Here is a 57,671-nt window from a genome sequence, read left to right as displayed (position 1 = left end):
GCCAGTACCAAATACAGCACCTTGCGGCCGATTAGCCCGATACTCTGGATTCTTTTGATGGGTGGCGGGAGTGTCTTTTATTGGTCAGGCGATCAGGGGCTTTATGAGCAGTTTGATCATGTTCAAACAGGACAATGGTTTTCTTTTACCTGGCATTTCCCGATTGCGGTGTTGATCAGTTGGGTTGCTGCATATGTATTAATCCGCTTGAGCGCTTATCTATTGGAGAAAAAACTGTCGATTTAGGCTAGCATATCTATAGGATATATGAGGAAGGAGTTTCACCATGACGACGATATTTATATATGCATTGTTGGCTGTTTTGGTGGGGCTGATGATCTGGTTGAGAACCAAAAGACGAGGGGGGCCGGTAAAAGGAAACGGAATCCGGCTTCTGCTCCCCTTGTTTATCGCATTCCCGCTTATGATGATGTCTGTGTACCAATTAATGCATATTCCCGGTCAAACGTATGCGCCCCCCGCCTTTTGGGAACTGCTGGTTGCCGGGCTATTAGGGGCTCTGTTTGGCTATGTTATTTTGCTGCATACGGCGTATGAAAGACGGGATGACGGTCTTATTTATCCCAAGCCGAACCAATATTTTAAATATATTATTATCGCTATTATCTTGATTCGCGTTGTTTTGACCCAGTACCTCAGTAGTCTGGGTACGTCTGAAGTTAGTATGCTGGCGATTACGATGGCGCTGGTGTATATCTCAATCTGGCGAATCGGGAGCTTTATCAAGTTTCGGAGAACGTTATCCGTATAACAATAGCAATGGGGTTAACAGCGGCTTACTATTCAAAAAGCGTTTATTCGCTTGGTGATAGGAGCCGCTTTTTTTGAGTTTCGGCAATTAGCAAGTTATCACACATTGTTATTGCTCCCCATATCCTTTATTCTAAGGCTTGTGGCTTGCATTGTAGCAGTACAATTATAAATTTTTGAAAGGAGGGTTATTGAGGTTTCAAAAGATTTAAATGGGGTTTAAAGTTAGATAGGCGGGGAAAAGTTGCTTTTTGCGATTAGGTGTAACTATATAAGTTACATAAAAGAAAATTGTCTTCCATATTTTATTTTATAGGTTGAGAGGGGTTCACATTCATGAAAAAACATACGGTTACTGCTGCACTCGCTGGTTTGCTTGTTCTGTCTTCTGCTGTACCGGCTTTAGCAGCCGAGGTAAAACCTACTACGGGTATTCAGGTTTGGGTAGATGGCAAGAAGGAGGCTTACAAAATTGCTCCTATCGTGAGAAATAAGCAGGTCTTAATTCCCTTGAGACAATTGGCCTCCAGTTTGGGAATTCCAATGGATGCCAAGCATATTACGTTCAATACGGCGCGACAAAGCACGACTATCCGATATGATCAGGCGACGGTTGTACTGGTGTCAGGCAGTCCGGAAGCGCAAATCAACGGGATTAAGGTACCGCTATCCACCTCGACCCTATTGACCAAACAAGGGGTAACTTATGTACCGGTTGATGTCGTCAAAGAAGCATGGGGCAAGCAAGTGATTTGGGACCCGGCCAGCCAAACGGTGCAAATCGGGGTGAGTAATAAGGATAAGGTCGTTGAAATCGTGAAAAGCTTTGAAACCGGAGATACGAAAGCGGCCGAGACCTGGATCAGCAAAGATCAGTACATTCAGCACAATCTGAGCTTTGCCAGCGGAAGAGATGCCTTGCTGCAAGGGATTAGCCAGTCGAAGGGAGCCAATGTACAGGTTGAAATCCAACGTGTAATTCAGGATGGCAATTATGTAGCGGTTCATTATAAAGAGTCCATTGCAGGAAAAACGAGCATTGTTTTTGATATTTTCCGCTTCGATAGCAATGGTAAAATTGTTGAGCATTGGGACAATATTCAGGACTCGGCTCCAGCTAATCCAAGCGGACGTACAATGATTGACGGAACAACACAGATAACAGATCGCAACCAAACCGAGACGAACAAAACGTTAATCCGCAAGTTTGTGGATGATATCCTGGTTGGCAAGAACCGCGCCGCACTGGAAAGCTACTATAACGGTGATCATTACATCCAGCATAATCCTCTTTTTGGTGACGGTGTATCCAATTTGAAGCAAGCATTTTCCGCAGCGGGAAGCCAAGGAGCTTCTTTTGGATATGGTCAGGTTCACATGGTTATTGGAGAAGGCAACTTCGTGCTGGTTGTGAGTGAATTGACATCATCTAAGGGAACTTCAGCCGCTGTCTATGATCTGTTCCGGGTAGAGAACGGTAAGGTAGCAGAACATTGGGACGTAGTTCAGGAGGTTCCAGCTAAAACAGAGTGGAAAAATACAAACGGCAAGTTTTAAGAAAAAGTGCGTTTGGGGTATGGCCTGATTGCACGCTTTCCCAACCGTCCTGTTCCTGTTAAAATGATGCAAACATATAACAGGGGGTTGAACGATGGAAGGCTTGAAGCAACGTGTGGGCTGCCTGCATGCACATCACTCGAACATAGCCTATGTGGAACGAGCTTTTGCTTCTTATGAGGTGGAGCTGATACATTTTGTGGACCCTGGGCTTATGCGCCGGATCTCGTCAGACCCGCATTTTTCTGCGGACGATGCCAGTCGCAAGGTAGAAGAGCAACTAAGCTGGATTGCCCAAAGCGACATAGACGTTATTTTGATAACGTGCACGAATTATATCGTTTTGGCAGAAAAGGCTCAATTGACCATGTCTACACCAGTAATTGCGCTGGATGAGCCCTTTTTTCATGAGATATGCGATGATTTGCTGCCACGGACCTTGGTATTCACGAATCCGGCTACTGTAGAGGGAACGATGAAGCGTCTTTATCATACGGCTGCTCTGTTAGGCAAACCAGATATCTCTTCTTGGATAGAGGTTAAGGTGGTGGAGGACGCTTTTCAACTGATTATGCAGGGACGTGAAGACGAGTATAAGGAATTGCTGGTCCGTTCGCTGTATGAGCTGAGGAAGGCTGATCCAAGCAGAGGTCTGGCTGTAGCACAGTTGTCTATGGTTGATGCTGCGTTACAGGTGGAGCTGGAGACGGGGGAAACGATTGGCAATCCCTTACGGTCGTTGACGAATTTAATTGAGGATTTGTTAGGTTAAAAAAGTATAACCAAAAGAACTTCCAACCCGTGTTCTGGGACTATGGAAGTTCTTTTTTTGAGGCTGGCAAGCAGGTTACTTCTGCGTTGTTCATCACAGATTCTGTTGATCTTGGGTGATGAATGCTGCGCCTGCCGATTCTCTTTGGACAAGCGTAACGTATAAACGTTCATGCTCCACGTCTTCCCCGACAATGATTTTGAGAACTTGTTCGGCAGCTACAGCGCCCCATTTACGTTTGGAATAGTCAATCGTTGTCAGACGAGGCTGAATATATTGCGCCAGCTCGATATTATCAAAGCCGACGATATGAATATCCTTGCCAATTGTCAGTTCTGATTGAGCCATTCGATTGTAAAAGCCCACTGCCATTTCATCATTGAGACAAAATACGGCTACAGGTTCCGAACCCGGGCCATCTTGTTGCCGCAAAATGATTTCAGCCGCCTGTTCGCCACCCGATTTCTCAAAATCGCCGTCAATTTCGATCATTTCAGCGACGCCGCTACGCTCAATGGTCTGCTTGACCGCCTGCATCCGTTGCCATGAATCGTAAGAACCTTCTGGTCCGGTAACCACATATAGCTTACGGTGTCCCAATTCCAATAAATGTTCGATTGCGAGAGCGGCGCCCGCTTTGTTATCCAGCAGCACCTGGTTAATGTTAGGATGATTCAGTTCACGGTCCAACACGACAATTTTATGTCCTCGCTCGGCGTAGTTCAGTAGCTCCTGACTATCAAACGTCTGATCCAGCACAATGGCGCCGTCGATCATGCGTTCCGGCAGCATTCGGTGAGATTGCTTACCGCTGCATACGATGAGATCATAGCCCTTGCGGTTTAAAATTTCCTTGATGCCATACAGTAAATCTCCATAAACGTCTCCACGAAAATCAGTCAGGAAAACGCCAATAATTTTGGTCTGCCTTTTCTTGAGATTACGTGCGGCGGCATTGGGCACATAGTTAAGCTCTTTGGCAATCGCTAAAATACGTGCGCAAGTTTCTTCTGTTACCTTATCGCTACCATTCAAGGCATATGAAACGGTAGATATGGAAACGCCCGCCTGTTTGGCGATATCTTTAATGCTGACCACATCGTCACCTCCTTGTCGTCCGTCTTATAATTGCTATTGTATATTCATTATTAACCACATATCTATTCCAAATGTCGTAGTCCTACACATAAGCAGCAAAGGGCGATCCCGCAAGATCGCCATCCCTTTGTTGCCTATACCAGATTTAGCATCAAAAACTCTTTATAAAATAATCTCCAGACGGTGTACACCGTCATGTTCTGCTAAGGCCTGCTCGAAAATCTCACGTTTGATGCGCAAGGCACCAGAGCGGTAGCGATTATCATCGGCTGGCACGCTTTCCAGTGGTGTCCCGTTCAATACTGCACGGCCTTGCTCACTACCAGTACGCTCTTGCAGCATGCGGTAGACGAAGGTAATTGGTTTTCCTGCAAAGGAAAATTCAAATTCCAATCCGTCGAGATGATCCGGCAGCACAGGGTCCAGGATCAGGTCTTCGCCCGATTGACGAATACCAAGGACATTCGATATGAGCTGATTCATGTAGATTCCCGGACCGCTGGAATAGATTCTCCAGCCGCCTTTGACGGGTATGGCTCCTTCACGCAGTTCACCAAACCGTTCCTGGGCTTCATAGCGGGTGTTAAATTTACCGTCCGAGCTACTGAAATAGGCGTTGCTTTGGCGCCATTCGGCATTCGGTACGGACGCACGGATGCCGACCGGATTGATGAGCTTCAAGCTGTGCCAAGCGTCATCCTTGCGTCCCAACTTGGCCATCGCTTCCGCAAAGCGGATATGGGCATGCACATATTGCAGCCCGACCTCACGTCCAAAGTTGGCCGCTTGCTCTGCACGCTTGAAGTGCGAGCTCACACCGCCATCATACTGTGCAGGGCGGTTCATCAGACGCACACCATCCGGGCAGAGGAACTGCTCACGGATGAGCTGCTCATGAGCCAATGCTTGTTCAGGCGTGAGCAGCTGGCTGATCATGCTGCGTGTCATTGGCAGCAACCGATAATGGATTCCTGTCTCGGTGTCAGACGGATGGAGCATCAGCTTAGGTTGGCCGGGCTCTTCCATATACACGAAGCCCGGAATAATTCCGCTCTCCAGCATGTAGCGGTTAAAGTCTTTACGGATGCCATTAGCCATTTGATGTAGATCTTGTGCAATCTTGTCGGCTTCGCTTACTACACCCGCGGGGGCCTGCTCCAAAGCAGCAGCAAAGTTACTAATAACTTGGTAGGTGAGTGCAACCGTCCAGCTGCTCGCCATGTATTGCTTCAGCTGAGCATTGGCTGGCTGGAGGGTATCATCCCAATCGCCGTCGCCATAGGCCGACAAATACGTATCATGAAGGAAATTCTCCCGAATATATTCGATTTCCTTCAGGGCATGTTCCATGAGAGTCGCGGTCTGCTTGGTATAATCGAAAGTATGCCGATGGGTGTAAGGTACATTTTCTCCCAGAATACTGTAATCACGGGTAGCGGTCAAATAGTCGCCCAGTACCTTGAGCGGCCAGACGATAATATCCCCATGGCTTTCTTCTTGCTGCACGTGAGTATAGTTGTCAAACATAAACCATTGCGGCCAGTTTCCGCTGTCCTCGTACTGATGGCTGAAAACAGTCAGCAGAATGGAACGAACCTCGTCGAACTTTTGCGTAGCTGAGAAATATTCCACAGGCCCCTGACACACATCACGTGTTCCCCAGGCTGCACCGCCGTATTGCTCCAGACCGTGAGGCACAGAGTAGTGAACGAGCATATTGTGGGTGTACCACCAAGCCACTGCGTTCACACGGAATAGCTCACTCGTTTCATGTTGACCCAGCGACAGATGGAAACCGTTCATAAGCTCGGCAAAATATTCCCGATAGCGCTCGCGCTCATCTTCAAAGGAAGCGTGACGCTCTTTGTGCGCTGATTCTTGCCCGGCTGAAAGCCCATTCAGCCAACCCTGCACGGTGCAGGTCCATTCGCTGCTGTCACCCAGCTCCAGCACGACTAGGGACGCATCAGCGGAAGCTGTACCCTGTAGCAGTACGTGAGCGTCGCTCACCTGCTGTAATGGAGCGCCCTCGACGTGCATTCGGTACAGCAGGTCTGGATAGGCTTCGGCACTCAGGGAAGCAGAGTCTGCCCGGAAGAGCAGGGCGTCACCTTCATGTTCCATATGAAACGGAAGCTCATATTCGTTCACATGCATAGACATTTGCTGAGTGATGAGGAACGGATAGGTTTTGCCGCTTGCCACACGCATATGAAGCCGTACTTCTGGGCTATCAGCATTCGTATGGTTTGTAATAATGAATGTATCGTCAGCCGTTTTGTAGTACCAGCGCACATAATTAAAGCCAATCTCGAACAGGGAAGGCATCGTGAGCAGGCGGTATTTCCCTTGGATTCCGACATAGATACGCTGACCGGATGTCTTGGGAATATTGAGCGCATTACGCGCGTTGGTGATCATTTTGTTGAAGTTTGTATTGCCGATCACGAGCTGGGAATTGAACACCCCGTACATATAGGAGGTGGTTGTAATGGTTTCTTCCTTGCCTCCTGAGTAATGCCCGCCCATTAAAATGTGCCCATGGGGACGCTCTACACGAAGCTCTTTGGATTTGAGTACGACATGCTCATAGCTGTCCGTGAAAAAGGAAAGTAGTTCATCGCCATCCCGTTCTTCTTCCTGCCGTTTCGGGAAAAGTTGATTCACTTCGGCAGCGGTTAAGTCCAGCGTGCGCAGCGGCTCACCGATGGTTTGAGCTGGAGCCACACGCCCTGCCTGAAGATCACTTGCCGCGTGTGCCGGTATACTGGTCTCGGAAGCGTCCGCTAGAACGGTAGCTACTTCGTCACGTGCCTTTGTCACCAGCTCCTGATACTCCAGCTTTGTCACTGCGGCTGGATGATTGGGCTGGAACAGACCGTAAAAAGTAAAGCGAGCTTCCCCGGCAAGTTTCACCTGCTCAGATTGCAACGCGGTATAGGCGAATTCGTATTGGTACACTTCATTGGCGAGCGAGTCACGATGGAGTGCTTCCGGCTCATTCGTTTCTTTGTACGAAAGTCCAAAGAACTGAAATCCGTCAGTCGAGTAACCAACAGTGCGGGTTAACGAGCCTTGTTGAATGTATGGGAAAGCCTGACTTTGAGGCTGGTTTTGACGTGAGCAAACGGTGTAGCCTCTTTGTTCATCATGGTAGACGGTGTGGTCAATATATTGAGACAAATAAGCTTCATTACTGCGCACAGCGGCGGTATCGGCAATGCCAATATCCTGACCGTACACGACATCTGCTTCCACGTCATCGCCCTGTAGGGTTACATCCCAGAACCATACTCCCAGGCGGCTTAGCGTGAAGGTCACCTGATAGCCTACACCAGCGGTGAAACCTTCCCAAATAATCTGCTGATCCGTTTGTCGGATGACTCCCGGTGAGCGAACTCCAAGCAGGGGAGTGATACTTACACCGGACGGACGGTACAATCTCAAGTACAGATTGTTCAAGGAACCGTCGACTGAATTGGTCAACAGTTGGTTGATCATCGTTGAGCCGTGAGCGATCTTATACACATCACCGCTGCTCAAGAAGGTAAAAGACAGGTCGCCGGCTCGTAGCAAAATATTTTGATCCAGACTTGTATTCATCAAAGGGAACGCCTCACTTTCCTGTTTATTTCACTAACCGAAAACGGCTTTCACTAGTATCTCGGCTGTTAGGTCCTGTAAAGACGGCAAATTCACCGCTGTCACTACTGAAGCTCAAATCTGCATGATGATAGCGCAGCTGAGGCTCGGTCAATGCAAATTCCACTTCCCGGCTTTCGCCTGGGGCAAGAAGGACTTTGCAGAAATCTTTCAGTTCTTTCATTGGACGAACCGTATCACCGCTGATATCACGAACATAGAACTGGACGGTTTCCTCGACCGGACGTGTTCCTGTGTTCGTTACCTGCACTTTAACGGTCAGTTCCTGACCGGGTATAAGGGTATCGCCGGAAAGCTGTACGCTGTCATAGGCTACATCGGTGTAGCTCAGTCCATAGCCGAACGGGAATAAAGGTTCGTTTGGTACGTCTAGATATTGGGACACGTAGCGTTCTTTTGTATTCGGATCTAACTGCGGGCGTCCCGTATTAAAATGATTGTAGTACACGGGCACCTGTCCGACCGATTGCGGGAATGACATGGTCAGGCGACCCGTAGGTTCGGCATCACCGTACAACAAATCGGCAATCGCCGCGCCGCCTTCACCACCAGGGAACCAGGCTTCCAATACGGCGTCTGCTTCTTCAATGACACCGTGCAGATCCAACGGACGACCATTAAATAATACGGCTACCATAGGCTTGTTCAGCGTCTTCAGGCGCTTCACCAGTTCCAACTGGGCTTGTGGCAGGCGAATATTGGAACGGCTGCCTGCTTCACCACTCATATCGGAGCGCTCACCAAGCGCCAACACGATAACCTCTGCTTGGCTGGCTGCTTGCAGAGCTTCCGCATATTGCTCCTCAGTTATATCGTCGATAGAGCAACCTGTCGCAATCGTGAGCAGCGAGGAGGATATTTTCGATTGGAATCCGTCGACAACGCGAATAGCTTCCTCCTGCGAACCACTCCACGACCAAGAGCCCAGGATATCACCGCTCTCTGCAAAAGGTCCGATCAACGCAATATGCTGATTGCGATTCAATGGAAGAACGGAATCATTTTTGAGCAACACGCAAGATTTAATAGCTAATTCTTTGGCAACCGTACGGTGAGCTTCGCAGAACACAACTTCACGTTCACGCTCAGGGTCTGCGCCGCGTAGCGGATTTTCGAACAAGCCCAGCTTTTGCTTGAGCTTCAATATACGCATCACGGCTTCATCAATGAGCGCTTCATCCAGTTGTCCGCTGCGAACCAGCTCAGGCAGATGCCCGTTATAGCAGGAGGTCATCATTTCAATATCTACGCCAGCCAGCAGTGCTTTCTTCGCTGCCTCGCGCTCATCCTCGGCGATGCCGTGAGGGATAAGCTCCTTGATGGCGGCCCAATCCGAGATGAGCACACCATCAAAGCCCCATTCATCACGAAGCAAATCACGCATCAGGCGCTTATTGCCCGTTGCGGCTACGCCTTCTACGGTATTGAAGGACGTCATCACCATTTCGCAGCCTTCATCTAAAGCAGCTTTGTAGGAGGGGAGATAATACTCTCGCAGCTGCCAGGCGGATACATCTACAGTGTTGTAATCCCGTCCGCCTTCGCCAGCTCCATATGCGGCAAAATGCTTCACGCATGCGGCCACCCGGTCGGTATCGTTCGTCAGATCTTTACCCTGAAACCCGCGCACAAACGCACGAGCAAATTCGCTGTTGAGGTAAGGGTCTTCCCCTGTAGATTCCATCACACGGCCCCAGCGCGGGTCACGCACCAGATCGACCATAGGAGCGAATGTGACGTGAACACCGGATACAGCCGCCTCGCGGGCTGCAATGGTAGCGCTCTCTTCTGCAAGTTGCATATCCCATGAGCAACCAATGGCCAGCGGGATAGGGAAAATCGTTTTGAAGCCGTGTACAATATCTGCCATAATTAAAAGCGGAATACCCAGACGATTTTTACTCAAATGAGCCTGCTGAACACGAATCGCTTCCTTGGCCCCTGCGATACCAAGCACGGAACCGACGTTATGGACATTTTCCTCTGTGATGCCGAGAGAAGCCATGGGGCCAGTAATTTGACTATCCGTTCCAGCTTCTTCAAAGAAGGCACCCACAAGCTGTAGCAGTTGATCGACTTTTTCTTCAAGCGTCATGTTTTCTAAATAGGACTTCAGGTGTTGTTCCATCATAATCCTCCATAAGCTGTATTGTTGGTGGACAGCTCTTTTTTTTCAGATTCATGAGATTTTTTGGATAAAATTGATTCAAAAAAGTGCTGAACAGGCTAATAGCTAGTATAAAAGCATAATATTCTGTCGTATTATTAATCGAAACGTTTCTATTGTTGAACTCAGTTGGATTATATACGCTTTCAAATGGAGAGTCAAATCCAATTCAGGGGGTTTTTATAGGCTAAATAACGTAATAAAGATGATATAAACGAAAAAAAGTGGGGATTCTGAGCGAATAAAATATAATATTCCTATTGAATACGGTTTCAATTTGTTCTATAATGACTATCGAAACGTTTCTATTGACGGGTATGGTCCTTGTGCTTTGAACATAAGTGTTATAGCGGTATGCTTTAATCGCTATGTATTTACATGCATCAGGATTTTGCAAGATTCGATTCCAGTCGCTCCAAAATGCAATATATAGATGAACGAGACCATTTCGTTCTATATATTGTTCATTGGAAGTCGCTAATTGTATTTTCGCAAAATCCTCGTATTTGAATCCGTTATCATATTGCATGATCGGTAAACCGATCATCTCGGGAGGAATTCGTATGATGAAAAGAACGTTGGGGATCATTTTGGCAAGCACCTTATTACTGGGGGGCGCGCTGGTAGGTTGTTCGTCCAAGGATGATTCGTCCGGTAAAGATGCGAACGGCAAGACGACCATCACCTTATGGGGCATGGGAGCGGAAGGAAAGCTGTTGCCTGAAATTGTGAAAGATTTTGAGAAAGAAAATCCAGATATTCACGTCGATGTACAGGCGTTACCTTGGGATAACGCTCACGATAAATTGCTAACGGCTGTTGCCTCGAAGTCTGGTCCGGATGTGGTCCAATTGGGCACGTCATGGGTACCGGAGCTTGCAGCTGCGGGCGCATTGACGGACATCACACCTTATGTCAGCAAGTATCCTGAACTGGAATCGAAGAATTTCTTCGAGGGTGCTGTAGGTACGACAAAATTTGAAGGGAAACCGGTCGGTGTGCCTTGGTACACTGAAACGAGAGTTTTGTTCTATCGTTCCGACCTACTGAAACAAGTCGGATATAATGAAGCACCTAAAACGTGGGAAGAGCTTTCCGATGCTGCCCAAAAGCTGGCGGCTCGGGGCAAAGGCAAATATGGTATCTCCTTTAGTGCAAAGGAGCAGTCTATGGGCTTTATGTTTGCTCTCCAGAACGGTTCCAAACTGGTTGACGAGCAGGGCAATCCGCTGTTCAACCAACCACCGTTTGTAGATGCTGTGAAGTATTTGAATACCTTTTTCCAAAATGGCTCTAACGCAGTGGATATTGGAATTGATTCTGTTCAAGGTTTGCAAGGTGATGGTATCGTTCCAATGTTTATCAGTGGTCCTTTTATGATTAAAGAAATCAAGAGCAAGGCACCAGAACTGGAAGGTAAGTGGAATATAGCGGAGCTTCCTGGCAAAGTAAACAACCTGTCCGTTTTGGGTGGAGCGAACCTTTCAATTATGCAATTCAGCAAGCACCCAGAGGAGTCGGCCAAATTCATGGCTTACATGAGCAAACCAGAAACGCAGCTAAAATGGATGGAACTGTCCAGTAACTTGCCTGCGGCTACTAAATCGTGGGAAGACGCCAAGCTTAAGAGTGATCCGATGCTTCAAACTATTCGTAAACAGCTGGACCATTCCGCAGCATTGCCGCAACTGGCAGCATGGGAAGAGGTTTCTCAACAATTCATCAAGAGCTTTGAGCGTGTTTACCGTGGTCAAGCGGACGTACAGAAGGAAATGGATGACTTTAATCAGCAGGCTGCAAGTATTATGAAAAAATAATGATCCATATCCGCCATTGTCAAAGGGAGTGAAGGCATGAAAGGAAGCTCGCAGAAGCTTGCGCCATACTTGTTTATCGGTCCCTCCATCATCCTGTTAACGCTGTTTTCGTTGTTGCCGATACTACTGGCGCTCGTGATCAGCTTCACGGATATGGATCTGTCCGGACTCGTTAATTATGAAAGTATTCGCTTTATAGGATTGGAAAATTACACGAACGTGCTTTTGGACCCTTCCTTTATAAAGTCCCTTGGTAATACGCTGTTCTTCGTCATCATCGGTGTTCCGTTGGTGCTGATATTTTCACTTAGCATCGCGATTCTGATTAACATGGGTAAATCACGTGCTTTTAAAGTATTCCGCGTCGTGTTCTATCTACCGTCCGTAACGAATGTGGTTGCGGTCGCAGTCGTTTGGAGCTATCTATATAATCCGACGCTTGGATTATTCAACTATGTACTTGGTTTAATGAATTTAGGTCCCGTCCCATGGCTGACCGATCCAACAGTAGCGAAGGTTTCGTTGATTGTGTTGGCAGTTTGGCGGGGCATCGGCTTAAACATGATTATTTTTATTGCGGCTATTAAAGGGATTCCGGGTTCTTATTATGAAGCGGCTCAGCTTGACGGTGCCAATACATGGCAGCAAATTCGTTATATTACGCTTCCGCAGCTTCGTTACGCTATTTTCTTCGTGTCCATCACGACGATGATTGGCTGGCTGCAATTTTTCGAGGAACCGTTTGTCATGACTAAAGGGAAACCGCTCGATGGCACGCTGACAGCATCCCTGTTCATTTACAATAACGGCTTCCAATTTAGTAAATTCGGGTATGCCGCGGCGGGATCGTTCATTCTGTTCTTCGCGATCATCGCGGTGACGCTGATTCAGTTCCGTTTGCAAAATAAAGCGGAGTCCTGATAGAGAGAGGTGATGAACGTGAAAACAGCTGTTCAGCAAGCCCGCGCCAATACGCGCAGTGGTGAAAAAACATTTCAATGGTTCGTGGCGATTCTCCTGACCGTGGGAGGTCTGTTGATGGTGCTGCCTTTTGCGTGGATGATATTATCCTCCTTTAAGACAGAGGGTGAGGTAACCAAAATTCCTCCGACCATCTGGCCGCAGCATTTTACACTGGATAATTTTAAATTACTATTCGATAGCATGGCTTTTGGAACCTATCTGACGAATACGCTGATCATTGTTTTAGCTTCCTTCTTCGGATTATTCCTGAATGCCATGGCGGGTTATGGCTTTGCCAAATTCCAATTTAAAGGCAAAGGGTTTCTGTTCTACCTGGTACTGGCAACGATGATGATTCCAGGTCAAGTGACGATGATTCCCGTCTATTTGATCCTGAACCAGATGGGATTGACCAATTCCATGCTAGGGATTGTCCTTCCTGGATTGGTAGGTGCGTTCGCGATCTTCCTGTTCCGGCAGTTCATGTCCGATATCCCGGAAGAACTGCTGGAGGCGACACGTCTTGATGGAGCAGGGGAGTTCCGTACTTTTCTGCAAATCGTATTGCCTATCTCGACACCAATTCTGGCAGTACAGGCCATTTTAACCTTTATCGGTGGATGGAATAGCTTCCTGTGGCCGCTCATTATTGCGAACGATGAGAAGCTGTACACCTTGTCCGTCGGGCTGTCACTGCTCAAGGGGCAGAACGAAAGTCAATTTGCTCTTCAAATGGCAGGCTCGACCTTCATGGTCGTTCCGATCATGATTATCTTCATTGTTTTCCAAAAGTATATTATTGAGAACTACACGATTTCGGGGATTAAGTAATAGTGTAGTATGAATACAAGTCATAGTCACAAGAACGAACAGCGAAGCTTCTCTTTGGGAGAGGGGCTCCGCTGTTTTTGCTGTACATAGATATATTTATATATGAGTTAGACAATATTGATGGGACAATGTACGAAGTTTTCTTTTCAGTCTATAGATTCGAGTCGTTGTAGCCGTAACCGAAATATTATATTTGGTAGCGAGCAAGGGCACAGCCAGTTGTCGACAAAAGTAGTCTTCATAGAGTGTATATTCATTGTTGGAAAGCTGCATTAGAATATTAACGATAACCGTATCCACATCTCCCAATCTACGATTTTCCCACTCCTCCTCTACCGAATTTGAAAAACTACAGATTTTCTCACATTCAAGCGTAGTTTCATGCTTTTTTTGTGTATAGTAGCACCTAAATGATTTATATATAAGATTTTTAGCCGTAAGGTACAGCCAACCCTTTACATTGGGGTGATGTTTGAGCTTGAGCAATTGCTGTCTTGCCGCTACAAAAGTATCTTGTGTACATTCTTCTGCCATAAATGTAAAGCAAGACTGATTCTTGATTAAATGCATACAGAAACGATATACCTCACTCAGATAAAGTTCACAAATTTTTCTGTAAAAGCATCTGGAACTACCTCTGCACTGATCCTCTTTGCAACAGTCGATAACCATCGTAGTCGGCATTTGTTCAAGCCCCCTTTGGACGGATAAAAAAATAAATGATTTTTGTATGTGCCAATCATATACATTAATTCCAATTTTCAAGAATGACATAAATCATATTTAATCTCGTAAATGTGGAATTACTAGAACAGTTAAAAGATATTTTAGGGTGATTTTGATTCTGATACGGAATTAGTTAATAGGGGGAGAGGGTGCACCTGGTGAAAGGGGGGGAAGGATGAAAGAATCCATAGTATATAAACGTTTGGCAGCAACATTTAGACCTTATCTGAAGACGGTCACTATCATTTTGATATGTCTCATCCTATCAGCGGGCTTGAATATATTATTGCCTTTAACAAGCAAGATTATTGTGGATCAAGGTCTCCTGAAAGGGAATATGCAGGCTGTAATCCTGTACACTTCTGCTGCGTTTTTAATCGTTTGCTTGGATAAGCTGCTGAATGTGTGTAAAGAAACCTTTCGGGCAGGCTTAAGCGCACAGGTTACCTTTTCATTATTTGAAAAGGCGTATCTGCATCTGACAAGAGTACGAATGAGTTATTTTAACCGAACCAATGAAGCGGAGCTGCTGAACCAAATTGGCACGGATGTAGGCAATGTATCGAGGATCACAGATAGTGGAGTATTTTTTGTCATTATGCAGGCGTTCAGCATGATTGGTGGTTTATGTGGTTTGCTGCTCATTAACTGGAAAATGACTGTAATCGTGCTGTGCTTTTTACCCATCAAATATGTTGTGGTGAAGTATTTTGTGAAGCGTAGAAAAAAACTGGTGGGGGATTTAATTGAAGGCAGTAGTGATTTTGCCCAGTGGTTTGGGGAATCTGTCGGGGGCATGAAGGAACAGCGAATGTTTGGTCTTATTCCACATAAGCATCAGCAGTTCTCATCCAAGCAGCGTCGAATTGTAGAATCAGAACGGAAATTATCACTTCTGGACGCCTGGAATATCGCTTCGGAATCTATTCTAATTCAGCTTCTAATGATGCTTTTGTACGTTGTGGGTGCTAATCTTATCTTTCGTTTACAGCTTACTGTAGGTGGGATTTTTGCCTTTGTTTCTTACAGTGCTTATGTTACCACTCCTGTATTCGCTATTTTAAACATTGGCTATATGCTGGCTGAAGTCGTTCCCTCCGCCATTCGATATTATCAGTTCTTGGATTGGGCAGAGGAAGAAACATCTAATTCATTCACTCCAGCGTCTTTACTAACTGAGCCGCCATTCGAAGATCACATTGCATTTCATAATGTTTCTTTTTCCTATACCAAGGACGAACCCGTACTGCCCCACGTGAGCTTTAGGATTGCCCGAGGGGAAAAAGTAGCTATCATTGGAGCAAATGGGGCAGGGAAGTCTACGTTGCTGGATCTGATTATGAGATTCAGCCAGCCTGATCAAGGGATAATCACTTATGACGGCATTGACATTCAAAGCTATGAAATAGATGAGTATCGAAGTCAAATAGCTTTGGTCAGTCAGCAGGTGTATTTATTTGATACTACTATTTTTGGCAATATCCGCATAGGCACAGAAGTCACTAATGATGCAATAGAGGCCATTATCGCGGAGGTTGGTCTGGAAGAATTGGTTCGGAACTCGGCAGATGACTTCCCCATAGGCTCGAATGGCTCCAGATTGTCGGGTGGGCAAAGACAGAAAATTGCTATGGCCCGGGCATTGATCAGGGAAGCGCCCTTGTTTATTCTCGATGAGGTGACCTCCAATCTAGACACAGCAGCTAGGCTAAATGTTCAGCAATTGTTGAAGACCCGGTTGCGTGACAAGACCGTAATCATCGTTACACATCGCAGCGAGATATTAGCGCATGTCGATAGAGTTATTTTGTTGGAGAACGGCGAACCAGCCCAAATAGGATCACACTCCCATTTTATGACCTGTCATGCAGAATACAGAGGATGGGTATTAGGGGAAGAAGAGGTCTCCATAAAATGATGAAAAAAACAAACGCTTTCATAGTGTGATTTAACACCATGTACGGAATTAGTATAGGTGAACACCTTTTTAAATCATATCATGAATGGGAGGAGTAGTTTAACATGCGTAAGCTTGTGAAAAGAAGCACGAATGTAGGCGACACGATTGAGGCATTTGGCTGTGGTTGTTCCTGTTATTGTCCTTGCTCCTGTTATTGCGCAGGCAGTTTGACTCGAAGCTCCAATACTCAGCGTGAAAGTGACGGTTCTTATCGCAGAGATAACGGAACTGGAATTGGTAATTATTAAGCTTGTATCTGTATGGAGGAGCCTGGGCATTCCAGGCTTCTGTCCACATCAAAACAGAGTAGGTGTGAATCATGAACATGTGCCAACCCTTTATATACACATTTCAGACGAGACTCCACCATTATGCATATGATGTAAATACCAACTTGATCTTGCGGATTAAAGAGGAGGCCTACCATTTTCTGAATTCGCATTCCAGCTTCGACCTGGATCAGATGGAGGCTACACCGGAATTGCAGCACTATATCCGTGACTTGTTGGATAACGGATTTTTATCTTCACAGCGTCCGCAGATTATGAATCATCCCAAGACAAAGCACCTGGAGCATATGCTTCAGCATCAGCTGAAGACCCTCACCTTACAGGTAACTCAAAATTGCAATCTTAGATGCTCTTACTGCGTTTATTCAGGAGGATATGACAATCGAGGTCATACCAGTCTGATGATGGATTTTGAGACAGCGCGCAAGTGTATTGATTTTGTCATTGATAGGTCAGTAGACAGTGACCGTTTGGATTTTGGTTTTTATGGGGGAGAGCCGCTTATTAATTTTCCGTTGGTCAAGAAGTGTGTGGAATATATCAAGGAGCAGGTAGCGTATAGAGATGTAGGCTTTCATTTGACGACCAATGGTACGCTGCTTAATGACGATATTTTGGCCTTTCTGGATGAACATCGTTTTGTGCTTACGATCAGTCTGGACGGAGATCAAGAGAATCATGACAGAAACAGACGATTTGCTGTTAACGGGCGGGGTACCTTCGATACGATTATTGCGAATGTGGATAAAATTAAGAGAAATTACCCGGACCTCTTTGAATGGATTAATTTTAATGTGGTGCTGGATACCCGTAATGATTTTGGATGTATCAATGATTTTTATACGAATTATGAAACCTTCGAAAGTCTGTACAGTGTACGGTCGTCCTACATTAACGATGCTTATGTGAAGGATGAAATTTTGTACAGAAATGAATTTATTGAGCAGAGAGGCTATGAGGTAGTTAAAATGATGCTTTCCAAGTTTGGAAGAGTAGATGAAAATCATGTCTCCAAGCTGATTAAGGACTATTATATTCAGATGTATTTCCGAATGTTTCATTATAGAAAGCCTTCTGCGGGAATGCCGATAGAAGCGCATCATGGTGGACCCTGTGTGCCTGGTGTACAGCGATTGTTTGCGGATGTGCATGGAAATCTCTATCCATGTGAACGGGTCAGTGAGCAGTCGGAGGTGGTGCAGATTGGAAAGGTGGACACAGGCTTTGAAGTGGATAAAATCAGCCAGATTTTGAATGTAGGGACAATCACGGAGGATGCATGTAAAAACTGTTGGAATTTCCGTTTTTGTACGCTGTGTGTTGCTGTAGCAGATGATTTGCATACCTTGTCCAAAGAAAAGAAGCTAAGTCATTGTTCGGTAGTCAAAAATGATATTAGGCATACCTTACTTGATTATTGCATGATGAATGAGCTGGGCTATGATTTCTCCGAGGATACGATTCTCGATTTTGAAAAAGCATGAGGGGTGTCTCCATGACCAATAAATTAATCATTTTTCCGTTTGATTATGAAACGATAGCCCTGGTTAGGAACTTGAATCTATTAGGAAGTTATGAGGAAGTTGTACTTATTTCTTTTCAAGGGTCGGGTATGATCGGGAAAGATGCCTGTGTAACGGACAAGGGGGAAGTGACAGGCTTCATAGTGAAGCCAGAGTCTTGTTTGGAGCAAGAAATGGAGCGTTGTGATGCCATATTACTGGTGAAATCCAATTTCAAGCTGGATGTAGCTGAGGTGTATCTTCCCGTGATCAAGAAGGCTGGACAACTTGGCAAAAAAGTCATGTGTAATTTCACTTTGCCAGACTCATGTATGGAATTCATCGAACCCTGTGAGGAGCAAGATGACAAGCTGATTTTAAAAAATACATTTGATGTACGCACGAAAGATATTTTACCGCCTGACCCGGGCTCTGTTATTCATGATTTTTTTACACCGGTTCTGTTTGTATTAGGGCTGAACGAGCGAACGCATAAGCTTAATTTGCAGCTTAACCTTCGGCAGAAGCTTGAAGCACAAGGATATCGGGTGTCGCAAATCACATCTAATGGATGCGGGGAGCTGATTGGTGCACATTCTTTTCCACAGTTTATGTTTGAGAGCGGTATGACGGAAACCCAGAAGATTATCATGTTTAATCGGTATTTGAAAAAAATAGAGCAGAGCGAAAAGCCTGATCTAATACTCGTGGGCATTCCAGGTGGGATTGTTCCCTTTAACAATACGTTCACGAATTATTTTGGAGTAACCTCATTTTTGGTATCCCGCGCTGTTAGAGCGGATGGCCTAATCTGTTGTCTTCACTATGATGAATACAATATAAAATATTTGGAGCATGTGAAACAGTACATGGAAAACCGTTTTTCCTCTTCATTATTAGGATATGCCATATGTAACAATGTATTCGACAGTTACTCTTCTTCCACAGTCAATATGCAATATGCATCTGTTGATCATCGTTTCGTGGAAGAGAAAAAGCAGGAGTTTTCCAATTATTCCGTGCCTGTACTCCATCTGTCCAACGATGAAGATATGAATAGGCTGACGAAGGATATTTTACATTATTTTTCGGTTGATCATCACGTAGTTCAGTTGTAATGGAGGGAAGAACATGAACTTTACTCAGGATGTAACGGGAACAGGAATGAAACTGGAAAATATATTTTGGAAGCTTTTTAAAATAAAAGCGGGTGAGATAAATAAAGAGGCTACATTACTGGGTCCTGATATGGGGTTGTTCCCCAGAGATCTGGTATATCTATTATTTGAAGTGGAAAAAAGCTTTGCTATCCTAATTCCGGAAGAGCGTATAGTGGGAGGGGGGTTGCTTACATATAACAGCTTGTATGAGACGATAAAGGACTGCTTAACAGTGGAAAAGGAATGAAGGATTTGTGAAAATGATGATAAAACATACAAAAACATACAAAAAAATCCGATATACCTCTAGAATCACTTATTTCAGGATTTTTGAAAAATCCTCATTTAGAAGAGAATTGGAGGTTTTAGGATGAATGTATCATTTACATCATCTCACCAATCGCCGTTCCGCACCGCAGATAACAACCGACTTGAACTACGGCATTCCCTTTCCGCTCAGGCTGAAAGGAAGGGTATAGGCAAGCCACAAAACAAGGTTATTCAACAATTGACAGAGCAAAAGCAAAGTTTGATGGAGAGGCGTTCGGACTATTTAAGTAATGCTCTCAAGCGTGGTCTCGGTCCGGAAGCTGTAAAAGCTGAAATGGAAGAGATAGATAAGCAGATTCAGCAAATTGACGAGAACATTCAAAAGCAGTCACTGGAAGAGCAAAAAAAGGCTTTAGGCATGGATGAGGAAAGTAAAAAAGAAGCTCAGAAAGGCAAAAAGGAAGAATATACGCCTAAGACTGCTGAGGAGCAGCAGCAAAGATTGATCACCTATACAATGCATAGTATTGTATCTGCAAACAATGAGTTGAAGAGTGCCAAAATAGCCAAAACGGCACAAATTACATTGGGAAGCGAGGCTAAGGGGTGGGAAAACGCTAACCCTGCAAAATCAGCGGCTTTGCGTGAAAAGGCAGAAGGACTTAATGGAGAAATCATGGAAATCGCTGCGAATATTAATGAGCGTATCAGCGAAGCAGTGAATAACGAACCGATGATTACAGATCGGGTTGAACCTAAGGATGAGCAGGAGGCGAATGCAGAGGCTGGCAGGGTGTGGACTGAACAAGAACTCAATGCCTATCTGGACTCGGCTAAAGACGGGGAGAAGACTGCAGGCACGAAGGTAAATATTGCAGTCTGATCCGGCTATCATGTACATGGTTCGCTAAATTAGGAGGGTGCTTTTAGACGAACGCTATCGTTCGCAGAGGCACCCTCTGTTTACTCTAATGGAACGAGCAGAGCCGTGAGATTCATTTCGCGATCCGAAGAGACTGGGGGAGAAAAAAATGAAAGCCAAGATCCATGTAGCCATTATTGACGACGGGGTTAATGCTGGCTTTTTAAACACCCAATTATTATATAACGTCGAAATAGCTCATGGAGACGTAGAAGATGGACGCACCTTAAATCACGGTACGCTTTGTGCAGCTATTGTACAAACGTATTTTCCAGATGCGATCATCAGTAGTGTAAAAATAATGAACCATAGAAAAGGAAATGCAGCTCAGCTTTGTGCTGCGCTGGATTGGTGTGTAAAGCATGGTGTACAGGTAGCCAATATCAGCCTGGGAAGTATAAATTATCGAGATCGAGGCATGCTGCGGGAAGCTGTAAATAATGCAGCTATGGCGGGATTAATTATGGTATGTGCAGCACAAAATGGAGGACTTCTTACTTATCCGGCTTCCTTTGCCAATGTGATTGGTGTGCGCTGCGATCATAGCGGTATACTCACAGCAGGACAATATACATATGATGCTGAGAAAGCATTCTCAAGTGGTATCGATTTTACCGCTTTTGCCAAGCATGAGCTGATAGGTGCAGCTGGAGAGGCTGTACAATGTCCCAACAGCAATAGCTATGCCACTCCATTCGTTACAGCACAGGTATGTAAAGTTTTGCAGAAGTCCAAGCGTGTTCCTTCCATAGAAAAGCTAAAACATATTTTACATAAGTATAGTTATCATCCGCTACAGGATACCATAATCCCCGTAATGCGTTACAAAAATCCGGATTGGATACGGCGCGCCTATGTGTTTATAGAGGATTGTGCAATTAGTTCGAAAGCACCCTATTATTTTGAGACCCAATGTGAAGCTCAACTCCCTGGCGACAAAATTGCTGCGATCTTCGAACAAGCCATCCTGCGGGAGCGAGAACAACAGGACACAGCGCTCGAAGGTGGACAACGGGTATACGGCCTTACAGATACGATTGTCTTGCTAGGGGAAATGGAGCCAGTGAGTTTGCAGGAAGTGGAGCAATTGGCTTCACGTTATGGAAAAAATGTCGTCTATATTTCTAAAAATCAACGACATATCCCCGCACTGAATTTTTCGTCTTGCTATTTGCGCTGGTGGCAGCAAGAGGGGGGGCTCTTTATGACGCGGGAGAAGGCAATCGCAATAGAGGATTCTCGCATTCCGCTTATTTGTATTTATTATGACAAGGGCATTGACATTATTTATTTTTTGCATGAGTTGAGAGGGGAATTTGCCCGGGATGGATACCAAAGCTGGATCGCGGTGGACCAGTCCGCGGCAGTGTTGCATGATATGGAGTATACGCTCCCTTCGAATGCAAGCAATGGATTACAGGAACTGTTATATAATGCGGGTACAATGGCATACAACGCTTATACGGATATTGCTATTTTGTGTGTAGAGGCTACGAATATTACGCATTGCACCAAAGAACGAGTTTTATTAGACGTTGATATTGAGCTTTCTATCCTGGTGAAAGCGGAAACTGAACGTATTTATATATCTATACGGACAGAGCAGGGATATTTGAAAGAAGGGGTCCTCTCGAATTTAAACGTGGGTGATATAGGTGGTATTTATACATATTTAGAACAACTGTTGGTAGACTGATATTCACTATTTAAAACAGACTGCAAGATATGGAAGTAGGCACTATTTTGAACCCACCTGTAATCCGTTATTCTATTTAGCAAAGTGGTTATTCACTCAATAAGTTTGTTTATAAAACGAAATATTTTGAAGTACGTAACCAATTGCTTATCGTTTATCATTAACGTTAATAAATATATTAAGTATTTAATAATAATGTTGACTATGATAAATATGGTGTGTTATATTAAAACCGTAAATAAAACGGCTTCTTAGTTTTGGTGGTACAACGGATTTTATTTTCGCATTCAGAGAGGATGGTTTAGGTGGCAGCAGCTGTAAAAGCAAAGATGATTGTAGACAAATCTTTTCGTATTGCTGAAGTCGATAAACGCATTTATGGCTCTTTTGTAGAGCATCTCGGGCGTGCCGTATATGGCGGCATTTACGAGCCTACTCATTCAACTAGTGATGAAAGCGGTTTCCGAAATGATGTTAAAGAGTTGGTAAAACAGCTTGATGTTCCTATTATACGCTATCCGGGAGGCAACTTTGTATCCGGTTACAATTGGGAGGACGGTGTCGGCCCTGTCGCGTCCAGACCTAGACAGTTGGAGCTGGCGTGGAGAACGGTCGAGCCGAATGAAGTGGGTACGAATGAATTTTTCAAGTGGGCCAAGGATGTAGGTTCCGAAGTCATGATGGCGGTTAATCTGGGTACGCGCGGAATTGATGCTGCGCGTAATCTGGTGGAATATTGCAACCACACAGGTGGCTCCTATTGGAGTGATCTACGTCGTAGTCACGGTGTAGAGCAACCACATAAGATTAAAACCTGGTGTCTTGGTAACGAGATGGATGGCCCATGGCAAATTGGTCACAAGACAGCAGAAGAATATGGTCGTCTGGCTGTAGAATCTGCAAAAGCCATGAAGCTGATCGATCCTGACATTGAGCTTGTATCCTGTGGCAGCTCCAGTTCTACGATGCCGACGTTCCCGGAATGGGAAGCAACCACGCTGGATCATACCTATGAGGTAGCCGACTATATTTCCTTGCACCAATACTACGGCAATCATGACAATGATACGGCTAATTATCTGGCACGTTCTATGGATATGGATCATTTTATTCATACGGTCATTTCGACTTGTGACTATATCAAAGCAAAAAAACGCAGCAAGAAAAAAATGATGCTCAGCTTTGACGAATGGAATGTATGGTACCACTCCAATGATGCGGACAAAAAAATTGATCCGTGGTCTGTGGCACCACCGCAGCTTGAGGATATCTATAACTTTGAGGATGCATTGTTGGTAGGCAGCATGTTGATTACGTTCCTGCGCCACGCGGATCGTGTAAAAATGGCTTGCCTCGCCCAACTGGTCAACGTTATTGCGCCAATCATGACCGAGAATAACGGAAAAGCATGGAAGCAAACGATTTTCTATCCGTATCTGCATGCCTCCCGTTATGGTCGTGGGATATCGTTGATGCCTGTGGTGGACTCGGAAAAATACGATTCCAAGGACTTCACAGACATTCCTTATCTGGATAGCGCTGTAGTTTATGATGAAGAGGGAGATGCACTGACTGTCTTTGCAGTGAACCGTCACTTGTCTGAATCGCTGGAGCTGACAGTAGATGTACGCAGTTTCGAAGGCTACCGCATTGTCGAGCATACTGTATTGGAGCACGATGATCTCAAAGCGACCAACAGTCCAGCCGGTGAAAAGGTTACGCCTCACAACGGCGGCAATGCCAAGCTTGAAGACGGAATTGTAAAAGCTCATTTGGGCAAAGCATCGTGGAACGTTATCCGTCTCGCTAAGTCTCATTAATTCCTTTCTGTAAAAGGTACAGCTTCGACTGTATCTAAATAAGCTCGCATTCTCTCTTGTAAGAGTATTACAAGAGCGGCAATGCGAGCTTTTTGCGTAAAATGAGCCATTTGTCCCTCCATAGATATAGGTTTTTAAGAGAAGGATGGATTTTAAATAAATATTATGTTTATTACTAAATTTAACTAGACAAAGATGACCTTTATTCACTAAGTGCTCGTACTCCGTACATTTTTATGAAGTTAATTAGACCCAGTTCCAGACTTCCTAGGTGAAAAAAGACCCTGTTATATCGTTGTCAACGTATTGATATCTGAAATGCAGGGTGTGTAATCCGACTTAAATCCACGTTATACTTTAAAAGACAGTCTATTTAAAACCAGATGATGGTTGTAGCATTTCGAGAAAGGAATGATCTGTATGAGTCAGACAGACCAATATCGTTTTCAAGTGAACTTGGGCGGTATGATTGATATTTTGGCCAATCATTTATATAGCAGTCCACGAGTGTTTATACGTGAGGTTCTGCAAAATGCAACAGATGCGATCACGGCTCGCAAGGAGCTGCGGAAGGTTGTTGCTGAAAGTAAAGTACTGAAAGAAGACAAGGCTCTTGGAGATACAGCTTCTGAGAGTAACGACTATGAAGGTAAAGTCATCGTGGAGTTATCTGGTTCTGGGGAGCATCAGGTATTGATGATTCAGGATAACGGCATTGGATTGTCAGAAGAAGACATTCACCGTTTTTTGTCGATTATCGGTCAGTCTTCCAAGAAGGGAGCCGATTTGCTGGCTTCTGAGACTTCGTTTATCGGACGCTTTGGGATTGGGTTACTATCCTGCTTTATGGTGAGCGATGAAATTGTAGTGCTGACCCGCTCGGTGAAGGAAGGCATCTCCATGGAATGGAGAGGGAAGCCGGATGGGACGTATACGATTCGTCGATTGGAAACCGAGCTGCCTGTAGGGACGCAAATTTATTTGCGCTGCAAGCCGGGAAGTGAGTTTTATTATGAGCCAGCGCACGTAGAGGAGTCTTTAATCTATTATGGTGCGTTGCTGCCGTATCCGGTCATGCTGTCTGTAGACGGGGACACCAAGCGCGTCAATCTTCCATCGACGAGCTGGATGCAGGATCCCGAACAATTGCGGAGTCGCCGTAGTGAGGTGCTGGATTTAGGCTATCGCCTGATGGGTGAGCGCTTCAGTGATTTTATACCGTTGCGGACGGCATCGGGCAGAACAGGCGGGATTGCATTCATTTTGCCTCGCAGTGTTAATCTGAACAGCAAGCGGCTGCATCGGGTGTACCTGAAGCATATGCTGGTGTCGGACAAGGCGGAAAATGTTTTGCCGGAATGGGCATTCTTCATTAAAAGCCTAATTTGGACAGATGAATTGCAACCAACGGCATCACGTGAGTATTTTTATGAAAATGAGCAGCTTGACGATGTTCGTTCTGAACTGGGTACCTGTATTCGGGAAGAACTGCTACGCATGGCGCAGTATGAGCCAGACCGCTTGCAGCACTGGATTCGTTTGCATGAGCTGTCCATGAAGGCGCTCGCCGTGGAGGATGATGAATTTTTGCGGATAATGTACCGTTGGTTTTCCTTCGAAAGTACATTTGGGCGGCGTGAGCTGAAAGAACTGATCCAAGAGGCGGACGGACGTCCACTGCATTACACATCGACAGTAGATGAGTATCGTCAGATTACGCATGTGGCGGCGGCGCAATCCATGTTGGTGATCAATGGCGGCTATATTTATGATTCAGACATTTTGGAAAAGCTGCATTGGATTGACTCTAACCTGCAAACAGAGCGTCTTAGCCCTGAGGAAGTATCTCTTTCATTTACCGGGCTAACACAGGAAGAACGCGAGAATTATTACGGTGTGCTACGTGTCATGGATGCTGCTTTGCAGCCGATGCGTTGCCGCGCTGAGTTGAAGCGTTTTGAGCCTGCGAGTTTGCCAGTGTTGTATACCATTTCTCAGGATGCACTGACCTTGCGCTCCATGGAAAACACGGTTGAGGAGACAACCTCACTTTTTTCCAATGTGCTTGATAGTCTGAAAGCAGGAGTCCAGCAGAATTCGGGTTATTCCACCTTATACTTTAATCTGAACAACCCAGTGGTGGCGCGGATTCTTGAAGCTACCGATACGCAGATGGTCACGGCTGCTACAGAAATGATGTATGTGAATGCGCTTATGATGGGGCACTACCCGATGAACCGCAGTGAGTTGGGACTGATGAATCGGAGTGTACTACATTTTATCAATTGGGGATTAGGGAACGGACAAAATTCGTAATTGCGTAATTATAGGGGGAGCCAAATGGAAGATACGATATATGATTTGATGGAGCAGGCGCAGGATCTGCCCGGAGGGGCGGCAAAGCTGGCGATTCTGGAAGAAGCAGTTCGCTTGGCAGATACTTCCGGATTGAAGGAACTCGCTTATGAAATCCGGGGAGAGATTGTAGACTGCGCTATTTTTAACGGATATCCATTGAAGTCGCTGATTGCTTTTTCGTGGCAGTTGGGCCAATTTGATCAAAATCCAGAGGAATACGACGCAGATGAGCTGTTGTGGAATTACAAATGGATACTCGGGAAGGTGTGCAGCTTTTCCAATATATCGAAGACTCAAATAGAAGATCTGGCGGAGGATATGCGCAGACGTTATGCCGAATACGGGTATAATGAGCGTCCATATTACTATTATAAGTTCCGCATCGCGATGGACATGGGTGAACTGGATGAAGCACGGCGGTATCTGGATACCTTCCGCTTGATTGAGTCGGACAGTATGAGTGATTGTGAGGCCTGTGAGCAGAGCCAGATGGTACGGTTCTATTACTTGACTGGAGAAAACGAGCAGGCGCTTGCCGTGGCAAAACCGATTTTGTCGGGACGGATGAAATGTGCAGAAGTACCACATGTGACGCTCTCGCAGGTGCTGTTGCCGCTTTATCGTCAAGGCGAGGTTGATCAGGCAAAGGACAATCATCGCAAAGGCTATCGCCTAATTCGGGATGACCGCGACTTCCTGAAAACGATAGCGGAGCATATCGAATATCTGGCGGTTGCTGATCCGATTCAAGGAATCGAAGTGGTAGAGCGTCATCTACATATGGCGCTAGACTATGAGAGCGGGCTGGAGCAGATGTATTTTTACGCGACGATGGTGAGTCTGCTACAAAAGTTGGATACTTCGGGAGAAAAACGATTGATCCGGTTGCCGGCTTCCTTGGAATGGGGTAAAGAGGATCGCACATTGACAGAAATCATTGCGTATTTTAGGCCACTGGCAGAGTCAGCGGCGGCTGATTTTGATCGACGGAACGGGAATACGTTTTATTCCGATTGGATCGGGAAAATTGTTCAAACGGCATAGAAGAAGTGGTAGCTGTGACGAATATTTTATACAGCCCAAACAATGAGCAGGTATAATGTTCCTGTGAAATGACAGGAGGGGTTATGTTGTGACTGTAACCGAAAAGGTGATTAATTTCGCACACCGCGGAGCTTCAGGTGTATGTCCTGAGAATACGATGGCGGCATTCCGCCACGCCCTGGAACTGGGAGCAACAGGTATAGAAACGGATGTGCAGCGTACCCAAGATGGGCATCTGGTACTGATTCACGATGAGTCGCTGGAGCGTACGACAGGTTGCTCACTGGATGTAAGGGATATTACGCTGGAAGAATTAAATAAACTGGATGCGGGCAGTTGGTTTGATGAGAAATTCCGAGGTGAGCGGGTTCCGATGCTGGATGAGCTACTGGAACTAGCCCAGTCCTCGAATACAATTATTAATTTAGAGTTGAAAAACAGCATTTATCTCTATCCGGGTATGGAGGAAGAGGTCATTGCAGCCGTGAAGCGTTTTGGGTTGGAACAGAGGGTAATCATATCCAGCTTCAATCACGAATCGCTGGCGCTCTGTGCGCAGCTTGCTCCTGAAATCAAGACGGGGGCGCTGTATATCGAAATTATGGTTCGTCCATCCGAGTATGCAACCCAATTCGGGGTAACAGCACTCCATGCCTACAAACAAGTTGTTACGCCAGAAGCTGTATCAGAGGCTTTGGCATTAGGCGTCGTATACCACCCATGGACGGTGAATGAGCCAGAAGAAATGAAGCGTCTGCTGGAGGCCGGGGTGAACGGCATCATCACGGACTATCCTGACCGGTTGGCGCACTTATTGGCTGTTCGCTCTTCCTAAGTCGAAGACACATTGGAACTGTGACTAAGGGTTTGCAAGGATATGACTGTGGCTATTTATTGAAGCAAAAGAGACTCTCCTGTACGCACTCGTTTTTACGAGGCGAGGGAGAGTCTTTTTTGCCCTAAGCCGAAGAGCGTATCATCCACGATGACCTTGATTCCTTTCTACTTGATGCCGAGCCGCATACGATAGCTGAACAGGATGTCTAGTGTTCTGCTCTGAAAATGATTCTCTACCAGCTTCACGAAGCGGGCTATATCGACGTCAAGCGCTCGATTGCCAAGTTTGAAGAGACTTTGAATACCCCCTTGGCTGAGAGCGAGCCCTGTATAACGAGCTGCGTCACACTGCTCACGGTTATGGAAGACAATCTCCCGGGTATATCGGAATTGTCCGCTGCGGTGCAGATTAGCCAAATGCTGATTCTTGCTCCATTTATGAGCTTGTTGCTCTACTGGGGCTTCCTGCTCCAAAAGGGTATCCGCTTTGGTGATAAGCTCTGTATAAGCTTGCTCTATCTGCCATTGCAGCACCGGAGGCCAGTCACAGTCAAAGGCCGCGAACACGCCGCCCTGAGCCAAGACCCTGCCCGCTTCCTGAAGCGTGCTCTCGGGGTCCATCCAGTGAAAGGATTGAGAGCAGGTGATGACGTCTACAGTTCCGTCCTCAAAGGGCAGGTTGTTGGAGAACCCGCTTTTGAAGGAAATGGTTCCTGCCCTTGTCGTTCCTGCCGTCTCCAGCTTGTGCTGCGCTTTTCCTCTCATGTCCGGGTTAGGCTCGATACCGACGATTTGCCGAGCGGCGTTTTCCCATATGAAAGTTGAAAGTCCTGTACCGCAGCCAATATCGGCAACTAGCTCTACGTTTCGCTCCAGATAGCGGCTGATGATTTCCACGACGAGTGACGGTGCTTCCGGGCGGTGCTGATCGTAGTTGTCGGCAAAACCGTTGAAACGATCCACATTACTTTGCAGATTTCCTTCAGGGATCATAGGTTCTTTTCCTCCTTAGTATCGACCGGGCGGCCGTATAGACTCAAATGCTGCTGTACTCCTATAGTGTACAATTTTACATGTTCATCCATCTACTCTCGTGATTTCACAGCACCCGTCGGATTTCGGAGGGAGTAAATCCCCCTATTTTATCATTGAAGCAAGCGCCCACTCGCGCATCATGGAGTCAAGCATTGGACGCAAATCTTCGCGTTGCATACCCATGTGGAGCACGGCTTCCAGATATCCAGCTTTATCTCCAATATCATAACGTGTGCCTTCCAGTTCTAATGCGAGCAGTTGGTTCTGCAACGCTACTTGATGAAGAGCATCCGTCAATTGGTATTCACCGCCCGCTCCAGTGGACAGGTTTTCCAATATAGAGAAAATGGAAGGCTCTAATACATACCGACCAATGACTGCCTGCCGCGAAGGGGCATCTGCCGGAGATGGTTTTTCAACAAGTCCGCCGACTTCGTGAATGAGACCGTTCTGGTGAGTGGAGTCAATAATGCCGTATTTACTCACATCTTGTTCTTCCACTGTGCGCACGCCGACCACTTGCTTGCCAGTCGCTTCGTAAACATCCATCATTTGACGAATCGCCGGGGTGGAGGAATTCATAATATCATCGCCCAGCAACACGGCAAAGGGCTCATCGCCAATGAACTGACGAGCGCAGCTTACCGCGTGTCCCAAGCCGAGGGGTTCTTTTTGACGGATATAGTGAATGACTGCTTTACCCCCGATGCTTTGAACTTCACGTAGGAGATCATATTTACCCTTGCTCTCCAGTACCTGCTCCAACTCCACAGACTTGTCAAAATGATCCTCGATGGCTTTTTTATTACGCCCCGTTACAATAATGATGCTCTCAATTCCGGACTTGATGGCTTCTTCTACGATATATTGAATAGCCGGCTTGTCTACGATGGGAAGCATCTCTTTCGGTAAAGCTTTCGTAGCTGGTAGAAAACGGGTTCCTAATCCGGCGGCTGGAATAACAGCTTTTGTAATTTTTCTCATAGAAACTCACTTTCCTTTCGGGATGGGGAACCGAATACCCAGTATCGGCTCCCGATATAATTGATGATCATTCCGGCTGCGGTCGCGATCAGCTTGCCTAAAGCAAGCGGCAACTCGGTTCCAGTGTGAAGCACTTGCAGTAATAAGGAGGTTATCCCCAATACGATGAGGTTAATGATGATGAATTTAGGTAATTGACCCTTATTAGTGTTGTTTGATAGTTGTTTGTTGAATGTCCATTTGCTGTTCAAAATATAACTGTTGGCTGTGCCGCAGCTGTACGAAATGACCTGCGCTACAATGACCGGCACTCCGCCCCAAGCCAGCAGCATAAAAATGATATAATCTACACCCGTATTCACCAGACCTACGATGCCAAATCGGATCATAGGAAGCAGTTGGGCCATGCGACTTTTCATGGGTTAGGCTCCATGACCGGATTTGGGTCCGGTATATACCGCACTGTTGCCGCGCACTGTGCGTCCTGTCGAAATCAGGCTCTCACGGGCTCCTTGCATGTACAGGGAGTCACGGGGTTCAGGGACTTTCATAGCATGCGTCGGACCGTTTTCGTATTGTCCACCCAGATGCTCACGGACAATGTAAAGCGGACGTGCTTTGGTTTCGTCATAAATGCGTCCAACATATTCACCCATAATACCGAGAATGATCAGGATCACCCCGTCGAAGATCAGGCTGATGCTAATCATAGACGACCAGCCCTTCATCACATAGGAGTCGGTGAAAAAGTTGAGAAACAGTACGTACATCAGATACAGGAAGCCGGACATGGATAGAAGTGCACCGATATACCCTGCCAGCTTGAGCGGTTTAATCGAAAAGGATGTGATCCCGTCCAGACTGAGCTTGATCATTCGTTTCAACGGATATTTGGTTTCGCCTGCGAGCCGCTCGTCGCGCTCATATTCTACAGCAGTTTGTTTGAAACCGATCCAGCTGACCAGTCCACGAACGAATCGGTTATTTTCCGGTAGCCGTTTCAATTCTTCTATGACCTTGCGATCCATTAGGCGGAAGTCCCCGGTGTCGACCGGGATATTAATATCCGTTGATGCTTTAAGTACACGGTAGAAGAGGCTGGCAGACCATTTCTTGAAGCGAGTCTCGCCATTGCGTTTGAGTCGTTTGGCGTAGACCACTTCATAGCCTTCCTTCCACTTGTTAGCCATCTCAACAATCAGTTCCGGCGGGTCCTGGAGGTCGGCGTCAATGACGACGACCGCCTCCCCCACCGCATAATCCATCCCGGCAGTAATCGCTAGCTGATGACCAAAATTGCGAGAGAAATCAATCAATACAATGGTGTCATCTCTGAGACTGAATTCCTTGATCAATTGGACGCTGCGGTCCGAACTTCCATCATTTACGAAGATCAGCTCGTAGGGCTCACCCATCGAGCCCATAACTTGTTTCAGCCTCCGGTAGGTTTCCGTAATAACGGCTTCCTCGTTGTACATCGGAATAACAATGGAATAACGGATGGGTTCACTCATTCGTAGTTCCTCCTCATTTATAATGTGATTTCGTATAAAGTACCGCTTCCGCCACGTTCGTCTCCGCCAGGGCCACCTTGACCATCCTGGGCGTTCGCATTGCTGTTCGTGGTGTCTCTTCCGCTCTCGGTTGCTTTAACGTCTGTACTTGTTTCGCCTGTTGTTGTTTTCCATTCATCTGTAGGAATCACTTTGCCGTGTTCTTTGATCCATGCAGTGACTTCAGAGTTACCGCCGTCTGGTCCGCCACCTCCACCAGAAATCATGAAGTACTTCACTTGGCCGCTTTCGACCAGCGCCTTGATTTTATCGACGGTATAGACTGGATCGGAAGATACAAAACCGTTCATAATAATTACTTTTTGTCCGGCCTCGACCAGGTAAGGAGCAGCCGTTGAATAATTACTTGCTGCGAAAAGGTAGGTTTCACCTGTGTTATTTTTTTGCAAGTAGCTCAACGTTTTTTGATCTAAACTTTGGCTACCGTTGGGTCCCCCCATTCCTCTGGAACGGGTAGAAGATTTTTGTTCCGTGTCTGTACTTGTTTGTGTGCTTGAAGTATTTCCATCAGGACTGGAATTCTCTGCATTATTGGTCTGGTTATTCGTTTGAGTTCCTTCGGCTTGTTGTCCATTGGCGCTCTGACCTCTATTGCGATCATTGCCGCCCGGCATTCCGCCACCACCACCGCCAAATTGAGTGGGTCCGGCTTGTGGAATCATGCTGTTCCCCCCGTAGATGATCGGTGTCAATGCCCAGTATGCAGGACCGATAAACATAGCGAGTACACTTGCAATGATGGCGAATCTTGTGAACTTCTCAGATTTCATTCGTGCTACTATCAGCAGCACCGTGCCGATGATCCCTAGGATCAATACCGCGATGGACCAGCCGCTGCCAATGGTATCGTTGTAATTTTGCAAAACAAACCAGCTAAATACCGAGGTTGCCAATACTGCTGCGGGTAACAGCCAGGAGAGCCAGTTGGAACGCTCACGATACTGCTTCCACAATTCTACGAATCCTGCTCCAAAGAGCGCTGCAATTGGTGGCGCGAGCATAATCAGGTAATAATGATGAAAGAATCCTGCTACGCTGAAAAACGCAGCTACGGGAATCAACCAGGCCAGCCAGAAGATGACCTCTTTGTGTTTTTGTGTGATATTACGACGTCGAATGCTTGCAAGCAGACCGATGGAAGCAATCAATGCGAATGGAAGCAGCCAGCTGGCTTGACCTGACAGGGAAGATTGGAACAACCGCAAAGGTCCTTTTTCGCCAGTGCCGAACATGCCGCCACCGGAATTTCCTCCCGGTCCACCGCCTGGACCACCCTGGCCACCTTGCCCGTCTCCAGGACCACCTTGTCCGTTGCCGCCAAATCCACCCGGTGGCATTTGACCACCTGCACCGAATCCGCCTGCTGCCATGTTGTTGGCACCAGAGTCATCCGTAGTGGTAGTGCTGTCCGATGTTGTAGTCGTCTGAGCTTGATCTGTGTTCGTATTGCTGCTATTCGTTGTAGCGTTATTGTTCCGATCCGTGCGTTCACCGCCACGATTGCCACCTGTACCCTGATCTCCTGTCAGACGGGACAGGCCGTTATAACCAAAGGCCAAATTCAGCACAGAGTTCGTACCGCTACTCCCCATATAAGGGCGTTCATCTGCCGGAGTGGAGTCCACTACGACTGCCCAGGAGAGCGATACGATCAGGAGGACAACTGCTGATCCTACCAGTGTTACTGCTTTTCGCTTCCAGTTAAACTTGGAGGCCAACAGATAGAACAGACCCAATGCCGGAACGATCATATAGGCTTGCAACATTTTTTCGTTAAAGGCGATGCCTACGACTGCGAAAGCAGCAAGGATCAGCCCGGTTTTGCTATTTCTAATGCCTCTGAACAATAGCCATGTTGCGAGCAACAGTGTGAAAACCAACATAGCGTCGATGTTATTCGTGCGGCTAACTGCTACGGCTATCGGTGTCGTTGCCATGGCGAAGGCGGCCAATCGTGCTGCCATCGTACCGAAGCTCGGTTTGACGAGTAAGTAAACGAGCAAGACCGATCCGACCTGAGCCAGCGCCTGTGGCAAGATAACGCTCCATCCGTGAAGCCCGAATATATAGGCGCTCAGTGTCTGAATCCAGAAAACCACAGGCGGTTTGTCTACCGTTACCGATCCGGCAGAATCAAGTGAGGCGAAAAAGAAGTTGTGAAAGCTCTGTAGCATGCTTGCTACGGCCGTCGTGTAATAGGTGTTTACATATTTGTCTTGCCAGATGTTGTATCCGTTCAAAAATGCGGATATCAGCATAATGATGATCAGGGGGATGTCCGCCCTGGTCTTAAACCATTTCTTAATCATGTTCATTCCACTCCCTGTGAAAATTCTTTGTATTTATTCCGTTGTTCTAGCCGCTATCTTCAGGACTGCGGAATGACCAGTCGCTTCTGATCTTGGCCCGGTGAACTACCGGCTTGCTATTATCATGCCATACGTACCTTAATGGGTTCTGAGCGCTCCCTGAACGTTAGCTGAAAGCTGAGCAGAGGTGCTTTTTTTGCGACAGGATTCAGGTATATTAGATACAGGTAAAAATGAACTGACTTTTTTATGAGAAAAATGCGGCAACATGAAAGGGAAGATTAATAATGAATCCAATACACGGAGTTAAAATTATGCTGGCAGATGATGAGCCTCATATTTTGCAATTTTTAGAGCTTGGACTGATTAATGAAGGATATGAAGTCAGGACCGCCGAGAACGGGAGTAAAGCGCTCGATTTGGCAAGAGAGTTTCGTCCGCATGTAGCGGTGCTGGATGTGATGATGCCGGAAATGAACGGTTTTGAGGTGTGCCAAAGTCTCAAGGAGACGGAGGATAACATCGCGGTCATTATGCTGACCGCCAAGGATGATGTAGACGATCGGGTAAAGGGATTAAAACTCGGCGCGGATGATTATGTCGTAAAGCCCTTCAGTTTTAATGAGCTGCTGGCTCGCATTGAAGCGCGCCTGCGCAATCAGTTCCCCGATCTGCTGGGGGAGGTGGTTCACGGCCCCTTTCAAGTGGATGATCGACGCAAGGAAATTCGTTATCAGAGTCAGGTGCTGGAGCTGTCGCCTACCGAATATGAACTATTGAAGTTTCTGGTGCTTAATCACGGGATTGTGCTGAGTAAAAGTCGTATTCTGGACCGGGTATGGGGGTACGATTTTGGGGGCGAGGATAATATTGTTGAGGTGTACATTCGCTCCTTACGTGAAAAACTCAAAGACAAGGAGCACCGGGTCATTCGTACGCTGCGCGGTGTGGGCTACCGGGTGGATCTGCTATGAAGGCGGGCGGGAAAAGTCGGAGAAAATATGCACTTCGTTCTCTCCGGTCCCAGCTTTTGGCCAGAACGTTACTCATTTTGGCTTTGCTGCTCGTATTGATTGGTTTTCTACAATATTTTCTGATGAAAGATTTTCTGTATCGCAGTCGGGCAGAAGCTATGGATACGCAGTTGAATTCAATTCCTGCCGATTTATTGATTAAGGATTCGCAGGAGCAGAGTGGGGTAACCGCTCCCCAAGAACAAACCAATCGGAGGAATAATCGACCGGGGCCGTTTTTGTTTTGGCCGGATATGTCGCTCGCTTCTATAGATACAGACGGCACTTTCCAGAGCTTGTCCAACGAAAACGGACTTAAGCCGCCACGTCTCACCACTGAGCAATATCATGCAATGCAGCAGAGCAAACGCATGCGCCACGGCTATCAATTAATCACGGATGCTCAGGGGAAAGAGCAACTGGTTGTATTCCGTCCGCTCGGTCCACCTGACCGTTCGTCCGGTTTACTTCAAATGGGCGTATCCACGACTTCTATGCAAGAGCAATTGATTAACCAGCTCCGCACCTTTATTTTATTGTCTCTGATTGCGCTTGCGATTGGGTTGGCGCTTATGCTTCCTGTGCTGCGCCGCACGTTGGTGCCCCTTTCCAGGATGGTCGAGGCAGTCAAACGTATTGATGCGGGCAATCTGGCCGAGCGCTTTGACGCAGAGCAAGGGCAGTATGAGGTGGATCGTTTGGCGGTTTCATTTAACGGGATGCTGGAACGGCTGGAGCATTCTTTTGCTGCCGAACGAGAATTGCAGATGCAGATGAGACGATTTATTGCGGATGCTTCCCATGAACTGCGCACCCCGCTCACGTCTATTCACGGCTTCTTGGAAGTGCTGCTTCGTGGGGCGGCATCTAATCCGAAGCAGCTTCTGTCGGCACTAGAAAGTATGTATGGTGAATCCAAGCGGATGAATAAACTTGTCTCTGATTTACTATTGTTGGCTAAGCTGGATCGAACACCGGAGTTGAAGCTGGAAGACATATCACTAGATGCGTTGCTGCTGGAAATGAAACCGCAGCTCCTTATGCTGGCAGGTACACGTAAAGTGGTTTTTGATATGACGGCAGGTATACGGGTATTGGCAGAGGGGGATAAAATCAAGCAGGTAGTGCTCAACTTGTTTCACAATGCTGTTCAGCATACCGATATGGAAAGAGGTGTGATCCAGGTAAACCTGTCTGCAGGTAAGAAGTTGGTGGATATCCAAATTCGTGATAACGGACCAGGCATGAGTAAAGAACAGCTGGAGCGGATATTTGAGCGTTTTTATCGTGGAGATGAATCGCGTACACGTAGCTCAGGCGGGGCGGGCCTTGGTCTGGCCATTACACAGTCTATCGTAGAAGCACACGGCGGGAACATTACGGCCGAAAGCACACCGGGAACGGGAAGTGTATTCAAAGTAACGTTACCTTTAGCGGGAACAGTATAGTATTTAAGATTATGGCGTAACATAAAAATAGCCCCCCGAACCGCAGCTTTGGTTATAACACGGCTCGGGAGGTTTTTCTATTGTTAGTTAATCAGCGAAGCTTTCTGTAAAAGCACATGCAGCACCTTGGCAGATGCCTCACGGGTTGTAGGTGCATTCGGCTGGAAGTAGGAGGAGCCTTTAATCGCTTCTCCGTTGATGATACCTGCTGCACTTACTTTTTCAATACTGTCCTTGGCATAGCCTGCAAAGGATGAAGCATCATGGTACGGTGTACGTGCAGGGCCATCGACTGCTGCTTTGATTTGAAGCAGATCTACAGCTTTACCCAGCACGACAGCAATTTCTTGACGACTGATATTAGCGTTCGGATCAAACTTGTCGCTGTTGCGACCCGTAATCAAACCAGCTTCATAAGCGGCTGCTACATCGCCGGAGTACCAACTACCTGCCGGGATGTCACTGAATGGTGCAGCAGTACCCGGTGTCAGGCCGAGTGCCCGAGTTACCAGGGCTGCAAATTCTGCACGTGTCACGTTCTTCTTCGGTGAGAAAGTCGTGTCGGTCGTGCCGTTAATCAGCAACTTGTTCGCCAGCGATTGAATTTCCGATTGGGCATACGACGATGAAATATCTTCAAAGCTAACGGGACGTGTCGCCGCTGCATACGTCGAGAAGCCCGGACGGCTTACCTTGACGACAGTAGATCCATCAGCCTGCTTGGCGAAGACGGATGGAACGGGATAGACATTTCCGTTTGCCGTATAGAGTACACCGGCTGTATTGGAATCAATTTGACCAGGTACGGTAAAGGATCTGCTAATGAACTGTCCTGGAGCAACTTTGAGCGATTGACTCTTGCCACCAGTGACAACATTAGCTTCAAACCCTACCGGGATGCCGATCACATTGGAGCCTTTCAGCTTACTTGTAAAAGTGCCACTCGCCTCTCTCTGGCTGCTGATTATCACTTCAATGCCTGCACCAGCAGGAACATTTTTCAGAGCGGATACTGGCAAAGCCAGAGAAGAGCCTGTATTGCTTACAATCAAGCTGCTTCCTGCTGCAGCCTTGCCCAACGTTACCAGTTGTGTGGAAGTGAGCGATGCTTTCGTCGTTTGGCCTGCTTGGCTAGTAGCCGACAGTACAATAGCTGTCGGGCTGGAACCTGCTGCTGTCACGGCACCCTGTAAATCTGCATCGGTTACTGTCAGCGACTGTACATTATTGTTCAATGCAACGGCTGTAGTGACAGTTTTAACAGCCTGCCCTTGTTTCACAACGCTTTGAAGTGAAGGTGCAGATGTAGAGACAGGAGTGGATGTGTTCGTTGCAGCAGAAGGTGTAGTATTGCTTCTGCCGCCACCTCCACCACCGCCGCCTCCAACACTACCGCTGGATGCGGCGCTATTATCCACACGGATAGCTTTAGTGGCGGTGAAGAGTTTAGGACCTTTAGTAGTGCTCTCGACTTCGCCTTTTGCATTCAACTCCGGAGCGCTGACTTCCAGCTTGTATACGCCGTCCTTCAAATGCTGAATCACGGGCTGACCGTTAGCATCCAAAACAGATTTTCCATTGTCATCTAATTCGGCGTAACTTCCGTCAATGCCCTTGAAGGAGTAGACGCCTTGTTTGAGGCGTGCATTGTCACCTTGTTCCTTGGAGGTCGTAATTCCATCGATCAGACCGATTAACTTGTCATCTACGCCGTACACATAGAGCGCGATCAGGTTCGTTTTATCCGTAGTCAGGCGGAATGCCAAATCTGTTGAGCGTTGAGCACCTGTACGACTCGGATAAATAATTGGGTTGGTGACACTCAAGTCCTGCAAGCCAAAGCCAGTTGTAGGATTTTCTTTGCCGACATGAACGACGAACGGCAGATGAAGTGTTGGCAGTCCGGCGCTTTTTAGAATAACCTCCCCTTCATATACACCTGTGGCTGCACCCGAATTTGGTTGTACAGACAGGAAGAACGGTTGCGATTTACCGGGTTCTGCTGAGATAGCTCCATTCGCGCCGATACCTTGCAACTGAACGGAAAGGTTGCTTACATCTGGCGTGGAGATTGGCTTCTTGGGATCTGAGGTTACAATATCATGTAAAATATAGCTCGCCTCATACTGTACAGAGTTAGTGGACAGGTTTTTGAGTTGAAGCTGAATCTGCTTCGCATCACTACCAGGTCGTAACACCCCGAAGCTGGCGGAAGGATTGTAATTCACAACCTCCTGCCGATTAAAGTTCTTGTCGAGAATCGTGATCTTTTCAACAGTTTCCAGCAGAGCGGGAGTCTGAATCGCATTAGCGATGTTTACTAGGCCTGCACCTTGGGAATACACATCATATTGGATTTTATCCTCATTGAAGAGTGTAACCGAAGTGTTGGCGAGCGCAGCGCGGATATCAAACGGTGTCCAGTTTGGATGCTGTTGCTTCAGCAGCACAGCAAGTCCAGCCACATGCGGAGACGCCATACTTGTACCGTTGCTGCGTTTGTAGGCTTGCTCATAAGATGCATCTGGATAGAACTTGGCGAAGGCGGGGTAGGTTGACAAAATGCCAACCCCCGGTGCGCTCACGTCTGGTTTGATGCTAAGCAGTTCATCTCCGTTCGGTCCGCGGGAGCTAAATCCGGCCATCGTATTGCCTGCATTATCTGTACGAATATAATCTGCTCCAAAGGAAACGGAGAACTTCTCTCCCGCGTTGTCTACGATTTGTTTAGCCAGCGCACGACCTTCCTTACCTTTCATGTCAAAGGTGGGAATAAAGTCAAAGCTATCGCCTAGGTTAACGTTCACATAATTGTCTAAGTCTGAAATAGAGGCTGTTAAATCTGCCTGCGTGGTATCACTCGTTTTTGCTTGTCCATTAAAAACGATTACAGCCTTCGCACCGTTTTTTTTCGCATTTGCGATTTTATCCACGAATGCCAAGTTGCCGCGTGAAACGAGGACGATTTTTCCTGCTACGTCTTTCCCTTCAAAATCATCAGGTTGTCCCAGATTCGCATATACGAGCTCATAAGGGGCAGTTCCCAAAATGGAGGCAAAGTCTTCTCTGCCTGTCTCCCAGCCCATCAAATTAAAATCATAATGTACATAAGCATCATCAGTTACGGTCTTTTTCAATTCACCGTTAGCCTCCCAATAGGAGTCACGGGTGACCGAAGCTGTACCCGAGAAGCTTTTGCTCGGCGAAGTGGCTGCACCGACGGAAATCGCCAACTGTGATGTTGCGGGAGAACCCATGGAATAAAAATAGGGGCCTTCCTGTGCCGCATTACCATTCGCTATGACCGCGACTACGCCGGAAAGTACAGCATTATTAATAGCAATGGAGTCGGGGGAGTTCGGGTCCTTTTCGGAATCCGAGCCCAGCGACAGGTTAATGACGTTCATACCATCTTTGACAGCGCGTTCAATGCCATCAATGACCTGTGCGGAGGAACCGGAGGAGCGTCCCGTCTTGGTATTGCGTCCAAGCACTTTATACACGTATAAGTCCGATTTATAGGCAATACCCTTTTGCACAATATCCGAGGATTTATTTGCGGCTTTACCGGCAATTGTGCCGGAGACGTGAGTACCATGTGTCGTTCCGCTAAAACCTGTGCCGTATGGGTCATTTTCTTTTTCAAGGAACGGTTCCTCGTAAGGGTCGTTGTCTTGTTCAAAAGAGTCATATCCGCCTTTATAGGCTTCTTTCAAATCCGGATGCTCATAATCGATACCAGTATCAATAACCCCGACCTTGATTCCCTCGCCATTCAATCCTTTGGCCCAGGCTTCAGGAACACCAATCTGGTCCAGCGGTGCGTTATCATAAGTGGCTTCACTGGCTGTAAGTGTTGGCGGGTCCTGTACGGGGATGGAATAATACGTTTTGTTTTCATGAATGGATTTTACACCTGGCAGTTTAGCCAGTTCTGGAATCTTATTGGCTGGTAGTGTGACCTCCAAGCCGTTAAGCACCGTGTTGTACTGGTAATTCACCTGAAGAGAAATACCATGCTCAGCGGCTTGGTCTACGAACGTAGTTTGCTCGGTGGCAATCGCGGATTCCGCTTTTTGCTCAGATTGAGCTGTGAAAGCTTGGAAGCCTGAACGTGCCGCATATTTGTCCACGGCTAAGGGCTCACCATCAAGCTGTACGATGACTCTGACCTGGCGGGAAGAATCTGTGCTTAGCTCTGGCGAAATGAAGGCCGGAGCCGCCTCAATAGTCAATGCTTGCTGAGCTTCCAAAAATGAGTTGATTTGCAGATCTGCGGTAGCAGCAGAACTGACAGACGGCAGAGACAAGCTTACCGTCAAGGCAAGAGCGAGTGATACGACAGGTATTTTTTGCAAAATGATCGGCTTTTTCAAAGATTTCCCTCTTTTCAATCAAAATATGATATGTCTACATACTAGGATTTGAAGCCACTGCCGTTGTTCTCACGCCTCCCTTAATATCTAAAATAATAGAATTGACCACTGGTGACTAACTTGCCAGTTTTGAGGCATATCTTACCATATTGGTGGGATATATTACTATATGTTTTTTATATTTTTAGAAAAAATAAGGGTAACATCACATATAGATTCCATGGAAATGTTATGAATTTACTAGATTATTTTTGAAAACAATCGAAGGGGAATGGGAGAATGCGAGATTTAATGATATAATCTGCATTGGAATTGTTGAGGTTTCACAATCATGTAAAATGCCTAAGGCAAAGGAGTCGATTATGTTGGCAAAAACATTGATTTTTGGGCATAAAAATCCGGATACGGATACCATTTGCTCAGCTATTGCTTATGCAGACTTAAAAACCAAACTGGGTGCGGACGTAGAGCCGGTTCGTCTGGGCGAGGTGAACGGGGAAACGCAGTATGCACTGGATTATTTCAAAGTGAGCGCGCCACGTCTAGTTGAGCAGGTTGCTGCTGAAACGGACAACGTCATTCTGGTCGATCATAATGAGCGCCAGCAAAGCGCCGCTGATATTGACAAAGTACGTGTAACTGAAGTCATCGACCATCACCGGATCGCTAACTTTGAAACAAGCCAGCCGTTATACTTCCGCGCTGAGCCAGTGGGTTGCACAGCCACCATTTTGAACAAGCTCTACAAGGAAAATGGTGTAGCGATTCCGAAAGAAATCGCAGGTCTAATGTTGTCCGCGATTATTTCCGATTCCCTGTTGTTCAAATCCCCAACCTGCACGGATCAAGACGTAGCTGCTGCTCGTGAACTGGCTGAAATTGCTGGTGTGGATGCAGATCGTTACGGATTTGACTTGCTTAAAGCGGGGGCTGATTTGAGTGGTCACACCATTGAACAGTTAGTAAGTCTGGATGCCAAAGAATTTCAGATGAATGGTCGCAAAGTGGAAATTGCTCAAGTGAACGCAGTAGACGTCAACGATGTGCTATCGCGTCAAGCTGACCTAGAAGTTGCATTATCCCAAACCATTGAGGCCAAAAATCTCGATCTGTTCCTGTTCGTTGTAACAGACATTGTGAACAGTGATTCCATTGGTATTGCCCTGGGAAGCCAAGCACAAGCGGTTGAGAAAGCCTATAATGTACAGTTGGATGACAACAAGGCTGTTCTAAAAGGCGTTGTATCGCGAAAATCGCAAATTGTGCCTGTATTGACTGACGCTTTTAACAGTTTGTAAGGATAAAAAATAAGCCTCCTGAACCCCTGCATAATGGCAGTGGAAGCAGGAGGCTTATTTCTATTTCTTCAGTTCTGCCAGGACGTCTCCGATGCGGAATTCAAATGCCAATTTCAACTGATCGCTCATCAGGTGCCAGGCGTTTTCAGCTACAGCGAGATCGCCGCTATGGGTAAATGCATGTGCGGCACCCATGTATTTTTTATACGTCACGGGCACATCTGCTTCAATCAGCCGTTTGGCGTACAACTCGGCTTCGTCAGCCAAGGAGTCCAACTCCGCGGTTATGATCAAAGCAGGAGGGAGATTATGTAGTGATTCTGCAAAAAGGGGGGAAACTAACGGATTCCGCGCCTCCTCTGGTGAGTGCAGATAACTTTCATTAAAGATTTTTGCTACTCGTGGCGGAATCGCTTTCTCGAATTGGGGCTTCAATTTGGGATCTGTAGCAATATCTAATGGTGGGTAATCCAGTACCTGATATACAATCGGAAATTCCTTGCGATCCCGGGCCATAAGACACAGCGCTGCCGCTAGATTGCCACCCGCACTGTGTCCCCCGACCGCAATGCGTTGAGGATCTACGTTGAGCACATCAGGATGCTCGTACAACCATTGGGTTACATCATAGCTTTCCTGTAGCGGGATAGGGAATTTATGCTCCGGGGCCAAGCGATAATCGACATTAACGACAACGCAATTCGCACGTTCAGTAATGACCGGACACCAGGGATCATCCATTTCGGCGCTGCCCATTACAAAGCCGCTGCCATGGAAATTTACAAATACAGGGAGTGGATCAGCAGACCGGTGAGAAGGTTCATATACAATCACCCTGGAGTCACCAACAGAGGTGGGAATGATCCTTTCTTTCCGATGTACTTTGGGAGAATGCGAAGGTTTGAAATCGGACGCAGCTACCATTCTGCCAGCCGATATGCGGGCAAGTTTGACGAACAGTTTTTGTCTCAGTCTTCGCACCATTTTTCTCTCTCCTCTCTGGAGTCGGTTAGACGCGAACCTTTGACATCTTCAAACGCAGAACGTACGCGTGACAAATAGGTTTGGAACTGACAGATTTCCGACTCACTAAAGTCTGACATCAGACGTGAAGCCAGCCCTACGAAAAAGGGGTCCATCTGTTGAATTTTACTTCTTCCTTTATCGTTCAGGGACACGAACACTCCCCGCTTGTCATTGGGATCGTCATATTTATTAATGAATCCCTCTTGTTCGAGAGAAATAACCATAGAACTGATTGCTGCCCGGCTTACCCCCATCTTTTCAGCCAAAGCAGAAGGAGATGACATTTCATCTCTTTGCGCTGAAAGTACACAAAGCGCGATATATTGCCCGTAGGACAGACCAAATTCACGTGAACGTTTTTCCATGTTTTTACGTATTTCATACGTTATGGAAAATAAATCTACCAAAACACCAATCGGTTTATTGCCACCTGGAAAGAGATTATAGGCCAGTTGACGAATTTCGGAGTCCAAAAAAAAGAACATGCGATCCACCTCGATGTAGTTAATTAGTTAACTGTAATTTAATTAACCACTGGTTGCAATGATTTATACAAACTTTGTTCCGCATTTTTTTGAAAATATATCTGTAAAACGTCACATCCAGGGGCCGATACACTGATCGGGGCCCTGATTCACAAAGGCTTGTATGGAGGGCTGACGCAGGGTACGTCCTTCTTGCCACCGCCATTCACTATATTGAACCTTGGCGGTATACATGGGTTTCACCCAAAATGCGTCTTGATGCCGATCCGGTTTATTGCTAAAAGGTCGCTCCGATATGGTATGTGGTAGCAGGCGCTCGGTAAGCTGACGCCAATCTTCCCGAGTCAGCTTACCCGTCCCCACATGCCCGATATAGCGCAGCATTCCTTGTTTATCATATTGGCCCAGCAACACAGCATTGATAATGCCTCCGTTTAGGGTATAGCCACCGATAACGGCAATGATATCGCCATAATTTTTGACCTTGAGCCATCGTCCGTCCTTTCCGCCCAATGTGTACGGACTATCTAGCTTTTTACACACAATGCCTTCCATTCCTTGGCTGCACATGACCTGAAATAGAGCTTGTCCATCAGGATGAGCGGGAGCCAGTTGAATCCGTTCATTCGGTATGATGATCTGATGCAGCAGTTCAAGCCTTTCCTGTAACGGTTTAAGATGAACCCACTCCCCGTTCAGATAAACAATATCAAACAACATGTAAGTAGCGGGTACAGCTTCATAGGCTGACTGAACTCGATCCGTCCGACGAATCAGATCCCGTCGCATAATTTCATGGAACGATGGCTTACCGTCGGCACCGAGTGCGATCATTTCCCCGTCCAATATGACCGAATCAGCCTTACAGTAGGAGGGGAAGAGAGCAAGCTCCGGGTATAAAAGCGTTCGCTCATGCTGCTTGCGGTTGAACAGACGCGTACCGCCCTGGTCGTGATACGTCATAATTCTCGTACCGTCCCATTTTATTTCGTAACGCCAAAGGCCCGGATCTACAGGTACTTTTTCGCTCAGTTCCGGTTCAAACGGGATGACAGGTTTTAATTCCGTACGCAACGCAGCACCTCCCTTGCCTTAATTGGAATAAATATAGTGTCGACGATAGATCCTATTTTATGTATCAGGATTTTGAAAAATTCGATTCCAGTCGCTCCGAAGTGCAAGATATAGACGAACTAAACCATTTCGATCTATATCTTGTTCATTGGAAGTCGCTTATGGGATTTTTGCAAAATCCTCGTATGTAATGTTTCGCTGATTCCTAAATAGGGGAATGATAAGGATATCTAGCGTCGGCATGAAGTGATTGCAGTAATACGTTAGCATGGAGTTGTAACGGGATTTTCTTCAGTCAGAAAGGAGATTGGTTTCATGAGACAAATTCGCGAGGAGGACCATGCAGTAGTCATGGTGGATGATGGACAGGTAGTTGCAGAAGTAGGCTATAAATCCATAGATGACCACTCATTGGTCATTGACCATACATTTGTATCCGAGCAGTTACGGGGTCAAAAAATCGGCAAGGAGCTCATCGACCGAGTGGTTGATATGGCAAGGAATCAGCATAAAAAGGTTATTCCTGCTTGCTCGTACGCGCTTGCTCTGTTCAAGCGCCATCAGGAATACAGTGACGTATGGCAGCAATGAATATGGATCATCAAGGCTGTTTAATTGCATAACCGACACAACACCGGAGCGGGTAATCAGACCTTCCCGGTGTTTTTTTGTGTGCATAAAGCTTGTAAAATCAATGCATTCTACCGTTGATATAGGGAAGTAAAGGGCTATTTTCAAATGTTGAAGCATATTTTCTGACAGATGGCTGTGAAATTGTTCATACTGTTGTCACTTCACAGGCTGTCCATGAGTTCTATATAATATATTATGGTTATGACTACAACAGTAACGAAAACCTGAATTTAACGAAGGAGACGCTCATGATGAATAAAGCGAGTGAGGACAAGCAGTACGTTCCAACGAGCAATCGTAATTTTACAGCCTTGATTATCACCGTTTCCATTATAGCCAACGTGATTATTTTGCTGCTGTTCTTTTCGCCGATCGGATACCAGGGTAGTGTGAGTTTTGATCTCACTATTTTCCCAAGGCTGAATGCGATTTTTAACAGCTTCACATTTATTTTTCTGGTGGCTGCACTGGTTGCTATTTTCAAAAAGAACATTAAGCTTCATAAAACCTTTGTTTTGCTGGCCTTCGCCAGTACCGTTTTATTTTTATTTTCCTACCTGACCTTTCACTACATTTCGCCGGAAACTGCAAAATATGGTGGGGTGGGTATCCTTCGGCCGATCTACTTTACGCTGTTGATTTCGCATAGCATACTGGCTGCGATTATTGTACCGCTAGCACTGTTCACAGTTGTATGGGGATGGACGATGCAGGTAGCAAAACATCGTAAGATTGCGCGCTGGACGATGCCAATTTGGCTATATGTGAGCTTGACTGGGGTACTGGTGTACGTTTTCATGGCCCCATACTATTAATAGATGTGAACCCTTTGCGGGTTGATTTAGGAAAATGGCGTCTCTGCTGAAGAGGCGTCTTTTTTGTATCCAATAAAAGAAAAATTATTCCTTCTAAATTTATTTTATTGAAAAAACGTTCCTTCTTTAGCGGTATTTCTGCTATAATTTGCCTTAATCAACTAAGAACAAGGGGGTCACCATGTGACAAAGAAAGCGAAAGGCAGGTTACGGTTGCTTGTATCTATGCTGGCGCTGGTTGTACTGCTGAGCAGCTGCGGTGGTGGAGGATCAAAGTCGGAAAAGGTTGACGGAGGGAAAGTAACACTGCAATTTTGGACCATTGCACTACAACCTACATTTACCCCGTATTTCAATCGGGTGATTGCCGATTATGAGCAGAAGAACCCCAATGTCAAAATTGACTGGAAGGATTACCCTTATGATGCAGTGACCAACAAGCTGTTGACAAGTATCGCTAGCAACAGCAGTCCGGATGTAGTCAATCTCAATACAGAATTTGCTAGCCAAATGGGCTCCAAGGGTGCTGTTGTTGATATGAATGAGCATTTGTCGCCCGAGGAAAAGGCTGCTTATTTCGAGGGTATTTATAATTCCACAGTCATTAACGGTAAAGCTTATGCGCTACCCTGGTATACCGGTACAGAAGTGCTTTACATGAATACAAAGCTGGTCAAAGCCGCCGGATTGGACCCTGCTCATCCGCCCAAAACCCGGGAAGAATTGTCTGATTGGGGCCGTCAGATCAATAGAAAAATTGGCAAAGCAGGCTATGCGCAGCAGCTTGTATCCAAACTTTTCGCTGTGGACGGCATTCCCATTCTAAATAAAGAAAAGACAGCAGCGGCGTTCAATACACCAGAAGCAGTCACCATGATTGATAATCTAAAAAAACAGATGGAAGATGGCGTTGTGCTCAAGGAAGACGCTGACTTCTCACAACAAGTGAAATATTATGCCGGCGAGCAGGTTGCTTTCGAGCTGGCAGGCCCGACGTTCATCAATTTTATCAAAACGGCTGCGCCGGATGTTTATAAGAACACAATTGCTGTTCCTGTCCCAACCGGTAAAGCTGATGTGCGGCTCTCCAACTCCATGGACCTGGTCGTACCTGCTAAGTCTGCACATGTGGACGAAGCAGTGAAATTTGCTGTTTTCTTGACAAACGCGGAGAGTCAAACAGCTTTTTCTAAAGCGGCGAATACACTACCTTCCACGAAAGACTCCATTAAAGATCCATATTTTACTCAGTCTGACAAATCATTAGAAGCACAAGCCAAGGTAGTATCCGCGCAAAGCTTGGATAAGGCGACAGATTATATGGTCGGTGTGCCTAATGCCAAAGATGTGAACAGTGCCATCGCGCGAGCTTTGCAAAATATTGTATTGAACGGCACGGATACGAAGCAGACGCTTACTGCCCTGGAGCAGGAAGTGAACGATATTTTAAAGCAATAGGTTTGACAGGGGAGTAAGTGAATACTCCCCTGTTCATTTATCAAAATCAGGTGGTGATGCAGCATGATCAAATGGTTAAGGTCGGAGTCCTTTACGGCCTGGGCCTTTATGACGCCAGGACTGTTATTGCTTGCCGTCTTTGTATTTTGGCCTATTATTTACAGCATCCCGCTGGCATTGACAGACTACTCTGTCATATCAGATACCCATTTTGTCGGCTTGGATAATTTTGAAGCGGCGTTTAAGGACCGTAACTTTCTTATTTCAATTTGGAACTCATTGTTGTACGTGCTCATTGTCCCCTTTCTCCAAATTTTCTCCATCCTGATGGCTGTGCTTGTGAACAGCCGTATCCCGGGAATTAAAATATTTCGTACGTCCTACTACATCCCTGTTGTGACTTCGATGGTAGCTGTAGCCTTAATTTGGAGCTGGCTATTGGGCAATAACAGCGTAGTGAACTACTTGCTCATGCAGGTCGGCTTGATTAGCAAAGACATACACTGGTTATCGGACAGCAACTTGGCCTTGTATGTACTGATGTTCATCACAATGTGGAAGGGACTCGGGTATTATATGATGCTCTATCTGGCTGGATTACAAAATATTCCTCAAGATCTGTACGAAGCCGCTAGAGTCGACGGAGCAAGCCGATGGCGTCTGATTGTTCATATTACTCTTCCACTGTTAAGGCCTTACATTTTGTTCTGTACCCTTATATCACTCATGTCAGCTATTCGTGTATTTGATGAAGTATATGTACTAACCAAGGGTGGACCGGGAACGGCCACGTTGACATCCAGCTTGTATATTTTTCAAAAGGGCATGGAGCAGTTCAATTTTGGATATGCTTCTGCGCTTGGCTTAATTGTCGGTGCAATGATTGCCGTACTTAGTATTATCGTATTCCGATTCAATAGGAAAGGCGGTGTCAATCCCTATTGATGAATCTAAAGGATGACAAAATGCTACGCTCATCTCTTCCTAAAAAGGAAAGCAGCCGCATCATGCGCAGTCTTGCTCGAATGCTGAGAATGACGGTCATCTACGTGCTTCTAGTGCTACTCGCCCTCTTTTTAATGGGACCGTTCCTATGGCTGCTCAGCGTATCCCTCATGCCAGGTCGTAACATTTTTTCAACGCCGCCCGCTATTTTTCCGACCTTTATCGATTTCGACAACTATGTTCAGGTGTGGCAGTTCATGAATTTTCCAAAGTATATGCTGAATACGGTCATCATTACGGTGTTGGGCGTTGTGCTCAATGTGGTACTCGCCAGTCTGACGGGATATCCCTTGGCTGTATTTCGTTTTAAGGGTAAAAATCTGGTGTTTACGCTGCTGATTGCCACGATGATTATTCCTTCCTACACCGCATTTATTGTGCATTATCTGACCATTCAAGGGCTCCATCTGGGCAATACATATTTGGGTGTGGTGTTGCCCGGGGCAGTCTCCGTGTTCAACATTTTTCTAATGCGACAGACGTTTATTCATATTCCCACTGATGTGCGTGATTCCGGTAAAATGGACGGCGCTTCGGAGTTTCGAATTTGGTGGCAGCTGGTGCTTCCGCTGGTCAAGCCGGCGCTCGCTGTAATTTCTCTGTTGGAGGCGATGTCGTTCTGGAACAGCTTTCTGTGGCCTATCGTTATTTTAAATGATACGGAGCTATATCCGCTGGCAGCTGCGCTCACGTATCTCAACGGTCAATTTGCCTATAACTTCGGTTGGATTGCTGCAGGCACAATGATTTCGGTACTGCCGATCATTATATTGTTCCTGTTTACACAGCGCTACTATATGGAAGGTTTGGCGGGAGCGGTAAAAGGATAAGCCAGTAGTCATGGCTACGAAGAGCCTGTGAATGGAAGGAGATGATTGCGATGAAATTGTCCAAAGGAATGGGGCCTCATTCGGGTGTAGGGTTATCACCGCAGGAGATACAATATTATTTTCGTGATGTGTATGACAGCGGGGAAAGGCTGGTTATCTCCGAACCGCGTCTGGTCTGTGAACTGTCCTCTCGCTTTGCAATGAATCAGGAGTATGAAGGTGTGCTGGACCCCGAGGGACCGATCAAGCTTATTGTGCCTCCAGGACCGGGTGTACCGACTGAAACACGGGGAAGCGTGCAGTTGGTGCTCGAATATGACGGAACGCTTGCTGCAGACGGATATCGGTTGGACATTCAGAAGGACGGGCGGATTGAAGTCCATGCTTCCAATAAAAGAGGGCTCAAATACGGCATGGATGCCCTGCATCTCCTGCTTCAAGTGGAACAGGAGCGATGTACTCTGCCGGTGATGTCTATTCGGGATGAGCCTTCCTTCCCGGTCAGAGGAATTATTGAGGGCTTCTATGGGAAACCGTGGAGTTTCGCGGATCGGCTGGATGCCGTCCGTTTTATGGCTGCGCATCGGATGAACACGTTCATGTATGCCCCCAAGGATGATCCATATCATCGTGAGCTATGGAGAGAGCCGTACCCTGAGGATACGTTTGCCCAGATCCGCGAATTGAAGGAAGCCTGCGAACGACATGAGATTGATTTTCATTATTGTATCAGTCCAGGGAACGACCTAAGCTTTGGCAGCGATGAAGATTTCCTTAAATTGACGGAAAAGCTGGCGGCCGTGATTGCGATTGGCGTACGTCATTTTTCTGTATTAATGGATGATATTGATTATGTACTCAAAGGGGAAAATCGACATTTGCTGGGCCGCTCGGGTCACGCTCATGTCTTTTTGACGAACAAGGTTCACACATGGCTGGCTGAACGGCTGCCTGAGTTTACACTGACAGTCTGTCCTTCGGAATATTGGTCGTATTGGGATACCGAATACAAAAAGGACTTCCGTGAGCGGCTGCATCCGGAGATTAAGGTGTTCTGGACGGGGTACTTTGTTTTTGCCCCACAGATTAGTCGCGAGCACGCCGCCGATAATCATGCGTTCTTCGGACATGAGTTGTGGCTGTGGGATAACATCCCGGTGAATGATTGTGACCATGATCGGTTATTCCTTGATCCGCTGCGCGGACGGTATTCCGGGCTACCAGACTGTGGACATACCGGTATGGTGGCCAACCCGATGAATCAGTGGGAATGCTCCAAAGTGACGCTCATTACGATGTCCCACTATATGTGGAACAGTGAACGGTATATGCCTGAGCTATCTTGGCAATGGGCTGCGCGGGAGTTAGCGGGAGAGCGTGCGGATGAACTGATGTTTTTCTGTCGTCAAAACAGGAACAGCCGACTGGGCGGCAGCGCGTATGAGTACGTGGATCTTGCTTTGCAAATGCGCGATATCCCTGCGCTGGATATGTACTTTGAGCGGCTGCTTCAGACCGTGAGCGTCCTACGGAACGTGCCTGCTGATGATCCGGCGGCAGGTTTCGTGTCCCAGGCCGCGCCGTGGCTGGAACGTGCCGAGCTGGACGCAGGCCTGTGGCAGGTGCTGCGCCAAGCTGCGCTCAGTGGCGAGCGACAGGACGATGCACATTCAAGGGGAAGCAGCACGCCGAGCAAAGCAGTTGGCGGGCAAGAGCCGTCGCCTCTGACGGACGAAATTGCAGGAGAACTGCGACGCGGTATCACTGCTTGCTTAGAAGCGGAGGCTCGGCTGGGTAGCAATCCGGCGATCCGTGCTGCCGCGCAGTGGGGTTATGTCGATCAGGACGAACAAGGCAAATATCGACTGATCTTGTGAGTGTTTGCGATGGATTATGAAACCAAGGCAGCATAGCTGCCCTGAAAATAATCATTTGCCGTTAGGATAACGGTAATTTTCAGGAGAGGTGGAACGTACGGTGAAGTCAAACACCCGATTACTTTTTATACCGCTAGATGAGCGGCCCTGTAATTATCAATTTCCTTATTTACTGGCACAGGGTACAGACTTGGAAATGGAGCGACCCCCATTAGAATGGATGGGACAAAAGAAAACCCCTGGCGATACGACCAGACTATGGGCATGGCTCGAAGAACGCGCGGCTACTGCTGATGGAGCCATTGTTGCGATGGATACGTTGCTGTACGGAGGAATCGTACCTTCTCGACTACACGGTATGTCGAGCGAGCAGGTCAGAGATAGAGTGAATCGGCTTCGCAGGCTAAAGCAACTATATCCGCAACTGACTCTGTATGCATTTCAACTAATTATGCGTTGTCCGCAATACTCTTTGGCTGATGAAGAACCGGATTACTATGCCGATTGGGGGCGTGAGATATTCCGAAAGGGCTTCATTGAGCATCGTCAGGAGCTGGGGATCGCTACCGCTGAAGAGTTGCTCGAATTAGCTGATATAAACGAGCGTTTGCCAATGGAAATACTGGATGATTACTTGGGGCGTCGCCATGTGAATTTGGAGGCTAATGAAGTTGCACTGGATCTCGTAGCAGAAGGTATCATTGATTTTATGATCATCCCACAGGATGATTCGGCTCCCTACGGCTATACCGCCAAGGATCAGCAGCGGCTAAGAAGTCGTATTTCTGAGCTTGGGCTGGATTTGAATGTATACATGTACCCGGGGGCAGATGAAGTGGGTTGTACGTTGCTGGCTCGTTGGGTTAACAAGATGAATAATGTAGTCCCACTGGTGTATCCCCGATTGTCTGCTTTGCAGGGGGCATTCGTAGTTCCGCTTTTTGAAGATCGCTATTTTTACGAAACCTTAAAATATCAGATTATGGCGGCAGGTGGGCTGATAGCTTCCTCGGCAACGGAGGCTGATTTGATTTTGTTGGCTAACACACCCGGTGACACGATGGCAGAGGCTTCATCCCAGCAGCGTGCAATGACCGGATATGATGTACATCGGAATGTAGTAGAGCTGGTTGAGTACGGTTCTTATATGCTGCAATATGCAGGTCAAAATGTTGCAGTTGCTGATGTGGGCTACGCCAACGGCGCAGATCTCAAGCTACTTAGACTATTAAAGCAAAAAGGACTGCTTTTTAAGCTGGCAGGTTATGCAGGCTGGAATACCAGTTCTAACACGCTGGGCACCGTCATTGCTCAGTCCATGCTGTATACCCACTATGGCTCTACGGAGGAACATTTGGATTTTCTGTCGCTGCGCTACGCCGAGGATGCCTGTTATTGCGCTGTGGTACGTACGGCTATGAATAACGGGATTGTGGAGCAGATGGGTTTTACCAAGTTTATGCTCGATGGACCGAGAGGCTCGGTAGCTGCGGTTATTCGTGGACGGCTGGAGCAGGCACTCAATGAATATGTGAACGGGCCGGAAGGTTGCGTGGAAATTATAGATTGCTACATGCCGTGGAACCGCACCTTTGAAGTCGGATTAACCGTACGGCATCATGCCGAGAAGAGAGGGTGATTCCTATGGGAATGGAAGGTGTATTATCCAAAGTTCAGCACGGACTGATCGTATCCTGTCAGGCGCTACCAGGCGAACCGTTACATGGAGCAGATTCTATGGTCAAAATGGCGCGTGCCGCACAGCAAGGTGGAGCTGTAGCGATTCGCGCCAATGGCGCATCGGATGTACGTGCGATTAAACAGGCGATTTCTCTACCAGTGATTGGCTTGATTAAGCGGGATTATGATGATTCTGATATTTACATTACGCCTACCCTTCGTGAAATGGAGGAACTGGTGGAGGCAGGCGCGGATATCATTGCGCTGGATGCCACATTACGACCGCGCCCGGCGGGATGCAAGCTGAAGAGGCTCCTAGATTATGCCCATGAGCAGGGAGTCACTTCCATGGCAGACATATCGACACTGGAGGAGGCGCTTCATGCGGCTTCCCTTGGCGCAGACTGCGTATCCACCACGTTATCCGGGTATACGCCGTACTCTACTCAGATTGAGGGTCCTGATCTGGAGCTGGTTCGGAGAGCGTCGGAACTGGTTCCTGTTCCTTTAATTGCAGAGGGCAAAATCTATGATCCAGCGCAGGTTGAGGAAGCATTCCGAATGGGAGCACATGCAGTGGTTGTAGGCTCGGCGATTACCAGACCCCAATTGATTACGCAGCGGTTTGCCGATGCCGCAAGGAAGGCAGTGAAATGCATCTATGGAGATGAACGACCGAATTAACACGTACTATCCTTCATTAACGAAATCGGAGCAGAAAGTCGCCTTATGCGTACTGGAGCATCCCGCAGATATCATATATTTCTCCGTGACGGAGCTGGCGGATTTTGCAGGTACAGGCGAAACGACGGTGATGCGCTTTTGTCGGAAAATTGGTTTCAAAGGTTATCAGGATTTCCGACTGTCCCTGGCACAAAACCAGACTTATCGTAAAACCGATATGGGCGAGGAGAACATCGACCCAGATAACGAACAAGATATTACGCGTACCGTGTATCACAACATGCTCGATATTTTGCACTCCAGTATGGGACTGCTGGACCATTCAGAGCTTGGTCGTGCGATTGCGTGTCTCGATCAAGCGAGCTATGTTCAATTTTTCGGCGTAGGCGCTTCGGGAATTTCCGCGCAGGATGCTAAAAATCGTTTCTTACGGATTGGGCGCCGCGCCGAGGCTGTGGCAGACGGTCATATTCAGTCGATGATGGCGGTGTCCATGAACCCGGGTGATGTCGCTATCGGCATCAGTGTATCAGGAAGTACGCTGGATACGAACGATATGCTGCACAAAGCCAAGCAAAACGGTGCAACTGTTATCGCAATTACGAATTATGCGAAATCACCCATTACCTCTATTGCAGATATCGTGTTACTGACCGCAGGCAAGGAAGCCCCGATAGAAGGTGGTTCAATCGGTGCTAAAATTTCACAGCTATTCGTGATTGACCTCATCTGCGAAGGGCTTGCTCGCAAGCACACGAGTCACACCAAACAGATGAAGGAAAAAACAGCGAGGGCGGTTATTGAACGAAGCTATTGAGATTTTTCAGTTGTGAATTGAAAACTGTGCGCTCTGACAGTTCAATGACTTGTGTTTGTGGTGCATATGAATGGCTATTCATGTATTGCTACTAATAGAAGGTTTGTACAAAGAGCTAGTAAGCTTTTATGTGGGGCAACAAGGAGGTTGGTGTGGTGGCAGCTGCTGTGAACAGAGTCATTGGAATCGACATTGGGGGCACATCGGTGAAGGCCGCCATAGTGGCACCGGACGGATCGGTGCTTGATGAAATCCGGCTGGATACGGACGCTTCCCGTGGACGTGAATGGGTGTTGTCGCGGGTGTCAGAATCTGTGCTCGGATTGTTGCGTTCTTTTGGAGATACCAGCATCGGTGCCCATATAGATGTAGGCGCTCTAGGCATTGCTACTGCTGGCCGAGTAAATGTGGAGAGCGGCGAAGTTGTGTATGCCACAGATAACCTACCTGGCTGGCAAGGTACATCCTTGGTAACGTGGGCTAGAGAAAAACTGGCTTTACGAGCGGTTGCTGATAATGATGCGAACGCCGCTTTACTTGGAGAAGCGTGGCAGGGAGCGGGGAAAGGCAAGCGACGCTTGGTGATGCTCACGTTGGGAACAGGTGTCGGAGGTGCATATATGGAAAATGGCCACTTGTGCAGAGGGACTCATTGGAGTGGCGGTGATTGGGGGCACAGTATTCTATTCCCGGGGGGACACCCCTGCAATTGTGGAAAAAAAGGGTGCGCCGAGCAATATGTATCGGGGAGCGCCCTGTTACGTCGAGGTAGGGAACACGTCGGTAAATTGTACCGCTCAGGGAACGAGATTGTGAAAGAGGCCGCTCACGGTAACCAGGAAGCAATCCAGGTGCTGGATGATTACACCGCAGATTTAGCTGTGCTTCTATCTAATATCTCGGTGCCTCTTGATCCTGAGGCAATCATTGTAGGCGGAGGAGTAGCGGACGCGGGAGAGGTCTGGTGGCCCATGCTGGAAAAGCATCTGCACCAACTTGGAGTTCAAACGGAAGTAAGTCGGGCATTGTTGGGCAACCGCGCTGGAATCATCGGCGCTGCACGGCTTGCTTTTGAAATGACCGAGTCCTAGTACAAGAATGAAAGGGGAACGAACCATGACGCAAAAACGGCTTGATACCGACATTGTTGTGATTGGCGGAGGTCTGGGGGGGACATCGGCAGCTCTTGCGGCGGCGAAGGCTGGCATGAGAGTCATCGTGACGGAGGAGACGGATTGGTTAGGGGGACAGTTAACTTCACAGGCGGTTCCCCCAGATGAGCATCGATGGATCGAGCAATTTGGCTGCACAGCAACATACCGTGAGTTCCGTAATCGTGTGCGTGACTATTACCGTCAGAACTATCCGTTAACCGAAGAAGCACGGAATAATCCCATTCTCAACCCTGGGAACGGTTGGGTAAGCCGTCTGGCCCATGAACCACGGGTAGCTCTGCGGGTGCTTGAAGATATGCTCGCTCCCTATTTGAATACGGGGCGCGTTCATGTATACTATCACACCGTGCCTATTGCCGTTCAGACGGATGGGGACTGTATTACTTCTGTAACTGTCCGTACCTCGAATAGCTCTGATCATAAGTGTGGATTTAGAGTGCTGCACGGAACGTTTTATCTGGATGCGACAGAGTGTGGTGATCTCCTTCCAATGGCGGGCGTGGAGCATACGAGTGGAGCGGAGTCGCGGGCTGCTACGGGTGAACCTCATGCACTGGAGTGTGCTAACCCTTTTGATATGCAATCTATCACACATGTGGCTGCCGTAGACTATATTCCCCAGGAAAGCTTCATTATAGAGCGCCCGCAACAATATGATTTCTGGAGAAATTATATTCCTTCCTTTTCCCGTTTTCCGATTTTGAGCTGGTTTGCTACTGACGCGGATGATACCAGTAAACTAAAACAGTTCACATTGTTTCCTAACGATCAGGGCATTGTATCCTTATGGGATTATCGTCGTATTGTAGATTCCTCGATATGGAGCGAACCGCTAAATGATGGTGAGGTAACTCTTTTAAACTGGGCGCAAAATGATTATTACCTAGGGCCATTGATCGGTGTCACCGCTCAGGAGCAGGCAAAACATCGAGAAGGAGCGCGTGAGTTGACTCGTTCATTAATATATTGGCTTCAAACCGAAGCGCCCCGATTAGATGGAGGGTTCGGCTATCCGGGCATTCGACCACGGGGTGATATTCTCGGCACATCTGACGGTCTGGCTAAAACGGCTTATATTCGCGAGTCACGCCGAATTCAGGCCAAGTATATGATATCTGAGTTTGATGTAAGTCGTGAGCTTCGGGGAGAAGAGGGACCCAAGCGATATATAGACAGTGTAGGTGTAGGTAGCTATCATTTGGATCTTCATCCAACTACGGTATCTCAGCGAACGTTCTACATCCCTAACTATCCTTATGAAATTCCATTGAGATCACTTATTCCGGTGAGAATGCGCAATTTACTTCCTGCCTGCAAAAATATAGGGATGACCCAAGTAGCCAATGGCTGCTATCGATTGCATCCTACAGAATGGAATATAGGAGAATCAGCGGGAAGCCTAGCGGCTTACTGTGTCTCCAACGAAGTATATCCCATTGAAGTGAGCCGATCAGCAGAGCATCTTGGATGTTTTCAAAATGTTCTTCTTCGCCAAGGTGTGGAACTACACTGGCCTGCAGAGGTATTCGAGCCAGAGGGAGTCATCAGCTAATGAAGGGGCAACTAGCCCCTCGACTGATTTAAATGAGCTGAAAGATGAACGGATTTATTCTAAAATAAAAAAACAAAAAAAGTGCTTGCTAAGTTGCTTGGCTTTATGATATATTATTTGAGCTGACAACAAAACAGCAGTTTCAAAAGCGAAAAGCTTGGGTGAAACGATCTTCGAAAAAAAGAAAAAAATAACCCTTGCATTTTTGAAACGAACATGATATGATCTTATAGCTGCTGAAAAACGCGGCGAAAGAGAAATGTTTGATCTTTGAAAACTGAACAACGAGTGAGTAAAAC

Annotated in this window: 46 protein-coding genes (1 of these 46 running past the window's edge); 32 read left to right on the top strand and 14 right to left on the bottom strand. The window is 46.9% G+C overall.

Annotated elements, in window-relative coordinates:
- From NSS66_RS21205 to NSS66_RS21190, 4 genes are all read left to right on the top strand, one after another.
- Positions 1-246, top strand: the final stretch of a protein-coding gene (locus NSS66_RS21205) for an ABC-2 transporter permease (protein WP_023986612.1). It extends 522 nt beyond the left edge of the window; only the last 246 of its 768 coding nucleotides appear in the window; its start codon lies beyond the left edge, outside the window; the stop codon is at positions 244-246.
- Positions 247-286: 40 nt separating this feature from the next.
- The gene (locus NSS66_RS21200; protein WP_279835023.1) at positions 287-772 is read left to right on the top strand and encodes a CcdC protein domain-containing protein; all 486 of its coding nucleotides are present in this window, start codon (positions 287-289) and stop codon (positions 770-772) included.
- Between the two features lie 335 nt (positions 773-1,107).
- Positions 1,108-2,328: a stalk domain-containing protein gene (locus tag NSS66_RS21195; RefSeq protein ID WP_264454279.1), complete on the top strand. Its 1,221-nt coding sequence runs from the start codon at positions 1,108-1,110 to the stop codon at positions 2,326-2,328.
- 94 nt (positions 2,329-2,422) lie between these two features.
- Positions 2,423-3,100 (top strand): hypothetical protein, encoded by a 678-nt coding sequence (locus tag NSS66_RS21190; RefSeq protein WP_340959708.1) that lies wholly within the window; start codon positions 2,423-2,425, stop codon positions 3,098-3,100.
- A gap of 93 nt (positions 3,101-3,193) precedes the next feature.
- Here NSS66_RS21190 and NSS66_RS21185 read toward each other — a convergent pair whose 3' ends face one another.
- The 3 genes from NSS66_RS21185 to NSS66_RS21175 all read right to left on the bottom strand — a co-directional run bounded on the left by NSS66_RS21185 (position 3,194) and on the right by NSS66_RS21175 (position 9,989).
- A complete protein-coding gene (locus NSS66_RS21185; RefSeq protein WP_340959706.1) occupies positions 3,194-4,198 on the bottom strand; it encodes a LacI family DNA-binding transcriptional regulator in 1,005 nt (334 codons plus the stop codon).
- Between the two features lie 162 nt (positions 4,199-4,360).
- Positions 4,361-7,801, bottom strand: coding sequence for a GH36-type glycosyl hydrolase domain-containing protein (locus tag NSS66_RS21180; protein WP_340959790.1), 3,441 nt, complete (start codon positions 7,799-7,801; stop codon positions 4,361-4,363).
- 25 nt (positions 7,802-7,826) lie between these two features.
- Positions 7,827-9,989: a glycoside hydrolase family 3 N-terminal domain-containing protein gene (locus tag NSS66_RS21175; protein ID WP_340959789.1), complete on the bottom strand. Its 2,163-nt coding sequence runs from the start codon at positions 9,987-9,989 to the stop codon at positions 7,827-7,829.
- Positions 9,990-10,591: 602 nt separating this feature from the next.
- Here NSS66_RS21175 and NSS66_RS21170 point away from each other — a divergent pair.
- Genes NSS66_RS21170 through NSS66_RS21160 form a run of 3 tightly spaced genes read left to right on the top strand, consistent with a single transcriptional unit; the run spans position 10,592 to position 13,639 of the window.
- Positions 10,592-11,845 (top strand): sugar ABC transporter substrate-binding protein, encoded by a 1,254-nt coding sequence (locus tag NSS66_RS21170; RefSeq protein WP_160789038.1) that lies wholly within the window; start codon positions 10,592-10,594, stop codon positions 11,843-11,845.
- 36 nt (positions 11,846-11,881) lie between these two features.
- Entirely contained in the window at positions 11,882-12,766 is an 885-nt protein-coding gene (locus tag NSS66_RS21165) for a carbohydrate ABC transporter permease (RefSeq protein ID WP_023986621.1), read from the top strand.
- A gap of 18 nt (positions 12,767-12,784) precedes the next feature.
- Entirely contained in the window at positions 12,785-13,639 is an 855-nt protein-coding gene (locus NSS66_RS21160; protein WP_023986622.1) for a carbohydrate ABC transporter permease, read from the top strand.
- A gap of 96 nt (positions 13,640-13,735) precedes the next feature.
- On the opposite strand, the gene NSS66_RS21155 is transcribed toward NSS66_RS21160, so the two are convergent.
- A complete protein-coding gene (locus NSS66_RS21155) occupies positions 13,736-14,311 on the bottom strand; it encodes an RNA polymerase sigma factor (protein ID WP_256026514.1) in 576 nt (191 codons plus the stop codon).
- 229 nt (positions 14,312-14,540) lie between these two features.
- On the opposite strand from NSS66_RS21155, the gene NSS66_RS21150 reads away from it, so the two are divergent.
- The 11 genes from NSS66_RS21150 to NSS66_RS21100 all read left to right on the top strand — a co-directional run bounded on the left by NSS66_RS21150 (position 14,541) and on the right by NSS66_RS21100 (position 28,222).
- Positions 14,541-16,283: an ABC transporter ATP-binding protein gene (locus tag NSS66_RS21150; RefSeq protein ID WP_338533128.1), complete on the top strand. Its 1,743-nt coding sequence runs from the start codon at positions 14,541-14,543 to the stop codon at positions 16,281-16,283.
- A gap of 104 nt (positions 16,284-16,387) precedes the next feature.
- Positions 16,388-16,573: a CLI_3235 family bacteriocin precursor gene (locus NSS66_RS21145; RefSeq protein ID WP_071559456.1), complete on the top strand. Its 186-nt coding sequence runs from the start codon at positions 16,388-16,390 to the stop codon at positions 16,571-16,573.
- 71 nt (positions 16,574-16,644) lie between these two features.
- Positions 16,645-18,099: a Cys-rich peptide radical SAM maturase CcpM gene (ccpM, locus tag NSS66_RS21140; protein ID WP_226887854.1), complete on the top strand. Its 1,455-nt coding sequence runs from the start codon at positions 16,645-16,647 to the stop codon at positions 18,097-18,099.
- An 11-nt stretch (positions 18,100-18,110) separates the two neighbouring features.
- On the top strand, positions 18,111-19,235 hold the full coding sequence (locus tag NSS66_RS21135) for a TIGR04066 family peptide maturation system protein (RefSeq protein WP_023986626.1): 1,125 nt from the start codon (positions 18,111-18,113) through the stop codon (positions 19,233-19,235).
- Positions 19,236-19,248: 13 nt separating this feature from the next.
- A complete protein-coding gene (locus NSS66_RS21130; protein WP_023986627.1) occupies positions 19,249-19,524 on the top strand; it encodes a peptide maturation system acyl carrier-related protein in 276 nt (91 codons plus the stop codon).
- Positions 19,525-19,647: 123 nt separating this feature from the next.
- Positions 19,648-20,430: a muscle M-line assembly protein unc-89 Uncoordinated protein 89 gene (locus tag NSS66_RS21125; RefSeq protein WP_340959705.1), complete on the top strand. Its 783-nt coding sequence runs from the start codon at positions 19,648-19,650 to the stop codon at positions 20,428-20,430.
- Positions 20,431-20,578: 148 nt separating this feature from the next.
- On the top strand, positions 20,579-22,165 hold the full coding sequence (locus NSS66_RS21120; RefSeq protein WP_340959703.1) for a S8 family serine peptidase: 1,587 nt from the start codon (positions 20,579-20,581) through the stop codon (positions 22,163-22,165).
- A 305-nt stretch (positions 22,166-22,470) separates the two neighbouring features.
- Entirely contained in the window at positions 22,471-23,985 is a 1,515-nt protein-coding gene (gene arfA / locus NSS66_RS21115; protein ID WP_023986630.1) for an arabinosylfuranosidase ArfA, read from the top strand.
- A 420-nt stretch (positions 23,986-24,405) separates the two neighbouring features.
- Positions 24,406-26,301, top strand: coding sequence for an HSP90 family protein (locus NSS66_RS21110; protein WP_340959701.1), 1,896 nt, complete (start codon positions 24,406-24,408; stop codon positions 26,299-26,301).
- Positions 26,302-26,325: 24 nt separating this feature from the next.
- On the top strand, positions 26,326-27,387 hold the full coding sequence (locus NSS66_RS21105; RefSeq protein ID WP_023986633.1) for a hypothetical protein: 1,062 nt from the start codon (positions 26,326-26,328) through the stop codon (positions 27,385-27,387).
- 88 nt (positions 27,388-27,475) lie between these two features.
- Positions 27,476-28,222, top strand: a complete 747-nt coding sequence (locus NSS66_RS21100) for a glycerophosphodiester phosphodiesterase (protein ID WP_023986634.1) — start codon at positions 27,476-27,478, stop codon at positions 28,220-28,222.
- Between the two features lie 167 nt (positions 28,223-28,389).
- Here the strand turns inward: NSS66_RS21100 and NSS66_RS21095 are convergent, their stop codons facing one another.
- The 5 genes from NSS66_RS21095 to NSS66_RS21075 form a co-directional block, all read right to left on the bottom strand.
- Positions 28,390-29,217, bottom strand: a complete 828-nt coding sequence (locus tag NSS66_RS21095; protein WP_023986635.1) for a class I SAM-dependent methyltransferase — start codon at positions 29,215-29,217, stop codon at positions 28,390-28,392.
- A gap of 144 nt (positions 29,218-29,361) precedes the next feature.
- Positions 29,362-30,243 carry a UTP--glucose-1-phosphate uridylyltransferase GalU gene (galU, locus tag NSS66_RS21090; protein ID WP_023986636.1) on the bottom strand — a complete coding sequence of 294 codons (882 nt, stop codon included), beginning with the start codon at positions 30,241-30,243 and terminating at the stop codon, positions 29,362-29,364.
- On the bottom strand, positions 30,240-30,662 hold the full coding sequence (locus NSS66_RS21085; RefSeq protein WP_023986637.1) for a GtrA family protein: 423 nt from the start codon (positions 30,660-30,662) through the stop codon (positions 30,240-30,242). The genes galU and NSS66_RS21085 overlap by 4 nt, the downstream gene beginning before the upstream one ends.
- A gap of 3 nt (positions 30,663-30,665) precedes the next feature.
- Complete coding sequence (locus tag NSS66_RS21080) at positions 30,666-31,757, bottom strand: glycosyltransferase family 2 protein (protein WP_028541969.1); 1,092 nt, start codon at positions 31,755-31,757, stop codon at positions 30,666-30,668.
- Between the two features lie 17 nt (positions 31,758-31,774).
- Entirely contained in the window at positions 31,775-34,126 is a 2,352-nt protein-coding gene (locus NSS66_RS21075) for a glycosyltransferase family 39 protein (protein ID WP_340959699.1), read from the bottom strand.
- Positions 34,127-34,413: 287 nt separating this feature from the next.
- Between NSS66_RS21075 and NSS66_RS21070 the strand changes: the two genes are divergently transcribed.
- Together NSS66_RS21070 and NSS66_RS21065 are read left to right on the top strand one after the other, a co-directional pair.
- Positions 34,414-35,100 carry a response regulator transcription factor gene (locus NSS66_RS21070; protein WP_013308395.1) on the top strand — a complete coding sequence of 229 codons (687 nt, stop codon included), beginning with the start codon at positions 34,414-34,416 and terminating at the stop codon, positions 35,098-35,100.
- The gene (locus tag NSS66_RS21065) at positions 35,097-36,587 is read left to right on the top strand and encodes a sensor histidine kinase (protein WP_339201302.1); all 1,491 of its coding nucleotides are present in this window, start codon (positions 35,097-35,099) and stop codon (positions 36,585-36,587) included. The genes NSS66_RS21070 and NSS66_RS21065 overlap by 4 nt, the downstream gene beginning before the upstream one ends.
- Positions 36,588-36,670: 83 nt before the next feature.
- On the opposite strand, the gene NSS66_RS21060 is transcribed toward NSS66_RS21065, so the two are convergent.
- Positions 36,671-40,963 (bottom strand): S8 family serine peptidase, encoded by a 4,293-nt coding sequence (locus tag NSS66_RS21060; protein WP_340959698.1) that lies wholly within the window; start codon positions 40,961-40,963, stop codon positions 36,671-36,673.
- A 362-nt stretch (positions 40,964-41,325) separates the two neighbouring features.
- Here NSS66_RS21060 and NSS66_RS21055 point away from each other — a divergent pair, with 362 nt between their 5' ends.
- Positions 41,326-42,261 carry a manganese-dependent inorganic pyrophosphatase gene (locus NSS66_RS21055; protein WP_269321404.1) on the top strand — a complete coding sequence of 312 codons (936 nt, stop codon included), beginning with the start codon at positions 41,326-41,328 and terminating at the stop codon, positions 42,259-42,261.
- Positions 42,262-42,321: 60 nt separating this feature from the next.
- Here the strand turns inward: NSS66_RS21055 and NSS66_RS21050 are convergent, their stop codons facing one another.
- From NSS66_RS21050 to NSS66_RS21040, 3 genes are all read right to left on the bottom strand, one after another.
- The gene (locus NSS66_RS21050) at positions 42,322-43,245 is read right to left on the bottom strand and encodes an alpha/beta hydrolase (protein WP_339201306.1); all 924 of its coding nucleotides are present in this window, start codon (positions 43,243-43,245) and stop codon (positions 42,322-42,324) included.
- Positions 43,230-43,772, bottom strand: a complete 543-nt coding sequence (locus NSS66_RS21045) for a MarR family winged helix-turn-helix transcriptional regulator (protein ID WP_023986644.1) — start codon at positions 43,770-43,772, stop codon at positions 43,230-43,232. The genes NSS66_RS21050 and NSS66_RS21045 overlap by 16 nt, the downstream gene beginning before the upstream one ends.
- Before the next feature lie 111 nt (positions 43,773-43,883).
- A complete protein-coding gene (locus tag NSS66_RS21040; protein WP_068938321.1) occupies positions 43,884-44,846 on the bottom strand; it encodes an ATP-dependent DNA ligase in 963 nt (320 codons plus the stop codon).
- A gap of 315 nt (positions 44,847-45,161) precedes the next feature.
- Between NSS66_RS21040 and NSS66_RS21035 the strand changes: the two genes are divergently transcribed.
- From NSS66_RS21035 to NSS66_RS20985, 11 genes are all read left to right on the top strand, one after another.
- A complete protein-coding gene (locus tag NSS66_RS21035; RefSeq protein ID WP_013308402.1) occupies positions 45,162-45,437 on the top strand; it encodes a GNAT family N-acetyltransferase in 276 nt (91 codons plus the stop codon).
- A gap of 290 nt (positions 45,438-45,727) precedes the next feature.
- The gene (locus NSS66_RS21030; RefSeq protein ID WP_013308403.1) at positions 45,728-46,294 is read left to right on the top strand and encodes a DUF420 domain-containing protein; all 567 of its coding nucleotides are present in this window, start codon (positions 45,728-45,730) and stop codon (positions 46,292-46,294) included.
- Positions 46,295-46,477: 183 nt separating this feature from the next.
- Positions 46,478-47,752, top strand: a complete 1,275-nt coding sequence (locus tag NSS66_RS21025; RefSeq protein WP_023986647.1) for an ABC transporter substrate-binding protein — start codon at positions 46,478-46,480, stop codon at positions 47,750-47,752.
- Positions 47,753-47,815: 63 nt separating this feature from the next.
- The gene (locus tag NSS66_RS21020) at positions 47,816-48,697 is read left to right on the top strand and encodes a carbohydrate ABC transporter permease (RefSeq protein ID WP_023986648.1); all 882 of its coding nucleotides are present in this window, start codon (positions 47,816-47,818) and stop codon (positions 48,695-48,697) included.
- The gene (locus NSS66_RS21015; protein ID WP_023986649.1) at positions 48,697-49,587 is read left to right on the top strand and encodes a carbohydrate ABC transporter permease; all 891 of its coding nucleotides are present in this window, start codon (positions 48,697-48,699) and stop codon (positions 49,585-49,587) included. The genes NSS66_RS21020 and NSS66_RS21015 overlap by 1 nt, the downstream gene beginning before the upstream one ends.
- Positions 49,588-49,637: 50 nt before the next feature.
- Positions 49,638-51,464 (top strand): protein O-GlcNAcase, encoded by a 1,827-nt coding sequence (locus tag NSS66_RS21010; protein WP_339201310.1) that lies wholly within the window; start codon positions 49,638-49,640, stop codon positions 51,462-51,464.
- Between the two features lie 100 nt (positions 51,465-51,564).
- Positions 51,565-53,103: a DUF4127 family protein gene (locus NSS66_RS21005; protein ID WP_076265096.1), complete on the top strand. Its 1,539-nt coding sequence runs from the start codon at positions 51,565-51,567 to the stop codon at positions 53,101-53,103.
- Positions 53,104-53,108: 5 nt separating this feature from the next.
- The gene (locus NSS66_RS21000; protein ID WP_068938318.1) at positions 53,109-53,828 is read left to right on the top strand and encodes an N-acetylmannosamine-6-phosphate 2-epimerase; all 720 of its coding nucleotides are present in this window, start codon (positions 53,109-53,111) and stop codon (positions 53,826-53,828) included.
- A complete protein-coding gene (locus tag NSS66_RS20995) occupies positions 53,806-54,645 on the top strand; it encodes a MurR/RpiR family transcriptional regulator (protein WP_339201313.1) in 840 nt (279 codons plus the stop codon). Before NSS66_RS21000 ends, NSS66_RS20995 begins: the two co-directional genes overlap by 23 nt.
- Before the next feature lie 128 nt (positions 54,646-54,773).
- Positions 54,774-55,736: an ROK family protein gene (locus NSS66_RS20990; RefSeq protein WP_340959696.1), complete on the top strand. Its 963-nt coding sequence runs from the start codon at positions 54,774-54,776 to the stop codon at positions 55,734-55,736.
- A 25-nt stretch (positions 55,737-55,761) separates the two neighbouring features.
- Positions 55,762-57,372: an FAD-dependent oxidoreductase gene (locus NSS66_RS20985; protein WP_076295753.1), complete on the top strand. Its 1,611-nt coding sequence runs from the start codon at positions 55,762-55,764 to the stop codon at positions 57,370-57,372.
- A 54-nt stretch (positions 57,373-57,426) separates the two neighbouring features.
- Here NSS66_RS20985 and NSS66_RS20980 read toward each other — a convergent pair.
- A partial coding sequence (locus NSS66_RS20980; protein WP_340959695.1) for a hypothetical protein occupies positions 57,427-57,671 on the bottom strand: 245 nt, incomplete at its 5' end.

The organism is Paenibacillus sp. FSL R10-2748 (assembly GCF_038005565.1).
GTDB lineage: Bacteria > Bacillota > Bacilli > Paenibacillales > Paenibacillaceae > Paenibacillus > Paenibacillus polymyxa_B.
This window is presented reverse-complemented; position numbering and strand designations above follow the sequence as displayed.

Coding starts and splice junctions, on each gene's coding strand:
- NSS66_RS21170 (WP_160789038.1), top strand. CDS start 10,592: ATGATGAAAAGAACGTTGGGGATCATTTTGGCAAGCACCTTATTACTG.
- NSS66_RS21150 (WP_338533128.1), top strand. CDS start 14,541: ATGAAAGAATCCATAGTATATAAACGTTTGGCAGCAACATTTAGACCT.
- ccpM (WP_226887854.1), top strand. CDS start 16,645: ATGAACATGTGCCAACCCTTTATATACACATTTCAGACGAGACTCCAC.
- galU (WP_023986636.1), bottom strand. CDS start 30,243: ATGAGAAAAATTACAAAAGCTGTTATTCCAGCCGCCGGATTAGGAACC.
- NSS66_RS21125 (WP_340959705.1), top strand. CDS start 19,648: ATGAATGTATCATTTACATCATCTCACCAATCGCCGTTCCGCACCGCA.
- NSS66_RS21085 (WP_023986637.1), bottom strand. CDS start 30,662: ATGAAAAGTCGCATGGCCCAACTGCTTCCTATGATCCGATTTGGCATC.
- NSS66_RS21095 (WP_023986635.1), bottom strand. CDS start 29,217: ATGATCCCTGAAGGAAATCTGCAAAGTAATGTGGATCGTTTCAACGGT.
- NSS66_RS21055 (WP_269321404.1), top strand. CDS start 41,326: ATGTTGGCAAAAACATTGATTTTTGGGCATAAAAATCCGGATACGGAT.
- NSS66_RS21145 (WP_071559456.1), top strand. CDS start 16,388: ATGCGTAAGCTTGTGAAAAGAAGCACGAATGTAGGCGACACGATTGAG.
- NSS66_RS21050 (WP_339201306.1), bottom strand. CDS start 43,245: ATGGTGCGAAGACTGAGACAAAAACTGTTCGTCAAACTTGCCCGCATA.
- NSS66_RS21190 (WP_340959708.1), top strand. CDS start 2,423: ATGGAAGGCTTGAAGCAACGTGTGGGCTGCCTGCATGCACATCACTCG.
- NSS66_RS21135 (WP_023986626.1), top strand. CDS start 18,111: ATGACCAATAAATTAATCATTTTTCCGTTTGATTATGAAACGATAGCC.
- NSS66_RS21155 (WP_256026514.1), bottom strand. CDS start 14,311: ATGGTTATCGACTGTTGCAAAGAGGATCAGTGCAGAGGTAGTTCCAGA.
- NSS66_RS21200 (WP_279835023.1), top strand. CDS start 287: ATGACGACGATATTTATATATGCATTGTTGGCTGTTTTGGTGGGGCTG.
- NSS66_RS21020 (WP_023986648.1), top strand. CDS start 47,816: ATGATCAAATGGTTAAGGTCGGAGTCCTTTACGGCCTGGGCCTTTATG.
- NSS66_RS21175 (WP_340959789.1), bottom strand. CDS start 9,989: ATGGAACAACACCTGAAGTCCTATTTAGAAAACATGACGCTTGAAGAA.
- NSS66_RS20990 (WP_340959696.1), top strand. CDS start 54,774: ATGTGGGGCAACAAGGAGGTTGGTGTGGTGGCAGCTGCTGTGAACAGA.
- NSS66_RS20985 (WP_076295753.1), top strand. CDS start 55,762: ATGACGCAAAAACGGCTTGATACCGACATTGTTGTGATTGGCGGAGGT.
- NSS66_RS21030 (WP_013308403.1), top strand. CDS start 45,728: ATGATGAATAAAGCGAGTGAGGACAAGCAGTACGTTCCAACGAGCAAT.
- NSS66_RS21165 (WP_023986621.1), top strand. CDS start 11,882: ATGAAAGGAAGCTCGCAGAAGCTTGCGCCATACTTGTTTATCGGTCCC.
- NSS66_RS21105 (WP_023986633.1), top strand. CDS start 26,326: ATGGAAGATACGATATATGATTTGATGGAGCAGGCGCAGGATCTGCCC.
- NSS66_RS21035 (WP_013308402.1), top strand. CDS start 45,162: ATGAGACAAATTCGCGAGGAGGACCATGCAGTAGTCATGGTGGATGAT.
- NSS66_RS21015 (WP_023986649.1), top strand. CDS start 48,697: ATGAATCTAAAGGATGACAAAATGCTACGCTCATCTCTTCCTAAAAAG.
- NSS66_RS21120 (WP_340959703.1), top strand. CDS start 20,579: ATGAAAGCCAAGATCCATGTAGCCATTATTGACGACGGGGTTAATGCT.
- NSS66_RS20995 (WP_339201313.1), top strand. CDS start 53,806: ATGGAGATGAACGACCGAATTAACACGTACTATCCTTCATTAACGAAA.
- NSS66_RS21075 (WP_340959699.1), bottom strand. CDS start 34,126: ATGATTAAGAAATGGTTTAAGACCAGGGCGGACATCCCCCTGATCATC.
- NSS66_RS21180 (WP_340959790.1), bottom strand. CDS start 7,801: ATGAATACAAGTCTGGATCAAAATATTTTGCTACGAGCCGGCGACCTG.
- NSS66_RS21130 (WP_023986627.1), top strand. CDS start 19,249: ATGAACTTTACTCAGGATGTAACGGGAACAGGAATGAAACTGGAAAAT.
- NSS66_RS21195 (WP_264454279.1), top strand. CDS start 1,108: ATGAAAAAACATACGGTTACTGCTGCACTCGCTGGTTTGCTTGTTCTG.
- NSS66_RS21070 (WP_013308395.1), top strand. CDS start 34,414: ATGAATCCAATACACGGAGTTAAAATTATGCTGGCAGATGATGAGCCT.
- NSS66_RS21045 (WP_023986644.1), bottom strand. CDS start 43,772: ATGTTCTTTTTTTTGGACTCCGAAATTCGTCAACTGGCCTATAATCTC.
- NSS66_RS21110 (WP_340959701.1), top strand. CDS start 24,406: ATGAGTCAGACAGACCAATATCGTTTTCAAGTGAACTTGGGCGGTATG.
- NSS66_RS21000 (WP_068938318.1), top strand. CDS start 53,109: ATGGGAATGGAAGGTGTATTATCCAAAGTTCAGCACGGACTGATCGTA.
- NSS66_RS21065 (WP_339201302.1), top strand. CDS start 35,097: ATGAAGGCGGGCGGGAAAAGTCGGAGAAAATATGCACTTCGTTCTCTC.
- NSS66_RS21080 (WP_028541969.1), bottom strand. CDS start 31,757: ATGAGTGAACCCATCCGTTATTCCATTGTTATTCCGATGTACAACGAG.
- NSS66_RS21010 (WP_339201310.1), top strand. CDS start 49,638: ATGAAATTGTCCAAAGGAATGGGGCCTCATTCGGGTGTAGGGTTATCA.